This is a genomic window from Streptomyces sp. AF1A, assembly GCF_047340315.1.
Lineage (GTDB): Bacteria > Actinomycetota > Actinomycetes > Streptomycetales > Streptomycetaceae > Streptomyces.
This window is the reverse complement of sequence record NZ_JBLEBI010000038.1, coordinates 1-46764: the sequence shown is the minus strand read 5'-3', so window position 1 is coordinate 46764 and position 46764 is coordinate 1. Positions and strand designations below refer to the sequence as shown.

Genomic DNA, 46764 nt, shown 5'->3' with positions numbered 1-46764 from the left:
CAGCAGCCGCAGACCGCCCGCCCACACCAGCACCCCGCCGAGCAGCGGGCCCAGGGTGTAGCCGAGGGACTTGAAGAAGCCGTACGAGCCGAAGGCGCGCCCGTGTCCCGCGGCCGGGCGGAGCCGCGCGAGCAGGGCCGCGGCCGACGGGGAGAACGCGGAGGCGGCGGCGCCCTGGCCGAGCCGCGCCGCCCACAGCAGGCCGGGGCCGCCCGCGACGGCGTAGAGCGCCGAGGCGGCCGCGAAGGCGATCAGGCCGCCCAGCAGCACCGGGCGCGCCCCCACCCGGTCGGCCAGCGTGCCGAACACCGGCTTCAGCAGCACCTCCGCCCCGTCGTACAGCGCGAGCAGCCCGCCGAGCACCAGCAGCGAGCCGACCGCGTGGGACGACCGCGCCCCGAGGCTCGCGGCCACGCCGTGCGCGCCGAACGCGGTGGTGAAACCGGCGGCGTACAGCGGCCGCAGCCGCGCGGCGGACGGGCCGCGGACTCCGTCACCGCCTGTGGACGTGCCGGCTTCCTGGCTCACGGCGGCATCGTACGCAGCGCCGCCCCGGCAAGGTACGTGTCGGATTCCCGCCAGCGCAGGGGCCCGGCCGTGGCCGATCCTGGACGCATGCAGACAGCGACGCACCTCGACCGGGAGCACTGTGTGCGCGCCGTGCAGTCGAAGGACGCCCGGTTCGACGGGTGGTTCTTCACGGCGGTGCTGACCACCCGGATCTACTGCCGGCCCAGCTGCCCCGTCGTTCCGCCGAAGCCGGAGAACATGACGTTCTATCCCAGCGCGGCCGCCTGCCAGCAGGCCGGGTTCCGGGCGTGCAAGCGCTGCCGGCCGGACACCAGCCCCGGCTCCCCGGAGTGGAACCGGCGCGCCGACCTGGTGGCCCGGGCGATGCGGCTCATCGCCGACGGCGTCGTGGACCGCGAGGGGGTCCCGGGACTCGCCGCCCGGCTCGGCTACAGCACCCGGCAGGTGGAGCGGCAGCTGCTCGCCGAACTGGGCGCCGGCCCGCTCGCGCTCGCCCGGGCCCAGCGCGCCCAGACCGCGCGGCTGCTCATCGAGACCACCCCGCTGCCCATGGCGGACATCGCCTTCGCGGCCGGCTTCTCCTCCATCCGCGCCTTCAACGACACCGTCCGCGAGGTCTTCGCCCTCTCCCCGAGCGAGCTGCGCGGCCGGGCGCCCGGCCGCCGCGCGTCCGGCGCCTCCGGCGCCCCGGGCACCCTCTGCCTGCGGCTGCCGTTCCGCGCCCCGCTCAACCCCACCAACCTCTTCGGCCACCTCGCGGCCACGGCCGTACCCGGCGTCGAGGAGTGGCGCGACGGCGCCTACCGGCGCACCCTGCGGCTGCCGTACGGCCACGGGATCGTCTCCCTCACCCCGCGCCCCGACCACATCGCCTGCCGCCTCACCCTCAGCGACTTGCGCGACCTGACCGTGGCGATCAGCCGCTGCCGCCGCCTGCTCGACCTGGACGCCGACCCGGTCGCCGTGGACGACCGGCTGCGCACGGACCCGCTGCTCGCGCCGCTGGTCGACAAGGCGCCGGGACGGCGGGTGCCGCGCACCGTGGACGAGGCCGAGTTCGCCGTCCGCGCCGTGCTCGGGCAGCAGGTGTCCACGGCCGCCGCGCGCACCCACGCGGCCCGGTTGGTCACCGCGCACGGCAAGCCCCTCGACGACCCCGAGGGCGGCCTCACCCATCTCTTCCCGTCCCCCGAGGCGCTCGCCGCCGTCGACCCCGAGACCCTGGCGATGCCCCGCACCCGGCGCACCACCTTCACCACCCTCGTGCGCCGACTCGCCGACGGCACCCTCCACTTGGGCGTGGAATCCGACTGGCCCGAGGCCCGCGCCCGGCTTCTGGCCCTGCCCGGCTTCGGGCCGTGGACCGTCGACGTCATCGCCATGCGCGCCCTCGGCGACCCCGACGCCTTCCTCGCCACCGACCTCGGCATCCGGCGCGCAGCCAAGGAGCTGGGCCTGCCCGCCACCCCGGCCGCGCTCACCGCGCGCGCCGAGGCTTGGCGCCCCTGGCGGGCGTACGCGGTGCAGTACCTGTGGGCGACCGACGGCCACCCGATCAACTTCCTTCCGGTATGAGGAGTCACCTGTTGAAGTGCCACACCGTGCTGGACAGCCCGTACGGCCCGCTCACCCTGGTTGCCGACGCCGACGGCGTGCTGTGCGGCCTGTACATGGCCGGCCAGCGGCACCGCCCGCCCGAGGAGAACTTCGGCCCGCGCGACGACGGCCTGCCCTCCTTCGCCGCGGCGCGGGAGCAGCTGTCGGCCTACTTCGCGGGCGAGCTGACCGAGTTCACCCTCGAACTGGCCCTGCGGGGCACGCCGTTCCAGCGCGGCGTCTGGGAGCAGCTGGCGAAGATCCCCTACGGCGAGACCCGCACCTACGGCGAACTCGCCGGCGCCCTCGGCAGTCCCGGCGCCTCCCGCGCCGTCGGCCTCGCCAACGGCCGCAACCCGATCGGCATCATCGTCCCCTGCCACCGGGTGATCGGCTCCTCCGGCAACCTCACCGGCTACGGCGGCGGCCTGGAGCGCAAGCGCCGCCTGCTGGACTTCGAGCGGGCGACGGCCCTGTCCCAGCGGCGGCTTCCGCCGACCGGAGCGGCCCTGTTCTAGCGGCCGGCCTGCGCGGCCAGTTCGTGCAGCAGCCTCGGCAGGGCGGTGCCGATCGGTTCGCGCACCACCTTGTCGGCCAGGTCGTCGTACGGCGTCGGTTCGGCGTTGACGATGACCAGGCGGGCGCCGTGGTCGGCGGCGACGCCGGCCAGGCCGGCGGCGGGCTGGACCTGCAGACTGCTGCCGGCGGCGACGAACACGGTGCAGGCCTTGCTGATGGCCACGGCCTCGCCCAGCACCACCGGATCCAGCCGTTCGCCGAACATCACCGTCGCCGACTTGAGGATGCCCCCGCACTCCAGGCACGCGGGATCCTCCTCGCCGGCCTCGACCCGGGCGAGGGCGTCCTCCATCGAGCCGCGCGCCCCGCACCCCGTGCACACCACGGCGCGCGCGCTGCCGTGCAGCTCCAGCACCTTGCGGGCGGGCATCCCGGCGAGCTGGTGCAGGCCGTCCACGTTCTGGGTGAGCACCCGCACCGGGACGCCGGACCGCTCCAGTTCGGCGACGGCCCGGTGCGCGGCGTTCGGCTCGGCCCGCAGCGCGCGGTTGCCGCGCCGCATCTGCCACGACCGCCGCCGGATCTCCGGGTCGCTCATGTAGTACTCGTACGTCACGAGCTTCTCCGCCTCGGGATCCTGCCGCCACAATCCGTTCGGGCCGCGGTAGTCGGGGATCCCGGAATCGGTGGAGACACCTGCGCCGCTGAGAAGCGCCACGAGAGGCCTGTTCATGGGCCGAGGGTAGGACGCCGGTCCACGCGGAGCGAGCGGATTACCGGGCCGTCCGGCGGCACCCGGCTCGCGGGCGGGTCCCGCCCGAGGATCCTGCCGGGGCCGCGGACCGGGCCGCCACGGCCCGGCCGGCCGAGCCGTCGGACGGTGACGCCGCGACCCGCCACACCGGTTCCAGGCTGTCCAGCAGGGCATGGAAGGCCCGGTCCGCCCGGTCCCAGTGGCCGTCCGCCAGCGGGGCGAACAGCAGGCCGAAGGAGGCGTCCGCCAGCAGTGTGGCCTGCGTGCGCGCGCGGTCGAGGTCCATGCCGAGCCCGCGGAAGACATCGGTGAGCAGGTCCGTCCACTCGGTGATCAGGTTACGCAGGACGGGCCCGTAGCGGTCCGGGTGCAGCACGCCGGCGCTCAGGATCTCGAACAGGAGAGGGAGGGCGGCGCGCACGTCGGGCTCGCCGAACTGGCGCCATATCTCCTCGACGAAGCGGCGCAGGGCCGCCGCATCCGCGGGCGGGCCCATGGTCTCCAGCAGCTTTTGGGCGCGCAGCAGGGGGCGGCGCTCGTAGACGGCCAGGGCCTCGGCGACCATGCGCTCCTTGGTGCCGAAGTAGTACAGGAGCATGCGGTCGCTGGTGCCCAGGGCACGCGCCAGGGGGCGCAGCGAGAGGTCCACCAGCCCGTGCCGGAGGACGTACTCGCGCACCGCGTCGAGCAGATCGCGCCGTTTGGCCGGGTCGGGAGGGCGAGGCATGACGGCTCCTTGAGGCGGTGGGCGGGCACGGCTTGACGTCCGTCAAGGAATCTTTTGGGTAGGTATTTACCGTAGCACTCGCTACGTCTACATTGGATGTAGCGAGTGCTACATCTACGTCTTTGCCCGGAAGGGAGTGATGCCCATGGCCCCCGACGCCGTCGCCCGCACCGGCACCCCGCGCGCAGGACAGCGGTCCCCCAGGGGCGGCGCCCGGTCCTGGGCCGCTCGGCAGTGGGCCCTGTGGTCCCGCATCCTCGCGCCGGTGCGTCCGCTGGACGCGCCCCGCGGCCGGGCCACCGACCGGGACGCCTCCTGGCCGCTGCCGCGGGACCCGAGGTCGGCGGGGCGCGCCCGGCGACTGGTCACCGCGCAGCTGCGCGACTGGGGCCTGGACGACCTGGCCGACACGGCGGAGCTGCTGGTGAGCGAGGTGGTCACCAACGCCCTGCGCCACACCCGCGGACCACTCCGGCTCAACCTGCGGGTGCAGGATTCCCGCCTGGCGTGCGAGGTCGAGGACACCGAGCCCGCCGGGCCGGTGCGCCACGTCGCGGACACCGACGCGGAGGGCGGGCGCGGGACGGAACTGCTCGACCAGCTCGCGGACGCCTGGGGCAACACCCGGACCCCCACCGGCAAGACCATCTGGTTCGAACTGCGCTCCGCGCCGTCGGACGGCCCGGAGACCGCCTGACCCCCGTCCCGGGTCAGGCCACCCGGTGGCCGTTCTCCAGTTCCGCCGTCCCCGCGCCGTCGGCGAGGACGTCGAGGGCGGCCAGGATGCGGCGGCCGAGGGCGCCGGGCAGGTGGTCGGTGATCTCCTCGGGGGCCACCAGGCGCCAGGACAGCAACTCCTCCTCCTGCAGGCGGATGGCCTTGAGGTCGGCCTCGCTGAGGACCCCGCCGTCGTAGAGGTAGGCGACCAGCGGCGGGCGGTCCACGCCGTGCACCCAGTCCACCGCCAGCAGCCGGCCCGGCTCCCGGTCGAGGCCGATCTCCTCCAGGGTCTCCCGGCGGGCGCCCTGGCGGGGCGTCTCGCCGTCGTCCGACTCGATGGTGCCGCCCGGAAGCGCCCAGCCCTCGCGGTAGTTGGGCTCGACGAGCAGCACCCGCCCGGCGGTGTCCCGGAAGAGCGCGGCGGCCCCGGCGAGGACGCGGGGCAGGCTCGCGATGTACGTGGCGAAGTCAGGCGTCGTGGTCATTCAGGAAGGGTAACCAGCGGCCACCGGGCTACGGCCGGCTCGTCGCCAGGCGCAGGGTGCGTTCGGCCAGCGCACTGATCCGCACGCCGTCGAAGCCGAACACCGCGCTGCGCACCGTGTCCCGCAGCGGGTCCTTCCAGTGGTCCGGGATGGAGGCCGCGCCGGTGAGGACGCCGGCCACCGAGCCCGCCGTCGCCCCGTTGGAGTCGGTGTCGAGACCGCCGCGCACGGTGAGCGCGATGGTCCGGGTGAAGTCCCCGTCGCCGTAGAGCAGTCCGGCCGTGAGCACGGCGGCGTTCGGGACGGTGTGGATCCAGCCCAGCCCGGCCGTCTCCCCGGACACCGTGCTCAGGGTGTCCTCCCAGCTCAGCCGGGTCTCGTGCAGGGACATCACCCGGCGCACGGTCCGGGCCAGCCGGCTGCTCGCCGGGATCACGCCGAGCGCGGTGTCCAGCGCGGCGCGCACGCTCGGGGCGGTGAAGGCCGCGGCGATCAGGGCGGCCGCCCACATGGCGCCGTAGACGCCGTTGCCGGTGTGGGAGAGCACCGCGTCGCGGCGGGCGAGACCGGCGGCGCGGGCGGGGTCGCCGGGGCAGGTCCAGCCGTGCACGTCGGCACGGATCAGCGCGCCGATCCACTCCTGGTACGGGTTGTCGTACGTCGCCGTCACCGGCGGCTTCAGGCCGCTCGCGAGGTTGCGGTACGCCGCCCGCTCGGCCGTGAAGGTCTGCAGGTACGGCAGCCGCAGCAGCCACAGCTCACCGACGTCCTCGGTGGTGAAGCCGAAGCCGTGGGTCTCCAGCAGGTGCAGGCCGAGGATCGCGTAGTCCACGTCGTCGTCCCGGCAGCTGCCGTCGATGCGGCCGCGCACGCAACCGCGCCACTCCGGGCGCAGTACGGCGGTGTCGGCCGCGTCGGCGGGCTCGGGCAGGTAGTCGGTGAGCGGCAGCGCCCCCGCCCGGCGCAGATAGCGGTCGATGCGCTCGCGCGTCCACACCTCGCCCTGCTCGACGGGCTTGCCGAGCATGTTGCCCGCGATCCTGCCGAGCCAGCCGCCGTGGATGCGGTCGGCGAGGGCGGCGGGGTCGACGGGCGGGCCGGTCATGGCTGGGGTCTACCCGTTTTCCCCGGGCGTCTCCCAGCGGCTTCCGAGTGGTTTCGGGGTGGCTTCCCGGCGGATTCCCCGCGGATTCCGGGTGGCTTCCCAGCGGATTCCCAGCGGATCAGGGGCGGCTTCCCAGCGGTTTCCGGGTGGCTTCCCAGCGCCGTCCCAGCCTGCGGCCGGGGCATGGCGGCGGGGCTGTCCTGCGGTTTAGGGTCGCAGCGGCGCGACTGGCCCCGACGTGGGCGGGGCCCGGAGAGCAAGGGGTGGCAAGGTGGCGGACGCTGCAGGCAACGAGACCCGTCGGGTGCTCATCGCCGCGGACAAGTTCAAGGGCTCGCTGACGGCCGTGCAGGTCGCCGAGCGGGTGACGGCCGGGCTGCGCCGGGTCGTGCCCGGTCTCGCGGTGGAAGCGCTGCCCGTGGCCGACGGTGGCGACGGGACCGTGGACGCGGCCGTCGCGGCCGGTTTCGCACGGCACGAGGTCCGGGTCGCCGGGCCGCTCGGCCAGGAGGTGACCGCCGCGTTCGCGCTGCGCGGCGGCACCGCGGTCGTGGAGATGGCGGAGGCCAGCGGGCTGCAGCGGCTGCCGGCCGGTGTCCTCGCGCCGCTCACGGCCTCGACGTACGGCTCCGGCGAGCTGTTGCGGGCCGCGCTGGACGCGGGCGCGCGGACGATCGTGTTCGGTGTGGGCGGCAGCGCCACGACGGACGGCGGCGCGGGGATGCTGACCGCGCTGGGGGCGCGTTTCCTCGACGCGGACGGCGAGCCGGTGCCCCCGGGCGGCGGCGGGCTCGCGGACCTGGCGCGGGCCGACCTGTCCGGGCTGGACCCGCGGCTGTCGTCCGTGGAGCTGGTCCTGGCCAGCGACGTCGACAATCCGCTGACCGGGCCGAAGGGCGCGCCGGCGGTCTACGGCCCGCAGAAGGGTGCCTCGCCGGACGACGTGGCCACCCTGGACGCGGCGCTCGCGCACTTCGCCGAGGTGCTGGAGGCGGAGGCCGGGCCGCGGGCGGCCGAGTACGCCGCGGCGCCGGGCGCGGGTGCGGCGGGCGGCATCGGGTACGGCGCCCTGCTCCTGGGCGCGCGCTTCAGGCCCGGCATCGAGGTCATGCTGGACGTCCTCGGCTTCGCGCCCGCGCTGGAGCGGGCCTCGCTGGTGATCACGGGCGAGGGTTCCCTGGACGAGCAGACGCTGCACGGCAAGGCCCCGGCGGGGGTGGCCGCGGCGGCCCGCGCCGCGGACAAGGAGGTCGTCGCGGTCTGCGGGCGCCTGGCACTCCCGCCGGAGGTCCTCGGCCGGGTCGGCATCCGCCGCGCCTACGCCCTGACCGACGTCGAGCCCGACGTGGCGACGTGCATCGCCGACGCCGGCCCGATCCTGGAGGGTGTGGCGGAGCGCATCGCCCGGGACTTCCTCCGCTGACGGCGCCCGGGCGCGCGGGCCGGTGGGGACCGGGTGCTCCGGGCCCCCACCGGGGAACGCGTCACCGCCGCGCCCTCCTCACCTGCCGCCGATCCCGTCCAGCTCCTCGACCGCGTCGGCGGGCAGGGTGAGGTCCGCCGACGCGATGTTCTCGTGCAGGTGGGACACCGAGGAGGCCGTGGCCGCGCTGCGTGCCCGATGCCGACGATCCGGCGCTGCGGGAGCTGGTCGGTGAGCTGTCGCGACCGGTTCCGCCGGCTGTGGGCCCGCCACGATGTGTCGCCCCGGCGCGGACTGGTGAGGCGGCGACGGCACCGACGGCCTGACGCTGGTGGTCTCCCACGCCGAGCCGGGCGGCCGCAGCACCGAGCTGCTGAGGATCCTCGGCAGCCTCGCCGCACCGGCCCACGAGCAGCGGTCCACCCGTGCCCCGGACAGCGGAAGGGCCCCCGAACCGTGAGGTTCGAGGGCCCTTGCCCGTCGTACGCCGTACACCGCTACGGCAGCTGCGCCGCCCTGGCCTCACGCCGGTTGTCGCGGAAGTTGTTCACCCGGCGAGCCGTGGCGAACAGCGGAATCACCGCGCCCATGACCAGCTGCAGCGCGCAGCCGGTCTGGAGCAGCAGCTGCCCGCTCGGCGCGTCGAAGGCCCAGGCGGCCAGGAGACCCATGGACAGCACGATCCAGGAGAGCATGGCGCCGGCCAGGCGCCCGCGCGGCTTCGGGTACTCCACCCGGCTCACCATCAGCCACGCCGTGCCGAGGATCGCCAGCAGCGTCGCCACGAACGGCAGCTCCAGCAGCACGATCGAGACGACCGTCAGCGCGCCGAACGGCGAGGGCATGCCCTGGAACATGCCGTCCTTCATCGTCACGCACGAGAAGCGGGCGAGTCTCAGCACGACCGCCAGGAGCACCACGATCGCCCCCAGCGCCGCCACCCTCTGGTGCGCGTCGTCGGCGACCATGCCGTAGACCAGGACGAAGTACGCGGGCGCCAGCCCGAAGCTGATCAGGTCGGACAGGTTGTCCAGCTCGGCGCCCATCGGCGACGAGCGCAGCTTGCGCGCGACCAGGCCGTCGAACAGGTCGAAGACGGCCGCGCAGAGCATCAGGATGACGGCCGTGGCGGCGCTGTGCCGCGCCATGCCCATGGACTCGTCGTTGCCCGTCAGGTGCGGGATCAGGATGCCGGTGGTGGTGAAGTACACCGCCATGAAGCCGCACGTGGCGTTGCCCAGGGTGAGGGTGTCCGCTATCGACAGGCGCAGCGAGAGGGGCATCTCCTCCTCGTCGTCCGCCTCGTCCGCCTCGGGCACCCAGCCCGCCTGGGTCTCCGGATCAATCACGGTCAATGCGAGTCACCCCAGCCACGGTCTTCTGTCCGACCTCGACCGCGACCTCCACGCCCTCGGGCAGGTAGAGGTCGACACGCGAGCCGAAGCGGATCAGACCGATTCGGTCGCCCTGCTCGACCTTCGTGCCGCGCGGGATGTAGGGCACGATGCGGCGGGCCACCGCGCCGGCGATCTGGATCATCTCGATGTCGCCGAGTTCGGTGTCGAAATGCCAGACTACGCGCTCGTTGTTCTCGCTCTCCTTGTTGAAGGCGGGAACGAAGCCACCGGGGATGTGCTCGACGGACGTCACCGTGCCCGCGAGGGGCGCGCGGTTGACGTGGACGTTGAGCGGGCTCATGAAGATCGCGACGCGGGTGCGCCCGTCCTTCCAGGGCATGATGCTCTGCACCACACCGTCGGCGGGCGAGATGACGCGGCCCTGGGCGATCTCGCGCTCGGGGTCGCGGAAGAACCACAGCATTCCCGCGGCAAGAGCGGTGGCGGGCACGGCCACGGCCTTGGCCGCGCCGGAGCGGCGGGCGCGGGCCAGGCTGAGGGCTGCGGTGGCGACGGTCGGGAGAAGCCACGGCGATGCTCCGCGCGCGAGGCGTACGCCGGCTCGGCTGTCGCGAGGTGCAGAGGTTTGGCTGTGGGGCATGGATGACCTTCGTAGCGGATGATGCCGCGCAAGACGGGGGACGGCGGCTTTCCGGGGATCGTACCGGTCGGGGGCTACAACTGGGCAAGCCAGCCAGCCGAGTCGGCGGCCGAAGAACGTCTACGGGGTGTGATCTTCTTCTCGAAGAAAACACCCCGTATCCGGACAATCAGCCCTGGAACCGATACTCCTCGAGCAGCCGGCGGCCGATGATCATTTTCTGGATCTCGGCGGTGCCTTCGCCGATGAGGAGCATCGGAGCCTCGCGGTAGAGTCGCTCGATCTCGTACTCCTTGGAGAAACCGTAGCCGCCGTGGATGCGGAAGGCGTCCTCCACGACCTCCTTGCAGTACTCGGAGGCGAGGTACTTCGCCATGCCGGCCTCCAGGTCGTTTCGTTCCCCGGAGTCCTTTTTGCGTGCGGCGTTGACCATCATCGCATGCGCCGCCTCGACCTTGGTGGCCATCTCCGCGAGCTTGAACTGGATGGCCTGGTGCTGGGCGATCGGCTTGCCGAAGGTGTGCCGCTGCTGGGCATACCGGACGCCGAGCTCGAAGGCGCGCTGGGCGACGCCGCAGCCGCGCGCCGCCACGTTGACCCGGCCGACCTCCACGCCGTCCATCATTTGGTAAAAACCTCGGCCGGTGACCCCGCCGAGCACGCGGTCGGCCGGCACCCGCAGGCCGTCCATGATCAGTTCGGTGGTGTCGACACCCTTGTAGCCCATCTTGTCGATCTTGCCCGGAATGGTGAGGCCCGGGCGGACCTCGCCGAAGCCCGGCTCCTTCTCGACCAGGAAGGTGGTCATCGACTTGTGCGGGGCCGTTCCCTCGGGGTGGCCCTCGTCGCTCCGGACGAGGACGGCCACGAGCGAGGACGTGCCGCCGTTCGTCAGCCACATCTTCTGGCCGGTCAGGACGTACTCGTCGCCGTCCTTGACCGCCTTCGACGTGATCGCCGACACGTCCGAGCCCAGGCCCGGCTCCGACATCGAGAAGGCGCCCCGGATGTCGCCGGCCGCCATCCTCGGCAGGAAGTGGTCCTTCTGCTCCTGCGTGCCGTGCTGCTTGAGCATGTACGCGACGATGAAGTGGGTGTTGATGATGCCGGACACGGACATCCAGCCGCGGGCGATCTCCTCCACGCACAGCGCGTAGGTGAGCAGCGACTCGCCCAGGCCCCCGTACTCCTCGGGGATCATCAGACCGAACAGGCCGAGCTCCTTCAGGCCGTCCACGATCTGCTGCGGGTACTCGTCGCGGTGCTCCAGCTCGGTCGCGACCGGAATGATCTCCTTGTCGACGAAGTCCCGAACCGTGGAGACGATCTCCTGTTGGACGTCGGTCAGACCGGCGGTCTGGGCGAGACGGGCCATCGCTTACTTCCCCTGTTCCTTCAGCTCGGGGCGGCCCGGCTGCTCGCCGCCGCGCTCCTTGATGTACGTCTCGGTCGGCACCATGACCTTGCGGCGGAAGACGCACACGAGGGTGCCGTCCTGCTTGTAGCCCTTGGTCTCGACGTAGACGATGCCGCGGTCGTTCTTCGACTTCGACGGCCACTTGTCCAGCACGGTCGTCTCGCCGTAGACGGTGTCGCCGTGGAAGGTCGGCGCCACGTGCTTGAGCGACTCGATCTCCAGGTTGGCGATCGCCTTGCCGGAGATGTCCGGGACGGACATGCCGAGCAGCAGCGAGTAGATGTAGTTGCCCACCACGACGTTCTTGCCGAAGTCCGTCGTCTTCTCGGCGTAGTTCACGTCCATGTGGAGCGGGTGGTGGTTCATGGTGAGGAGACAGAACAGGTGGTCGTCGTACTCCGTGACCGTCTTGCCCGGCCAGTGCTTGTACACCGCGCCGACCTCGAACTCCTCGTAGGTGCGTCCGAACTGCATCGCGCTCAGGCCTCCGGGATCTCGAACTTCGACGTGCGTCGCATGCCGGCCGCACGGCCCTTGCCGGCGATGACCAGGGCCATCTTGCGGCTGGCCTCGTCGATCATCTCGTCGCCGAGCATCGCGGAGCCCTTCTTGCCGCCCGCCTCGGACGTGTAGTACTCGTACGCGTCCAGGATCAGCTCGGCGTGGTCGTAGTCCTCCTGGGAGGGCGAGAAGACCTCGTTGGCGGCGTCGACCTGGCCCGGGTGCAGCACCCACTTGCCGTCGAAGCCGAGCGCGGCGGCGCGGCCGGCCACCTCGCGGAAGCCGTCGACGTTGCGGATCTGCAGGTAGGGACCGTCGATCGCCTGGAGGTTGTTGGCGCGGGCGGCCATCAGGATCTTCATCAGGATGTAGTGGTAGGCGTCCGCCGGGTAGCCGGGCGGCTGCTCGCCCACGACGAGGGACTTCATGTTGATGGAGGCCATGAAGTCGGCCGGGCCGAAGATGATCGTCTCGACGCGCGGGGACGCCTGAGCGATCTCGTTGACGTTGTTCAGGCCCTGCGCGTTCTCGATCTGCGCCTCGATGCCGATCCTGCCGACCTCGAAGCCCATCGTCTTCTCGATCTGGGTCAGCAGCAGGTCCAGCGCGACGATCTGCTGGGCCGTCTGCACCTTCGGCAGCATGATGCAGTCCAGGTTCTGGCCGGCGCCCTCGACCACGGTCACGACGTCGCGGTACGTCCACTCGGTCGTCCAGTCGTTCACACGCACGACCCTGGTCTTGCCCGTCCAGTCGCCCTCGTTGAGGAACTTGACGATGGTGTGCCGCGCCTCGGGCTTGGCCAGCGGCGCGCACGCGTCCTCCAGGTCCAGGAACACCTGGTCGGCCGGCAGGCCCTGCGCCTTCTCCAGGAAGCGGGGGTTCGAGCCCGGTACGGCCAGGCAGGAGCGCCGCGGGCGCAGTCGGTTGACCTGGGGAGCAGGGCTGGTCATGCGGGAACCTCCAGAGGGTCGAGCTTGTTCGCTTTCCGGATCTCGTCGACGATGCGGCCGATGATTCCGGTGATGTCGAAGTCCTTCGGGGTGAAGACGGCGGCCACTCCGGCTTCCTTCAGCTGCTCGGCGTCACCGTTCGGGATGATGCCACCGGCGATCACCGGTATATCTGTGGCACCGGCCACACGGAGCCGTTCCAGCACGTCCGGGACCAGCTGCGCGTGCGAGCCGGACAGGATCGACAGGCCGACCGCGTGCACGTCCTCGGCGAGGGCCGCGTCCACGATCTGCTCGGGCGTCAGCCGGATGCCCTGGTAGACGACCTCGAAGCCGGCGTCGCGGGCGCGGACGGCGATCTGCTCGGCGCCGTTGGAGTGCCCGTCCAGGCCCGGCTTGCCGACCAGGAAGCGCAGGCGGGCGACGCCCAGGTCGCGGGCGGTGGCCTCGACCTTCGCGCGGACCTCGGCGAGCGCCGAGCCGGCCTCGGCGGCGACGGCGACCGGCGCGGAGGAGACCCCGGTGGGCGCCCGGTACTCGCCGAACACCTCGCGCAGGGCCCCGGCCCACTCGCCGGTCGTGACCCCGGCGCGGGCACACTCCAGCGTGGCCTCCATCAGGTTCCCGGTGCCCTTGGCGGCCTCCTTCAGCCGCTCCAGCGCCTTGCAGGGGCGCGGATGGTTGAACGGCGGCTGGTAGCGGGTGTCGCGCCAGCGCCGCAGGGACTCCACGACCCGGGCCTCGACCGCCGGGTCGACCGTCTGGATCGCGGTGTCCAGGTCGGCCGTGAGCGGGTTCGGCTCGGTTCCCTCGAAGATGTTGACGCCGACGATCTTCTCCTGGCCGGACTCGATCCGGGCCCGGCGCTCGGCGTGCGAGGCGACCAGCTGCGACTTCAGGTAGCCGGACTCCACGGCGGCCATCGCGCCGCCCATCTCCTGGATGTGGTCGATCTCCGCGAGGACGTCCTCGACGAGCTGGTCCACCTTCGCCTCGATCACCTTCGAGCCCTCGAAGATGTCGTCGTACTCCAGCAGGTCGGACTCGTAGGCGAGCACCTGCTGGATGCGCAGCGACCACTGCTGGTCCCAGGGGCGGGGCAGGCCGAGGGCCTCGTTCCAGGCCGGCAGCTGCACGGCACGCGCGCGGGCGTCCTTGGAGAGGGTGACCGCCAGCATCTCCAGCACGATCCGCTGGACGTTGTTCTCCGGCTGCGCCTCGGTCAGGCCCAGTGAGTTGACCTGGACGCCGTAGCGGAAGCGGCGCTGCTTGGGGTCCTGGATGCCGTACCGCTCACGCGTGATCCGGTCCCAGATGCGGCCGAAGGCCCGCATCTTGCACATCTCCTCGATGAAGCGGACGCCGGCGTTCACGAAGAAGGAGATGCGCGCGACCACGTCGCCCATGCGCTCCTGCGGCACCTGGCCCGAGTCGCGGACGGCGTCCAGGACGGCGATCGCGGTGGACATCGCGTACGCGATCTCCTGCACCGGCGTGGCCCCGGCCTCCTGCAGGTGGTAGCTGCAGATGTTGATCGGGTTCCACTTCGGCATGTGGGAGACGGTGTACGCGATCATGTCCGTCGTCAGGCGGAGCGACGGCCCCGGCGGGAAGACGTGCGTCCCGCGGGACAGGTACTCCTTGACGATGTCGTTCTGGGTCGTGCCCTGGAGCCTGGTGATGTCCGCGCCCTGCTCCTCGGCGACGACCTGGTAGAGCGCCAGCAGCCACATGGCGGTGGCGTTGATGGTCATCGAGGTGTTCATCTGCTCCAGGGGGATGTCCTGGAACAGCCGGCGCATGTCGCCGAGGTGCGCGACGGGCACGCCGACCCGGCCGACCTCGCCGCGGGCGAGGATGTGGTCGGGGTCGTAGCCGGTCTGTGTCGGCAGGTCGAACGCCACCGACAGGCCGGTCTGGCCCTTGGCGAGGTTGCGCCGGTACAGCTCGTTGGACGCCTCGGCCGTGGAGTGGCCGGCGTACGTCCGCATGAGCCACGGACGGTCCTTCTGACGCTCTGTCATCTGCGGCCCTCAGACGTTCCGGAAGCGGTTGATGGCGTCGATGTGCTTGGCACGCGTCTCCTCGTCGCGCACGCCGAGGCCCTCCTCGGGTGCGAGGCACAGCACGCCCACCTTGCCCTGGTGCAGGTTGCGGTGCACGTCGTAGGCGGCCTGGCCGGTGTCCTCCAGGGAGTACACCTTCGACAGCGTCGGGTGGATCCTGCCCTTGGCGACGAGGCGGTTGGCCTCCCAGGCCTCGCGGTAGTTGGCGAAGTGGGAGCCGATGATGCGCTTGAGCGACATCCACAGGTAGCGGTTGTCGTACTCGTGCATGTACCCCGAAGTGGAGGCGCAGGTGGTGATGGTGCCGCCCTTGCGGGTGACGTAGACGCTCGCGCCGAAGGTCTCGCGGCCCGGGTGCTCGAAGACGATGTCGATGTCCTCGCCGCCGGTGAGCTCGCGGATGCGCTTGCCGAAGCGCTTCCACTCCTTGGGGTCCTGGGTGTGCTCGTCCTTCCAGAACCGGTAGCCCTCGGCGGTGCGGTCGATGATCGACTCTGCGCCCATCGAACGGCAGATGTCCGCCTTCTGCGGCGAGGAGACGACGCAGATCGGGTTGGCGCCGCCGGCCAGGGCGAACTGGGTGGCGTAGGAGCCCAGGCCGCCGCTCGCGCCCCAGATCAGCACGTTGTCGCCCTGCTTCATGCCGGCGCCGTTGCGGGAGACGAGTTGGCGGTAGGCGGTGGAGTTGACCAGGCCCGGGGCCGCGGCCTCCTCCCAGCTCAGGTGCGCCGGCTTCGGCATCAGCTGGTTCGACTTGACCAGGGCGATCTCGGCGAGGCCGCCGAAGTTGGTCTCGAAGCCCCAGATGCGCTGCTCGGGGTCGAGCATCGTGTCGTTGTGGCCGTCGGAGGACTCCAGCTCGACCGACAGGCAGTGCGCGACGACCTCGTCGCCCGGCTTCCAGGCGTTGACGCCGGGGCCGGTGCGCAGCACGACGCCCGCGAGGTCGGAGCCGATGACGTGGTAGGGCAGGTCGTGCCGCCTGGTCAGCTCGCTGAGCCTGCCGTAGCGCTCCAGGAAGCCGAACGTCGGCAGCGGCTCGAAGATCGAGGTCCACACCGAGTTGTAGTTGACCGAGGAGGCCATCACGGCCACCAGGGCCTCGCCCGGGCCGAGCTCGGGCACGGGGACCTCGTCGAGGTGGAGCGACTTGCGCGGGTCCTTGTCGCGGGTCGCGAGGCCCGCGAACATCTCCGTCTCGTCCTTGTGCACGGTGATCGCGCGGTACGACTCGGGGATCGGCAGGGCGGCGAAGTCGGCGGACGTGGCGTCCTTCGACTGGATCGCGTCCAGGATGTCCTTCACGGTCACGGTGTTGCCTCCGGCGGTGAGCGCCCTGAGGGAGGGGCGCTGGGGGATCGTCGGTGCTGCGATGAGTGCTGCTGAGGGTTGTTCTGGGATGTGCCGTCGGTCCGGCTCGGTGGTGCTTCGGCAGCGCTTTGTGGCGCGAGAGGTTGCCTGTGACGCAGGCGTCCGGGCGCGGGGGCCATGGCCCTTGGGGACAGCCGGCGAGCGAACGGTCTCTGCTCGCCGGCCGCCCGGACACCTTCAACGTATGACACCGCGTGTCAGCTGACAAGGCACTGAGTGCCAGAACTTGCTCTCAGATGAAATCTTTACGTAACAAATGAGCGATGATCGATCGAACGGGGCCTGAAATCCCCCGGAAAACGGCCCCTGACATGGCAAAACGGCCACCCCGAGGGGTGGCCGTCATCACATGACCGGTGTGACCGGGAAGGCCGCCTCAGCGGTCCTTCAGTGCCTCTTCGATGGTCCGCATGACCTCTTCCAGCGGAGCGTCGGTGCGGGCGACGGTGACGAGCACCTCGCCGTGCGCCGAGGCCGTCGCCGGCGCCGTGGCGGCCGGCTTGGGGGCCGGGCCGCGGCCGGCTCCGATGCCGCTGCCGAAGGTCTTGCGGACGATGGCGAAGGCGTGGTCGAGCTGCGCCTCGACGTCGCCCCGGCCGTCCGCCCGCAGCCAGCGCCGCAGCACGTGGTTGTGGGCGGTGACGACCGCGGAGGCGGCGACCTCGGCCAGCAGCGGGTCGTCGTTGGCGTCGTCGGCGTGCGCGTGCTCGTCGAAGTGGCCCAGCAGATAGCGGGTGAACAGGCGCTCGTAGCGGGCCACCGAGGCGATCTCCGCCTCGCGCAGGGTGGGCACCTCGCGCGTGAGCTTGTAGCGGGCGACCGAGATGTCCGGTGCGGACGCGTACATCCGCATGACTTCCTTGATGCCGCGGCACACGGTGTCGAGCGGGTGCTCGTGCGCCGGGGCGGCGTTCAGGACCGCCTCCGCGCGGATCAGCGTGTCGTCGTGGTCCGGGAAGATCGCCTCTTCCTTGGAGCGGAAGTGGCGGAAGAAGGTGCGGCGGGCGACGCCGGCCGCCGCCGCGATCTCGTCGACCGTGGTGGCCTCGTACCCCTTGGTCGCGAACAGCTCCATCGCTGCGGCCGCCAGTTCCCGGCGCATCTTGAGCCGCTGGGCGGCGGCGCGACTGCCTGCGGCACTTTCCGGCGCGTCGGGCGTAGCTGGTGTACGTGAGGACTTGGCGGGCTGGGACATGACCCGAACGTACTGCATGTGCGCAGTTCGATGCGCAGGTCCGGGGTTTCCCCCGCCCGTGAGGGGCGGGGGACCCGCGGCCGGATCGAGGAGCCCGCCCCAGTCCGTCTCCGCCTCGGACCAGTCGCCGACGCCGTCAGCGGCGGGCATACTCGCGGAAGCCGCGGCCGGTCTTGCGGCCCAGGCAGCCCGCGGCCACCAGGTGCTCGAGCAGCGGGGCCGGGGCGAGACCCGGGTCGCGGAACTCGCGGTGCAGCACCTTCTCGATCGCCAGCGAGACGTCCAGGCCGACCACGTCGAGCAGCTCGAACGGGCCCATCGGGTAGCCGCCGCCGAGCTTCATGGCCGCGTCGATGTCGTCCAGCGAGGCGTAGTGCTCCTGGACCATCTTGATCGCGTTGTTGAGGTAGGGGAACAGCAGCGCGTTCACGATGAAGCCGGCGCGGTCGCCGCAGTCCACCGCGTGCTTCCTGATCCTGCCGCAGACCTCGCGGACGGTCGCGTGCACGTCGTCGGCGGTCAGCACGGTCCGCACGACCTCGACCAGCTTCATGGCCGGGGCCGGGTTGAAGAAGTGCATCCCGATGACGTCCTGCGGGCGCGAGGTGGCGCGGGCGCAGGCGACGACGGGCAGCGAGGAGGTGGTGGTGGCCAGGACCGCGCCCGGCTTGCAGACCTTGTCCAGCGCCTGGAACAGCTGCCGCTTGATCTCCAGGTCCTCGGCGACCGCCTCGACGGCCAGGTCGACGTCCGCGAAGGCCTCGTAGGAGCCGGCCGGGGTGATCCGGTCCAGGGTCTGCGCCGCGGCCTCGGCGGTCATCCGGCCCTTGTCGACGGAGCGGGAGAGCGACTTGCCGATTCGGGCCTTGGCGGCCTGCGCCTTCTCCTCGCTGCGGGCGGCCAGGACGACGTCGTAGCCCGCCTTGGCGAACACCTCGGCGATGCCGGAGGCCATGGTGCCGGAGCCGGCGACGCCGACGGAGCGGACCTCGCGCCCGGCGGCGGCCGAGCCGCCCCCGGCCGGGGTCAGCGCGTCCGGCACGACCCTGGCGCTGCCCGGCGCCTCGTAGGTGTAGAAGCCGCGCCCGGACTTGCGGCCGGTCAGGCCCGCCTCGCTGAGCTGCTTCAGGATGGGCGCCGGGGCGTGCAGCCGGTCGTGGGACGCGGCGTACATGGCCTCCAGGACCGTGCGCGCGGTGTCGATGCCGATCAGGTCCAGCAGCGCGAGGGGGCCCATGGGCAGGCCGCAGCCGAGCCGCATCGCCGCGTCGATGTCCTCGCGGGAGGCGTAGCGGGCCTCGTACATCGCGGCGGCCTGGTTGAGGTAGCCGAAGAGCAGCCCGTCCGCGACGAAGCCGGGGCGGTCGCCGACCGAGACGGGCTCCTTGCCCAGCTCGATCGCCAGGTCCGTGACGGTGGCGACGGCCTGCGGCGCGGTCAGCACGGAGGAGACGATCTCGACCAGCTTCATGGCCGGCGCCGGGTTGAAGAAGTGCAGGCCCAGCACGCGCTCGGGGCGGGCGGAGTCGGCGGCGAGCCGGGTCACGGACAGGGCGTTGGTGCCGGTCGCGAGGATCGTCTCCGGGCGGACGATGCCGTCCAGCTCGCGCAGGACCTGGTGCTTGATCTCGTACGACTCCGGGACCACCTCGATGACGAGGTCGGCGCCGGCCGCCGCGCTCAGGTCGGTGGCGGTGCGCACCCGGGCCAGTGCCTCGGCGCGCTCCTGCTCGGTGAGCCGGCCGCGCTCCACGCAGCGCGCGGTGGAGGCCTCCAGGGCGGTGAGGGACCGTGCGGCCTGGGCCTGGCTGATGTCGATGCCGATCACCTCGCGGCCGGCCTTCGCGAGGACCTCGGTGATGCCGGTGCCCATGGTGCCGAGGCCGACGACGGCGATCGTCTTGAGCGGGGACAGAGAGGTGTCGGACAGGGGAGTGGCCATCGCGGGACTCCAGAAATGAGGGTGACGACGAGGAACGCTCCGGGTGCGCCGGGGGCGCACCGCGGTGCGGGAAGGAGTGCGGGTGTTGCCGGGCTGCAAGCGCACACGCCCGGTGCCGGTGCCGTTTGCGCGCACACGCCCGGCAGCGGCGATGTTCCGACCGGCTCTGTCCCGAAGCCTGGTCGTCCGGCGGTACACGGAGTACCGGACCGACAGCTCACGACGGCCGCGTCACCAGACCGTCGCCAGCACAGTGCGAGAGGGTTGCTCGCTCGTATGAGGTTAACTCGCGGGTAACGAGCGCGCCAGCCCCCGAGCCGGATCCGACTTTGTGATCTGGCTCCCTCGCCCGGCGCGACGCCCCTACGCTGGTGTTCGTGGACGAAGAGTTGCGATCGCTCACGGAACGCTCACGGCAGGAGTCGCGCGGCTCGGCGGCGTTCGACCGCCTGCTGGCGACGAAGGACCACGACGAACTCGCGGAGGTGCTCACCGCGCCCGGACAGCCGCTGTGGGCCAGGGAACTGGCCGCGTTCCGGCTGGGCGTCGCGGGCGACCGGCGCGCCTTCGAGTCCCTGGTGCTCCTCCTCAACCACCGCGACCCGCCCCGCTGTGCCTCCGCCGCGCACGCCCTCGCCCGCCTCGGCGACCCCCGCACGGCCCGCGCGGCCGCCGCCCTCGCCACCAACGAACTGCGGGTGGCCTACGCCCTGCACCCGGTACGGCTCCTGGCGGAGCTGCGCGCCCCCGAGTCCGCGCCCGCGCTGATCACCACGCTGGAGCGCCGGCTGCGCCCGCACGACCCCTACCGGCGGGTCGCCCTCGCCTGCGTCGAGGGCCTGGGCGCCCTCGGCGACCCCCGCGCCCGGCGCGTGCTGAAGGAGGCCCTCGCCCACCCCGCGCTCGCGGAGGCGGCGGTGCACGCGCTGGCCCGGCTTCCGCAGGAGGAGCAGGCCAGGTGACGCCCGGTCAGCCGCGCAGCTCCTTGGCGTAGCGCACCTCGGGCACCGGCACGCCGTCCACCACGAACGGCTCCTCGGCCCCGTCCGGCCGGTATCCGGCGCGCTCGTAGAAGCGGCGGGCCGGGGTGTTCTCCCTGAGCACCCACAGCAGCATGCGCGGGTGACCTTCGCGCTGCCGCTCGGCCCGCTCCAGCAGCGTCCGCCCCACGCCGCTGCCCAGCTGCGCGGGGTCGACGTAGATCGCGTACAGCTCGGCGTCCGGAGTCGTCCCAGCTTCGTCGTCCCGGTACGGCCCGTGCGCCGCCCAGCCGACGACCTCGCCCGCGCGTTCGGCGACCAGGTCCACCACCGAGCCGTCCGCCTGCGCGAACCGGGCCCGCCGCCGCTCGGCGTCCCGGGCCACGCTGAGCGCGTCGAGGTACGCCTGCGGCATGAGCCCGCGGTAGGCATGCTGCCAGCCGCGTATGCGGATCTCCGAGACGCGGTCGCAGTCGGCGAGGGTCATGGAGCGGATGAGGATCGGCCGGTCGTCCATGACGGCACCCTAAGGAACCGCCTGCCCGGCGCGCGGCGCGCCCCCTTGGCCGGTGCGCCGGGCGAGCGCTCAGCCCCGGAAGCCGAGCAGGCCGTGCAGCGCCGAGCCGCCGGACGCCGTCGACGCCGCCTTCCCCGACAGGGGCTTGGGGTCGGGCGACTTCTCGCACACCGCGTCGGCAACGCCGCGGCCGCGCGGCACCGTGCCGTCGGCCAGATAGGCGGACAGATACCGGTCCAGGCAGGCGTTGCCGCTCAGCGTGATGCCGTGGTTGCCGCCGCCCTCCTCGACCACCAGGCTGGAGCCGGCCAGCAGCCGATGCATCGTCACCCCGCCGGTGTACGGGGTCGCCGCGTCGCCCGTCGCCTGGAACAGCAGCGTCGGCGGCAGCTTGCCGTTGGCGACGTTCACCCGCTGCGTCCGCTGGGTCGGCCAGAACGCGCACGGCGCGTTGTACCAGGCGTTGTTCCAGGCCATGAAGGGCGACTTCGCGTACACCCCCCAGGTGTCGCGCTCCCAGCGCGCCCAGTCGTGCGGCCAGGCGGTGTCCCGGCACTGCACGGCCGTGTACACGCTGTAGCCGTTGTCTCCGGAGGCGTCCACGGCGCCGAACTTCCGGTACGCCTCCAGCAGTTGCTCGGTCTTGCCGCCGTGGACGTAGGAGGCGAACGCCTGGGCCAGGTAGGGCCAGTAGCCGTCGTAGTAGCCGCCGGGGATGAAGGTGTCCTCCAGTTCGGAGGCGCCGACCAGGCCCCCGGCCGGCTTCCTGGCCAGGGCCGCCCGCATCGCGTACCACTCGGCCTCGACCTTCGCGGGGTCCCTGCCGAGCCGGTACGTGTCGTCGTACTTGGCGATCCAGGCCATCAGCGCGCGGTGGCGGCTGTCGAAGGCGTGGTCCTGGCCGAGGTTGTCCCGGTACCACACGCCGGTCGGGTCGACGATCGAGTCCAGCACCAGGCGGCGGACCCGCTCGGGGTACAGCTTGGCGTAGACCGCGCCGAGGTAGGTGCCGTACGAGTAGCCGAAGTAGCTGATCCGCTGAGCGCCGAGGGCCTGGCGGACGGCGTCCATGTCCCGCACGGCGCTGACGGTGTCGATGTACGGCAGCACGTCGGCGTACCGGCGGCCGCAGGCGGCGGCGAAGGACTTCGCGCGCCGCAGGTTCGCCTGCTCCAGCGCCGCCGTGGCCGGCACGGTGTCCGGGCGCACCGGCGTGAAGTGGCCGGACGCGCAGTCCAGGGCCGGGGTGCTCCGGCCGACCCCGCGCGGGTCGAAGCCGATGACGTCGTACTGGGCCGCGACGCTCCGGGGCAGCGCGGAGGCCACGAATCCGGCGAGCGTGAGACCGCTGCCGCCGGGGCCGCCGGGGTTGACCAGCAGCGGGCCCTGGGAGGTCTGCGCGGTGTGCGGGACGCGGGACAGGGCGAGCGTGATCTGCCGGCCCGACGGGTTCGCGTGGTCCAGCGGCACCTTCAGGGACGCGCACTGCAGGGTGGGGTAGTCGGTGGTGCCGCACTTCTTCCAGGCGAGCCGCGCCGGCGGGGTGGCCTGGGCGGGGACGGCGGTGAACGAGCCCGCCACGATGGCGGCGGCTGCGCACAGCACGGCTGCGCGAGTTCTCATGGGGCCTCCCGGGACGGAGGGTTTCGGCGAACCGCGAGGATCACGGTTCTCGCCGCATCGTCCCGGAGCGGGGGCCCTGAAGAACGTCTTTCGGCGATAGTTGACCCAATTGGGCCGTGGGATGCGCTCTAACGCTCCCCGGGCGCGGTCACATGAGGGTGAGCTGGGTCGGTTCGGCCGCGGCCGGCGGCTCGGCCGGCCGTGCGGGGCGGATCCGGCGGGGCAGTCCCGCGTGCGTGGGCCCGATGCCGTACTCCTGCGCCAGCTCGTGCACCTGACGGGTGATCCGGCGCTGGTACCACGTGGGCGCGTAGGCGCCCTGCGCGTACAGCCGCTCGTAGCGCCGCACCAGGTGCGGGTGGTGCTGCCCGAGCCACGCCATGAACCACTCCCGCGCGCCGGGGCGCAGATGCAGCACCAGCGGGGTCACCGAGGTGGCCCCGGCTTCCGCGATGGCCCGCACCGTCGCGCGCAGTTGGGCCGGTTCGTCGCTCAGGAAGGGGATCACCGGCGCCATCAGCACCCCGCAGCCGATGCCGTGCTCGCCGAGGGTGCGTACGACGTCCAGCCGGCGCTCGGGCGCGGGCGTCCCCGGCTCCACCGTGCGCCACAGCACGGGGTCCAGGAAGCCGACCGAGACCGAGATGCCGACGTCGGTCACCTCCGCCGCCCGCACCAGCAGGTCCAGGTCGCGCAGGATCAGGGTGCCCTTGGTGAGGATCGAGAACGGGTTGGCGTGCTCGGTGAGGGCGGAGACGATGCCGGGCATCAGCCGGTAGCGGCCCTCGGCGCGCTGGTAGCAGTCGACGTTCGTGCCCATCGCCACGTGGTCGCCCTGCCAGCGGCGGGAGGCGAGCTGGCGGCGGAGCACCTCGGGGGCGTTCACCTTCACCACGATCTGGCTGTCGAAGCCGATGCCCGTGTCGAGGTCGAGGTAGCTGTGCGTCTTGCGGGCGAAGCAGTACACGCACGCGTGGGTGCAGCCCCGGTACGGATTGACCGTCCATTCGAACGGCATGCGCGAGGCCCCCGGCACCCGGTTGAGGACCGAGCGGGCGCGCACCTCGTGGAAGGTGATCCCTGCGAACTCGGGCGTATCGAACGTGCGTGTGGTGACGGCGTCCGCGCCGAACAGCGCGGCCTCGGCGGCCCGGCCGTGTTCGGCGGGCTCCCCGGACTCCACTGTGAGGTTCTCCCAGCGCATGACCCCTCCTCGGTAGCAGTCCTCACACAATAGAACATGTGTTCCCATGATCGTGCGACTCCCGATGCGGGGGGCCGGGCGCACCGCCGACATACCGGCCGCCAGGCTGGTCGCCGACGCTGCCGCCGAGCACGGCGGTGCCCTGAAAGCCGAGCGGGTCCGGCACGGCCGGCAAGCCGTCGCTGCTCGACGAGCCCGGCTCTGCCGCGGAAGCCGAGAGGGTCCGTCGCGCGGCGTCCGAGCGGAACGGGCTCATGTCCGCCGACCAGGCCGTCGCGGCCCTGCGCGACGCCGGTGAGGGAGGTGGGCCGAGCAGCGCACCGTCCTCGCAGAGCAACTCGGCGATGAACCTCGCCGCCTACGTGGGCGAGCGCGTGGTGGCAGTACTGTGCCGTCTGCTCGACACGGAGATCGAGGCCTCCGGGCCGTGTGGCGAGCTGGTCAAAGCCCGCACCGAGGTGCGTCCGGGCAGATGCCGGGCTACTGCTGGACATCCGCGGCGAGCAGGCCGGCCGCACCAGGTCGGGCCCTGCGAGCGGAGACGCTGCGCATCGCCGCGTCAGCCCGGGTAGGCCTCGCTCGCCCAGCAGTTTGTGCCGCGCCGCATCCACCCGCCGATTCAGCGCCATGTGCATCCGGTGTGCGGTCACCGTCAGCAGCACGAACAGCACCTTGGCGATCAGGCCAAGGACCGATACGCCACTTGCGCCGGCTGCGGATGCAATGAACAGCATGAGGAGGTCTCCGGCCGGCTACGCGAACCAGATCCCGCGCTTCTCCGCGCTCACGGCCTTCTGTACATCGCTGTAGCTGGGCATCGATCCCCCGGAGCTTGAGTTGTCCGGGCACTGAGGCGTCACGTACGCATGGGGTGAAGGCGGTGTACTCGAACCGCCCACGGAGCAGCTGCCGCAGCGATCTCCGCCTGCACCGTCGCAGCGCCGGGTCGCTCAGCCGCACCTGCGGCAACAGGTCCCGTCAGGGCGGCCCGTGCGAACCCGGGTCCGGGAGGGGCAGAGCCCAAACCCACACAATGCAGGTCAAACGAAGCGGCGGGTTCTGGGGTCCAGCTTCCCGAGGGTGCACATCCAGAACATCATGTCGATCATGCCGAAGCAGAGCCGCAGGGGCAGCCGGACAAGGGAAATGGCAAGGCCGATCACCGGACTCCTTCCGAAGCGTTCTTGAGACTGAGATGGCCGCCCGACTGGTCAACGACGGCAGCCGGGCGGCTCGTTGCCCCTACGGTCTACTTGTAGAAGACGGCCACTCCGCCGTGGTGCGAGCAGGCGCCCTGGTGGTGGGCGGCGTACGAGTAGGTGCCGTCGTTGCAGCGGGCGGTAGCGCCGTTGCCCGCGCCGACGGAGCCTCCCGACGAGCTGGAGCCGCCGCTCCCGGACGACCCGCCCGACGAACTCCCCCCGCTGCCCGAACCCGCAGCCGCTGCGTGCGCGGTCACGGTCACCTTCACCTTGACCGTCTTCGTCGCCGTGACCGTCGGAGCCGGCTTCGGTTGCGCGGTCTCCGTGGCCGTGGCCGTGGCGGTGACCGTCGCCACCGGCCGCACCTTGTCGGCCGCCGGTTTTGCGTCGGTCCCGTTGTTCTGGCCGCCGGCACCGGCGCCGATGCCGAGAAGGAAGGCGAAGCCGACGGCGGGCAGCACGAACCGCTTCCGAGCCCACCGCGGAACGGTGCGTATGGGCGGTTGCGGTGGCGGTGGCGGCATGTACGGGTAGCTCATGAGTCCCCCCAGGGTGCGTGGAGGGGCAAGACGGTAGCGGCAGGTGTGACGCCCATGTGGAGATTTCGTGTAGCAGTCACACATTCGTGACCCGAAGAGGCGGGGCAGCCCGGAGTCGCGGCAGGCTCCGCGAACCGTCAGGACGCTGGTCACCCACCGGAGGAGCGGCGCCGCCACCGGTGGGAAACTCTCCGCACGAAACGCCTGCTTCCACCTGCCCGACACAGACCGAGACCTCTACCTGGCCAACCTGGCTCCCGGCGCTGACATCGACCATCGAGGCACCTCCTTCACCGAAGGCCTAGTGGACCAGCTCCTCAGCGCGCTCCGTGATCCCAGCACCGGCAAACCTCACCTCGGCGCCACCCAGTTCCGCGAGGCGCAGTTCTCCGGCGACGCCATGTTCGACGGGGCGCAGTTCTCCGGCGACGCCGTGTTCGACGGGGCGCAGTTCTCCGGCGACGCCCACTTCAAGACGGCGCACTTCATCGGCGACGCCATGTTCAACTGGGCACAGTTCACTGGCTGCGCCATGTTCAACCGGGCGAAGTTCGCCGGCGATGCTTGGCTTCTAGAGGTGCAGTTCTCCGGCGACGCCATCTTCAACTGGGCGCAGTTCTCCGGCGACGCCGTGTTCAATGTGGCGCAGTTCGCGACCAGCGCCAACTTCCAGGAGTCGCAGTTCTCCGGCGACGCCATGTTCGACGGTGCGCAGTTCACCAGCAGGGCCGGGTTTTACAAAGCGCAGTTCACGAGCAGCGCCTTGTTCATGAAAGCGCAGTTCTCCGGGGTCGCCGCATTCGACGGGGCGCAGTTCTCCAGCGCCGCCTCGTTTGACGGGGCGCGGTTCTCCGACACCGCTTCGTTCTACGAGGCGGCCTTTGAACGTGCGTCGGTGTTGGGGCCGTTGGTGTGCGCGGGGCAGGTGGTGTTGTCAGGTGCGGTGTTCGGCCTGCCGGTGACGTTGGAGATAGCGGCGCGGAGGGTGGTGTGTGAGCGGACGCGGTGGGAGTCGACAGCGGCCGTGCGGGTGCGATACGCGGCCGTGAACCTCAGTCACGCGGTCCTGACCGCCCCCGCCGCGGTCCTCACCCCTCCCACCCCCTTCATCCACCACGGCACGGCTGTGAGTGAGGATCTTCTAGCCAACCCAGGCCTGCAACCAAGCCCCTCGGCGCGGGTGCGGCTTGCGTCAGTGCAGGGCGTAGATGCCGCGCACCTGGTGCTGACCGACATGGACCTGACCGACTGCCTGTTCTCCGGCGCCTTTCACCTCGACCAGATTCGCCTGGAGGGAAGCACCACCTTCTCCGGCGCCCCCACCGGCTGGCATCGTCGCGGCGTACGACTCGTTCACTTCACCCGTCGGCGTGTCCTCGCAGAGGAACACCACTGGCGTGCGCAGACCGCCGGCCAGCCGACCCTTCCTCCGGGCAGTACGCCCCCGGAAGATCAGTGGCGTCCTGGCCCGCATCACTCCGACCCCGGGCTCACCCCCGACCCGGAGGACGTGGCCGCACTGTACCGGCAGCTCCGGAAGGCCTTCGAGGACGGCAAGAACGAACCCGGCGCCGCCGACTTCTACTACGGCGAATGCGAGATGCGTCGCCACGACCGCACCGGTACCCCGCCCGGCGAGCGCCGTCTGCTATGGGCGTACTGGCTCCTGTCCGGCTACGGCCTGCGCGCCGCCCGCGCCTTCACCTGGCTGCTCGCGGCCATGAGCGTGACGGTGCTGCTGCTCATGGGCTTCGGGTTGCCGGCCCACGACCCCGACCCGGCCACCACGGGCACTGTCCACGGCAGCAAGATCACCCTGAACACCAGCACACCCGATCCCGCCCTCAACGGCGGCTGGGCCCAGCGCATGACATGGCCACGCGCCGAGAAGGCCACCCGTGTCGCCGTCAACTCCGTGATCTTCCGCTCCTCCGGCCAGAACCTCACCACCCTCGGCACCTACATAGAGATGGCCTCCCGCTTGCTGGAGCCGACCCTGCTCGCTCTGGCCGCACTCGCCGTACGCGGCCGCATCAAACGCTGACCACCGCACGGAGAGGATGAACCCGTGACCACCGAGCGCTTCACCGTCCGAGTCCTGCTGCTGTTAGGCGACCAGGCCGAGCTGGTCGCCGCCGACGTGCCGCCGGAGCAGCGCGCCGAGCCGGAGCGCTACCCGGCCGCCGACATCGCGGCGGCCGTCGGCGTCCCGGTCGGTGACCTGCCCGGCATGCGGCTGACGGCCGAGGTCGGCGCGGACGGCCGGCTGTCGGGCTGGCAGCTCACCTAGTCGGACGGGCCGGCTCACGCGCTGCCCTCAACGGCGCCCCGCATACAGGTCACGCACTCGCGCTGTTAGGACCTCGTAGGCGTGCCTCGCGGTGGACGTCACCGTTCGTGAACCCTGGCAGCCGCGCAGCCTCCGGCTCAGGCGGTGGCGCCAAAGGGTCGCAGAAGGGCGTACGGTGGGGCGTTAGGCTCCCGCCCATGAGTGACTTCGTGCAGGTATCCACAGCAACGCCCACTCGTGATCAGGCTGTTGAGCTGGCGCGGTCCATCGTCAGTGAGCGGCTGGCGGCAGGCGCTCAGATCATCGGTCCCGTCATCTCTGCCTTCTGGCACGACGGCGAGTTCGGCACAGGCGAGGAATGGCGGCTGCTGCTGAAGACCACCGCGGCGCGGTACCCGCAGCTGGAAGCTCACATCCTCAAGCACCATCCCTGGCAGAATCCCGAGCTTGCTGCCGTACCCATCGCGGCCGGGTCCAAGGGCTGCCTGGACTGGATCGCCGCCAACACCACGCGGGGCGAATAGGGCATCAAGCCGAGGCGGCCTTCTCCAGGACATCGGCGACCGCGGAGAGTCCATGGTGCGGACGCAACTGATCGACGAGCGGGGTGAGGCGCTGCCGGGGGCGGACCGAGGCGACCTCGGCGGACAGGTCGAGCGCGCGACCGGTCACCTTGGCCGCCTGTTCGACTTCACCGGCGCGCAGATACGAAGCGGCCAGCCACGACAGGTACAGGCTTTTGTCGCGCGCATGGGTGTCGTCGTAGCGGCTCAGCGCCTTCTCCAGCACGGGCACGGCACGTAGCGGTCTGCGCAGTTCCGTCCAGCAGCGCCCCGTCATGATCTGCAGTTCGGTGGCGTCCACCCAGGCCACCCAGTCAGGCTGCGGCTCGCCGTCGGCTTCTGCGAGGGCCTCCTGAGCGGCGTCCAGGGCGCGTTCCGTCTCGGTGCTGCGCCCAGCGACGGCGTACGCCCAAGCGAGGCGCTCGTTCAACAGCGCGCGTACCCCTGGCGGGGCATCGCGGCCGGCTTCCTTGACCGAGCGGGCCGCCGTCTCCGCCCCGGCGTCACGGTTGGCCGTCTGATAGGCGAGGAACGCGAGGGCGTTCCCGGCGAGCGCCGAGTCCCCGGCCCCGGTGGCCGCGTGGTGGCTGGCCTTGTACAGGCTCGCGGCATCAGCTGTACGGCCGGCGTCGAAAGCTGCCCATCCGGCCTGCTGGGCTTGCTCGGCGAGCACCGACAACAGGTTGCGCCTCGTTGTCTCACTGTGGCTACGGTCGCGGATCAGGGCTTTGGTGTACTGGTACTCGCTGACGTAGACCCGGTAGGTGTCGCCGCCGCCGAGGACGTCGTCCAGGCGGCGAAGGCGCGCGGTCCGCTCACGCAGCAGCTGGGGGTAGTCGCTTCCGATCGTCCGACCGACTGGGGGCCGGGTGAGGGTGGGAAGGCCGGCCGCCAGGCCGACTGCCACTGAGGTCTTGAAGAACTGCCTGCGCCGCAAGTCGTCTCCGTCTCCGTCAGCGGCAAGGGTGGCGGCTTCCCACTCGCGGGGTGCGAGGCCGAGCATGTGTCCGGGGATGCGGAGCGCATCAGCGATCTGTGCGATCTTCTCGAAGGTAGTCACGCTTCCCTGTCCGCGGGCCAGTTCGCCGACCCGGTTCGGCTTGATGTCGCACTCCGCCGCGATCTTTGAGTAGCTGATCCTTGCCTCGCTGCGTGCCAGTAAGAAGACGGTCCCGAAATCATGCGAGGCGAGGGCGGCCTGCATGTCCGCGCGCTCCAGAAGCTCACGCGGCAACGCAGTCGGCGGTTCGTAACCGATCATCAGACGCCCTCGTCGTGCAGTGACAGCCCCTCGTACTGGTCTGCCACCAAGCCTACCCACCATGGGTATACCTGCGGCGGGCAAGCGAAGGACTCCCTGAGGCTGGAGTGTTGATGCACAGACCCCGGCGAGGTGGTGAGACCTCCCGGGGCATGGCCAACGCTCAAACCAGTGAGGGAGCGTCGACATGACGAACGGTACCGCCCGGCCCCCGTCGAAGACACGGGGCGGCGGGATGACGATGCGGGTCTACGCCGTGAACCGCGCCGGCACCATCACCCAGGACCGCGGCACGGTCACCGTGGCGTACGGCAACCAGCCGATGCCGGTCGGCCTCGGCACGGCCTTCCCGCCGTGCGGCTGCCTGCGCTGCCGGACCCGGCAGGCGGTGTGCCAGTGAACGCGGCAGTACGCAACGGCAGCCTCACGGCCCCGGTGGACGTCGCGGCGATGCGCGAGACCGCCGCCAAGCTGCTCGGCCCGGACGACGGGCCCGACGCGCTTCCGCCCGCACCCGGAGAGCTGGGCACGCTCACCGCGCTGCTGTGCGGCCACCTGCAGTTGCTGATTCCCGAGGTGGAGGCGAAGGCCGGGCGGCTGCCGAAGGACAGCCCCGCCCGGTACTGCGCGCGCGCCTGCGTCGGTGAGGCCCGCCGCAAGCTCGGCGTCGGCGACGGCTCGACACCGGCTGTGCGCGTCTCCGTGGCCCGCAAGCTCGCCCGCTGCGTCAACGCGCTTTGCCGCCACTACGAGGAACTGCACGACCAGGCACCGGCGGCCGGGCAGCCGTGAGAACGATCAGTGGGCTGCTCGTGTACGTGGCGGCCGTCACCGGCCCGGTCCTCGCCGTGGTGCTCGCGAGGCAACCGCACTGACGCACCCCCATGGCGGCCGCTCCGGGTCAGGGCCGCAGCCCCTCCAGTCGCCCGTCCCGTCAGCGCCCCGCAAGGCGCCGGCGGGACGGGACCCTGACCGTCCTGTCCCGGACACCCACTCTCGCTGGGCCGGCTTCCTGCCTGACGACGTGCCGTCCGGTCTGGCGGGGCGGACGCTCGCACACACGGACATGTCCCCGCACAACATGCTCGTGACCGGCCGCGGCGACCTGCTGCTCCTGGACTGGGCTCTAGCCTGTCCAGGAGCCCGCATGGGCCGACACGGCGTTGACCATTCCCCGGCTTATCGGGGCCGGCCACACTCCCGAGCAGGCCGAAGGGGTCGCCCGGCAGGTGCCTGCTTACCGTGGCAGCGATCCGGTGACCGTGACTCTGTTCGCGCGGACCGTTCATGCCGCATGGGAGGACTGGGAGCGGACCCGTCCGATGCCTCACCGTGCCGTGCTCACTGCCGCCGCCCGGGACTGGGCAGCCTGCCGGGCTGAAACCCGCGTGTCCTGATCCCCAGTCGGAGAGCCAGACCCCCGAGCGATGCCATCGCCAATCCTCACTGTCGGTCGACGAGGACAAAGCCCCGGGTGCGGAGGACCGACCGGGGGAATGGGCATCAGGTGCTGAAGCGGGCGGCGGTGCGGTCCCGCAGCAGGAGCCACTGCCCGGCCTGGGGGCTGGACTCCCCGCCGGCCGGCGGATCGTGCAGCAGTGCCGCGTATGCGGCCTTCCCTGCCTCGGTGCGGTGTCTGTGTGGCGCTCCCTGGCTCGGGAACGACCTGGTCATGGCCGTCCATGTCTTGTCCGCGTCATGGGCGCTGAGCATCTGGCCTCCCCGAGCTAATCCGTGTCGTCGACGGAAGTGCACGCACGCGTGGGTGCGGCCCCGGTACGGATTGACCGTCCCGCGACAGGAGACGGCGCGAGCGCAAGCCCCACGTGCGGCCCCGGTACGGATTGACCGTCCATTCGAACGGCATGCGCGAGGCCCCCGGCACCCGGTTGAGGACAGGAGCGGGCGCGCACCTCGTGGTGGCGTCCGCGCCGAACAGCGCGGTCTCGGCGGCCTGGCCGTGCTCCCCGGGCTCCCCGGAGTGCACTGGCTCCCCCGTGCTCCCCGGACTCCACGGTGAGGTTCTCCCAGCGCATGACCCCCTCCTCGGTAGCACTGACCCCACAATAGAACATGTGTTCCCATGATCGTGCGGCCCCCGATTTGGGGGGCCGGGTGCCGGGGTGGTTGGCTTTTCCCGAGCCCCGAGCAATCAGGTCCTGGAGGAATGCAATGGCGCAGGTCGAGGCCACTACGGAGCGGGTCGTCGCGGCGGACGCGGAGAAGGTGTTCGACGCCCTCGCCGACTATCGCGACACGCGGCAGAAGCTGCTGCCCGAGCACTTCAGCGAGTACGAGGTGCGCGAGGGCGGCGACGGCGCGGGCACCCTCGTGCACTGGAAGCTCCAGGCCACCAGCAAGCGGATCCGCGACTGCCTCATGGACGTCAGCGAGCCCACCGACGGCGAGCTGGTCGAGAAGGACCGCAACTCGTCGATGGTCACCACCTGGCGCGTCACCCCGGCCGGCGAGGGCCGGTCCCGGGTCGTCGTGACCACCACCTGGACGGGGGCCGGCGGCATCGGCGGCTTCTTCGAGAAGACCTTCGCGCCCAAGGGCCTCGGCCGGATCTACGACGCCATGCTCGCCAGGCTGGCCGCCGAGGTCGAGAAGTAGGCCAAACCCCGGGCGGTGAAGGGGCGTTGCGCCCCTTCACCGGTTCGGGTGGATCCACCGGCCGACCGGATCCATGCCGTAACTCGCCGCAGTTGTTCGCAGTTGTCGCCTCACGCGGGAAATGTGCGACTGGTGCGACGAGGGGAGCGGTACGTGGGCGGGACGACTCTGGTGGAGCAGGAGCCGGCCGTGGCCCAGGCCGCCGGGCAGCGGGCCACCGCCGCGCCGCCGCCCGCGCCCGCCGCCCCGCCGGGGCCGCGCCGGGTGCGGCTGGTGTTCCTCGGGCTGATGCTGGCGCTGCTGCTGGCCGCCCTGGACCAGATGATCGTCGCCACCGCCCTGCCGAAGGTCGTCGGGGAGCTGCACGGCCTGGACCGGATGTCCTGGGCCATCACCGCCTACCTCCTCACCTCCACCATCGGCCTGCCCCTGTACGGCAAGCTCGGCGACCTGTTCGGCCGCAAGGGCGTCTTCCAGTTCGCCATCGCCGTCTTCGTCGTCGGCTCCGCGCTCGCCGGCCGGGCGCAGACCATGGACCAGCTGATCGCCTTCCGCGCGATCCAGGGCGTGGGCGCGGGCGGGCTCATGATCGGCGTGCAGGCGATCATCGCCGACATCGTGCCGCCCCGGGAGCGCGGCCGCTACATGGGACTGATCGGCGCCGCCTTCGGCCTCGCCTCGGTCGCCGGTCCCCTGCTCGGCGGCTACTTCACCGACCACCTCTCCTGGCGCTGGTGCTTCTACGTCAACGTCCCCTTCGGCCTGGTCACCCTCGCCGTCGTCACCGCCGTCCTGAAGCTCCCGCGGCCCCGCACCCGTGGCCGGCTCGACGTGCCCGGGGCGCTCCTGCTCGCCGCCGCGTCCACCTGTCTGGTGCTGCTGACCAGTTGGGGCGGCACCGAGTACGCCTGGGACTCACGGACGATCCTCGGGCTCGGCGCCGGCGCGTTCGTCGCCGTCGTCCTCTTCCTCGTCGCCGAGCGCTTCGCCGCCGAACCGCTCATCCCGCTCAGGCTGTTCCGCGACTCCGTCTTCAACGTCAGCGGGCTGGTGGGCCTCGTGATCGGTGTCGCCCTGTTCGGCGCCGCCAGCTATCTGCCGACCTTCCTGCAGATGGTCGACGGGGCCAGCGCCACCGAGTCCGGGCTGCTGATGCTGCCCATGATGGCCGGGATCGTCGGCGCGTCGATCATCGGAGGGCAGCTGATCAGCCACACCGGCCGCTACCGGATCTATCCCGTGCTCGGCGGCGCCGTCTCCGCCGTCGGCATGTGGCTCCTGTCCCGGCTGGAGGCCGGCACGCCCCGGCTGCACTACAGCATCTGGATGGCCGTGCTCGGCGCCGGCATCGGCATGGTGATGCCGGTCCTCGTCCTCGCCGTGCAGAACTCCGTACGGCCCGCCGACCTCGGCACCGCCACCAGCGCCAACAACTACTTCCGGCAGATCGGCGGCAGCGTCGGCGCCGCGGTCTTCGGCACCCTCTTCGCCGACCGGCTCACCCACTCCCTGCGCAGGGAGCTGCCCCATCGCGCGGGCGCCGCCCTGCCCGACCCCGAGTCCATCACCCCGCAGCTCGTCCACGCGCTGCCCCCGGCCCTGCGCGACGCCTACATCCGCGCCTACGCCGACGCGATGCCCCGGATCTTCCTCTATCTCGTCCCGGTGCTCGTCCTAGGCCTGCTCATCGCCTTCTTCCTCAAGGAGAAACCACTGGTGTCCCACAACAGCGCCGACACGGAGCCCGAGTCCACGAGCGCCGCGATCCCGCAGGCGCGGTCGCCGTACGCCGCGGGAATCCCCGTCTGCGGCACGGTCCAGCACCCCGACGGCACCGTGGTGCCCCGCGCGGCGCTCACCCTCATCGACGTCGCCGGAGCGCAGATCGGCCGGGGCGCGAGCGGCGAGGACGGGCGGTACGCGCTCAGCACGCCCGGCTCCGGGTCGTACGTCCTGATCGCCGCCGCGGGCGGCCATCAGCCCCAGGCCGTCTCCGTCACCGTCGGGGAGCGGCCCGTCGAGCTCGACGTCGTCCTCGGCGGCGCCGGGCGGCTCGCCGGCAGCGTCCTCACCGCCGACGGCAGCCCCGTGCGGGACGCCGCCGTCACCCTCACCAACGTGCACGGCGAGGTCGTCGCCGGCACCCGCAGCGGGCGGGAGGGCGGCTACGTCATCACCGAGCTGGTCGCCGGCGAGTACACCCTGGCGGCCAGCGCCCCCGCCTTCCGCCCGGCCGCCCTCCCGGTCACCGTGCAGGCCTCCCGGGAGACGCGGCAGGACGTCGAACTCGCGGGCGGCGCCGTGCTCAGGGGCACCGTCCGGGCGAGCGGGGGCCGCCCGGTCGAGGACGCGCGCGTGACACTCCTCGACGCCGCCGGGAACGTCGTCGACACCCTCACCACCGGATCTGACGGAACGTTCCGGTTCGTCGACCTCTCGTCCGGCGAGTACACGGTCATCGCCGCCGGTTACCCGCCGGTCGCCACCGTGCTCCAGGTCGCGGGCGGCGGCCGCACGGAACGCGACCTCCAACTGGGCCACGAGGACTGAGGGGACCGCCCGCAGGCCGCTGAGCTGCGCGCCGGTGCGATCATGTGAAACCAATTCCAGGATTGCCACACATCGCCACCGGCCGCCGCCGTACCGTAGTGGGCGGCGGCACAGATCGCCTGCGGACAGCCGTGGGGAGAAAGGGCCTGGGTCATGGACCGTGGCAGCGAGCGGGACACGCCTCCCGGGCGCGGCGCCGGCGACACCGAGGCGGGCCGGATTCCGCTGGCCGTGGTCGTCGTGGACCGCAACGGCCTGGTGTCCCACTGGAGCAGTGGCGCGCGGCGCCTGTTCGGCGTGCCCAGGGAGGGCGCCGTGGGGCGTGCCGCGGCCGACCTGCTCCCGGTCTCCGGCGCCCTCCCCGAGAACCTGCAGGCCGACCCGGCGCCGGACGCCTGCCCGGCGTACGAGGAGCCCGGACCCGACCTGGAGGTCTCACTCGGCCGGCACACCGGCTACGCCACGGCCGGCCGCGCCCGCGTCTTCGCGCACCGGCCGGCAGGCCCGCGGGAGGCGGACGGCGAGCGGCTCGACGTGCTGTGGTGGGCGTATCCGCTGATCGGCCCCGGCCCCGCCCGGCTGCTCGTGCTCGCCGCCGACGCCACCCGGCTGCGCGCGGAGCGCGGCTACGACGACGAGACGGCCGAACGCATCTCGCCCGGCTTCGCCCGCCACACCGAACTGCCCGCCTCCGAGGAGCTCGAGCGGCGGCTGCCGGAGATCCTGCCCAACATGGGTCCGGGCCTGAGCGGCCGCATCGTCTCCCAGGTCCTCGAACTCGGCTACCCCGTACTGGAGTTCAGCCAGTTCGACCGGGTGCCCGTGACCCCGTACTGGGGCGTGCCCCGCCGCCCGGGGCGCACCCGCACCGAGGCCGTCGTACCGCGGCAGCGGGTGGCCCCGGTGGCCGTCCCGGCCGGCGCCGAGCAGGACCTCGAGTACGCCGCCGTGCGCGAGCGGCTGGAGTTCCTGAACGAGGTCAGCTCCGGCATCGGCTCGTCCCTCGACCTCGGCGAGACCATCCGCGAGGTCACCAGCGCCGCCGTGCCCCGGTTCGCGGACTTCGCGGGCACCCACCTGCGGGCCGCCGTCCTCGCCGGCGAGGGCTTCCCGGACGGCCCGCCGGACGCGCAGACCGTGATGTTCCGCGTGTGGGTCGAGCACAACGACGAACCGGGCCGCTGGGACGACACCGTGCCGGTCGGCGAGTCCTTCGCCTTCCCCGAACACACCCCGTTCTACCAGTGCATGAGCACCGGAGAACCGGTGCTCGTCCCGCGGGTCACCGAGGAGCTGGGCAACCGCATCTCCGGCGAGTTCGAGAAGCGCGACCTCAGGCCGCTCATCACCGGCCGCTCCCTGCTGATCGTGCCGCTGAAGGCGCGCAACGTCGTCCTCGGCTTCATGGTGCTGATGCGCCGCCCCGACCGGCCGCAGTTCGACGACATGGACCGCACCACCGGCGCCGAACTCGCCGCCCGCGCGGGCCTCGTGCTCGACAACGCCCGCATGTACACCTACCAGGAGAACGTCGCGGACACCCTGCAGGACAGCATGCTGCCGCAGGTGACCCCGCGGATGGCCGGATGCGACGTCGCCACCCGCTATCTGCCCGGCACCCGGCTGGGCCGGATCGGCGGCGACTGGTTCGACACCATCAAGCTGCCCGGCTCGCGCACCGCCCTCGTGGTCGGCGACGTCATGGGCCATGGCCTGAACTCGGCCGCGATGATGGGCCAGTTGCGCACCGCCGTGCAGACCATGGCCGCCATGGAGACCCCGCCCGCCCAGCTCCTGCGCAACCTCGACGACCTGGCCCGCAGACTCGGGGACAACTACCTCGCCACCTGTCTGTACGCGGTGTACGACCCGATCCGCGGCGAGCTGCACCTCGCCAACGCCGGGCACATCCCGCCGGTGCTGGTGCGCGCCGAGGACGGCAGCAGCGAACTCCTCGACCTGCCCACCGGCGCCCCCATAGGCGTCGGCGGGGTCCCCTTCGAGGCCACCCGGGTGCGGGTCCGGCCCGGCGACCGGCTGGTGCTGTGCACCGACGGCCTGGTCGAGGTGCGCGGCACCGACATCGGCGAGGGCCTGGCCGCGCTCTGCGAGTCCGCCGCGCACCCGGCCGCCTCCATGGACGACGCCTGCGACACCATCATCCGCGCGCTGAACACGCGCGGCGGGCGCAAGGACGACGTCGCGCTGCTCATGGCCCGCCTCAACGGCATCCCCGGCGACCACGTCGCCGAATGGCGTCTCGACGCCGATCCGCGCGAGGTGGGCCGGGCCCGCCGGCTGGTGCGCGACCGGCTGCTGAGCTGGTGCCTGCCGCAGGCGGTGGAGAGTGCCGAGCTGCTGGTCAGCGAGGTCGTCACCAACGCCGTCCGGCACGCCGGGAGCGACCGGATCGGGCTGCGGGTGGTGCGCACCGACGCGCTGCTGTTCGAGGTCACCGACGACGAACCCGCCCTGCCCGCCATGCTCGACCCCGGCCCGCTCGACGAGTCGGGCCGCGGACTGCGCGTGGTCAGCCGGCTCGCCCGCGAGTGGGGCGCCAGCGCCACCGGGCACCGCAAGACCGTCTGGTTCGAGCAGGGCATCACCGGAAGCCGCTGACGGGGGTGCGCGACACCGAGGCGCGCGCCCCGCCGATGGCCGGGGTCGGTACGTCCGGTGAAGGTGGCCGCTCTCCCCTTGCCCCACTCCCGGTCCCCGCGATATTCCGATCACGGAACCGACCGTTGGGGAGAGCGCATGAACGTCTCGGAGAACTACCGCAGTGCGTGGGAGAGTTACTGGAGCCAGACGTCCGACGCTCCGGGCGAGGCCATCTGGGACTCCGATCCCTCACTGGCCGCCGCGCCGCACAGCGCCCTGCTCCTGCCGTACGCGGACGCGGCCCGCACCATCGTCGACCTCGGCTGCGGCAACGGCACCCAGACGCGCTACCTGGCCACCCGGTTCGCCCGCGCCGTCGGCGTCGACCTCTCGCACGCCGCCGTCGAACACGCCCGCCGCGCCGCGAACGGCGAGGCCGCGGAGTTCGAGCAACTGGACCTGACCGACGCGAAGGCCGTGCGCGCCCTGCACGACCGGCTCGGCGACAGCAACGTCTACATGCGGGCCGTCATCCACCAGAGCGAGCCGGCCGCGCGCCCCGCGGTCGCCGCCGCCGTCGCCGAGATCATCGGCAGCCAGGGCCGGGCCTTCGTCGTGGAGCTCACCTCCGGCTCCCGGGACGTGCTGAGGCGCGCCGCGTCCGACGCGGGCGGCCCCGGACCCAAGCTCCGGCGCGTCTTCCACCACGGCCTCAAGCCCGCCGACGCCGACGACGAGGAGATTCCGCGGCTGCTCGCCGGGGCCGGCCTGAGGGTCCTCGCCGGCGGCGAGACGACCCTGCCGCAGACCGAGCACCTGTCCGACGGCACCCGCATCGACCTGCCCGCACGCTGGTTCGTGCTGGCAGGGAAGTGAGCGCAGCCCACGCGGCGCGGCGGCGTGTGCCGGGCGCCGGCGCCGCGTCGCGGTCCGTTGCGGCGGGGTCGTAGCCTGTCCGTCGCCCGGCGCGTAACGTGCGCAGCATGAAGATCCTCATCAGTGCCGACATGGAGGGGGCGACCGGCGTCACCTGGCCCGGCGACGTGCTGCCCGGGACGCCGCAGTGGGAGCGGTGCAGGTCGATGTTCACCTCGGACGTCAACGCCGCGGCGGAGGGCTTCTTCGACGCCGGGGCAGAGCACGTACTGGTGAACGAGGCCCACTGGAGCATGCGCAACCTGCTGCTGGAGCGGCTCGACGAGCGGGTCGAGATGATCACCGGGCGGCACAAGACGCTGTCCATGGTCGAGGGCGTCCAGCACGGCGACGTGGACGGCGTCGCGTTCGTCGGCTACCACGCCGGCGCCGGCATGGAGGGCGTCCTCGCCCACACCTACCTCGCCAACCAGATCACCGGGGTGTGGCTCAACGACGTCCGCGCCGGCGAGGGCCTGCTCAACGCGCGCGTCGTCGCCGAGTACGGCGTCCCGGTCGTGCTCGTCACCGGCGACGACGTGGCCTGCGAGGACGCGCTCGGCTACGCGCCCGAGGCACGGAAGGTGGCCGTCAAGGACCACGTCTCGCGGTACGCGGCGGTGTGCCGCACCCCGGCCCGCACCGCCGCCGACATCCGCGCCGCCGCCCGGGAGGCCGCCCGCCTGGCGGTGCGCCACGAACCCGTCGAGGCCGGGCCGTTCACGGTCGCCGTGGAGTTCGACGCCGAGCACCTGGCCATGTCCGCGACCGTCGTCCCCGGCGTCGCGCGGATCGCCGAGCGGAAGGTGGCGTACACCAGCGCCACGATGTACGAGGGGATCCGCACGTTCAAGGCGGTCACCACGATCGTCTCTGCCGCCGTGGAGGAGCAGTATGGCTGACCAGCAGGCCCTGGACGAGGTGGTGGAGTTCACCTCCGGCCTGATCCGGATCGACACCACCAACCGGGGCGGCGGGGACTGCCGGGAGCGGCCCGCCGCCGAGTACGCCGCCGAGCGGCTGGCCGGGGCCGGCCTGGAACCGCTGCTGCTGGAGCGCACGCCGGGCCGCACCAACGTCGTCGCCCGGATCGCGGGCACCGACCCGTCCGCCGGCGCCCTGCTGGTCCACGGTCACCTCGACGTGGTGCCCGCCGAGGCCGCCGACTGGAGCGTGCACCCGTTCTCCGGCGAGATCCGGGACGGCGTGGTGTGGGGGCGGGGCGCCGTCGACATGAAGAACATGGACGCGATGATCCTCGCCGTCGTCCGGTCCTGGGCCCGGCAGGGGATACGGCCCCGCCGGGACATCGTCGTCGCGTTCACCGCCGACGAGGAGGCCAGCGCCGAGGACGGCTCCGGATTCCTCGCCGACACGCACCCCGGGCTGTTCGAGGGCTGCACCGAGGGCGTCAGCGAATCGGGCGCCTTCACCTTCCACGACGGCGCCGGCCGGCAGATCTACCCGATCGCGGCGGGGGAGCGCGGCACCGGCTGGCTGAAGCTCACCGCGCGCGGCCGGGCCGGGCACGGCTCGAAGGTGAACAAGGAGAACGCGGTGACCCGGCTCGCCGCCGCCGTCACCCGCATCGGCGAGCACGAGTGGCCGCTGCGGCTCACGCCGACCGTGCGGGCCGCGCTCACCGAACTCGCCGCGCTGTACGGCATCGAGCCGGACTTCGCGAACGTCGACCGGCTGCTGGAGAAGCTCGGCCCCGCGGCCAAGCTGGTCGAGGCGACCGTCCGCAACAGCGCCAACCCGACCATGCTGGACGCCGGTTACAAGCTGAACGTCATCCCCGGTGAGGCGGTCGCCCACGTCGACGGTCGCTATCTTCCGGGCGGCGAGGAGGAGTTCGCCTCCACCATGGACCGGCTCACCGGCCCGGACGTGGACTGGGAGTTCGCGCACCGGGAGGTCGCCCTGCAGGCGCCGGTGGACTCGCCGACGTTCGCCAGGATGCGGGCCGCCGTGGAGGAGTTCGCGCCCGACGGGCACGTGGTGCCGTACTGCATGTCGGGCGGCACGGACGCCAAGCAGTTCTCCCGGCTCGGCATCACCGGCTACGGCTTCGCCCCGCTGAAGCTGCCCGAAGGACTCGACTACCAGGCGCTGTTCCACGGCGTGGACGAGCGGGTGCCCGTGGCGGCCCTGCAGTTCGGCGTCCGTGTCCTCGACCGCTTCCTGCGGACGGCGTAGTCGAGCGGGGACGAGAGGGGAGCGAGAAGGAGATGCGCAAAGCACCGTACGGATCGTGGCCGTCGCCCGTGGACGCGGCGCTGGCCGCCGCGCACGACGGACGGCCGGAGTGGCTGGGCTTCGTCGGCGACGAGACCTGGTGGACCGAGCCCCGCCCGGGCGAGGGCGGCCGCCGCGCCCTGGTCCGGCGCCGGAATCAGGAGGTGGGGCGCGAAGCGCCTCCTTGGCAGGGCGGTGGCGGGAGACGGGCGGGCGGCACCGAGGAGACGGTGCTGCCCGCACCCTGGAACGTGCGCAGCCGGGTCATCGAGTACGGCGGCCGGCCCTGGACCGGGGTGATGCGGGACGGCCGGCCGCTCGTGGTCTTCGTGAACTTCGCCGACCAGCGCCTCTACCGGTACGAGCCCGGCGGCGAGCCGCGCCCGCTGACCCCGGTGTCCGAGGTGGGCGGCGGACTGCGCTGGGCGGAGCCGCGGGTGGACCTCGCGCGCGGCGAGGTGTGGTGCGTGCTGGAGGAGTTCACCGGAGCGGGCTCCGGTGACGTGCGGCGCGTCATCGCGGCCGTACCGCTGGACGGCTCGGCCGCCGAGGACCGCGGCGCCGTGCGCGAACTCGGCGACGGCCGCCACCGGTTCGTCACCGGGCCCCGGCTCTCGCCCGACGGCCGGCGTGCGGCCTGGCTCGCCTGGGACCATCCGCGGATGCCGTGGGAGGGCACCGAGCTGCTCGTCGCGGAGGTCGGGCAGGACGGTACGCTGCGCGAGGCGCGGACGGTCGCCGGCGGGCCCGGCGAGGCCGTCGCACAGGTCGAGTGGTCCCCGGACGGCAGGCTGCTGTACGCGAGCGACCGCAGCGGCTGGTGGAACCTCTACCGCGACGGGACCCCGCTGTGCCCGCGCGAGGAGGAGTTCGCCGGACCGCTGTGGATGCTCGGCCTGCGCTGGTTCGCGCCGCTCGACAACGGGCTGATCGCGATCGTCCACGGCAAGGGGCCGGCCGTGCTCGGCATCCTCGACCCGGGGACCGGGGAGATCGTCGACGCCGCCGGGCCGTGGACCGAGTTCACCGGCATGCTCGCGGCCCACGGCGCCCGCGTGGCCGCGGTCGGCGCCAGCCCGCGCACCGCCCACGAGGTGGTCGAGCTCGACACCGCCACCGGCCGGGCCCGCGCGATCGGCGCCCGACACCGGGACCCCGTCGACCCGGCGTACTACCCCGAGCCGCAGATCCGGGTCTTCACCGGACCGGACGGCCGCGAGGTGCACGCCCACGTCTACCCGCCGCACCACCCCGGCGTCACCGCACCCGACGGCGAGCTGCCGCCCTACGTCATCTGGGCGCACGGCGGCCCCACCAGCCGGGTGCCGCTCGTTCTGGACCTGGAGATCGCCTACTTCACCTCGCGGGGCATCGGAGTCGCCGAGGTGAACTACGGCGGCTCCACCGGCTACGGCCGCGCCTACCGCGAGCGGCTGCGCGAGCAGTGGGGCGTGGTCGACGTCGAGGACTGCGCCGCCGTCGCCCGCGCCCTCGCCGACGAGGGCACCGCCGACCCCGGGCGGCTAGCGATCCGCGGCGGCAGCGCCGGCGGCTGGACCACCGCCGCCTCCCTGACCACGACCGACGTCTACGCCTGCGGCACCATCCTCTACCCGGTCCTGGACCTGGCCACCTGGGGCCCGGAGGACACCCACGACTTCGAGTCCCGCTACCTGGAGTCGCTGATCGGGCCGCGCACGCAGGTGCCGGCCCGGTACGCGGAGCGCTCGCCGACCACCCACGCCGAGCGGCTCACCGCACCGTTCCTGCTGCTGCAGGGCCTGGACGACGTGATCTGCCCACCCGTCCAGTGCGAGCGCTTCCTCGCGCGGATCGCGGGCCGGAACGTGCCGCACGCCTACCTCACCTTCGCCGGGGAGGGGCACGGGTTCCGCCGCGCCGACACCATGGTCCGCGCCCTGGAGGCCGAACTGTCCCTGTACGCCCAGGTGTTCAAGCTGGACGTGCCCGACGTCCCGAGACTGGAGCTGCACACGTGAACGCACTCACGCGGCCCGGGCGGCTGGCCGCGGGCGCCCGGGTGGCCGTCGTCGCCCCCAGCGGGCCGGTGCCCGAGGAACGGCTGCAGGCCGGCCTCGACGTGCTGCGCGGCTGGGACCTCGACCCGGTCGTGGCACCCCATGTGCTGGACCGGCACGGCGCGTTCGACTACCTGGCCGGCAGCGACGCCGACCGCGCGGCCGACCTCCAGAGCGCCTGGTGCGACCCGTCCGTCGCCGCGGTGCTGTGCGCCCGCGGCGGCTACGGGGCGCACCGCATGGTCGATCTGCTCGACTGGGAGGCCATGCGGGCGGCCGGGCCGAAGGTCTTCGTCGGCTTCAGCGACATCACCGCCCTGCACGAGGCCTTCGCCACCCGCCTGGGACTCGTCACGCTGCACGGGCCGATGGCGGCGGGGATCGACTTCGTCAAGAACACCCGGGCCCAGGAGCATCTGCGGGCCACGCTCTTCACCCCGGAGACCGTCCGCACCATCGCCTCCGGCGGCAGGGCCCTCGTCCCCGGCCGGGCCCGTGGGGTGACCCTCGGCGGCTGTCTGAGCCTGCTGGCCGCCGAGTGCGGCACCCCGCACGCCCGCCCGTGTGCCGATGGCGGCCTGGTGTGCCTGGAGGACGTGGGCGAGGAGACGTACCGGCTGGACCGGTACCTGACCCAGCTCCTGCGGGCAGGGTGGTTCGACGGGGTGCGCGGGGTGCTCCTCGGCTCGTGGGAGCGCTGCGCGGACGACGCCGAGGTGCGGGCGCTGCTCGCCGACCGCCTCGGCGGGCTCGGGGTGCCCGTCGTGGAGGGGTTCGGGTTCGGGCACTGCGAGGGCGCGCTGACGATCCCGTTCGGGGTCGCGGCCCGGCTCGACGCGGACGCCGCGACGCTCACCCTGGATGAGCCCGCGCTGCGCTGACGGGGGCGTGGTCCGGCTCGACGCGGACGCCGCGACGCTCACCCTGGACGAGCCCGCGCTGCGCTGACCGGGGCGCCGCCGGCCGCGTGCCGCCCGTGTCCGGCGCCGCGTAAGCTGGCCCGATGCCGCACAGCACGCCCCACTACCTCGCCGAAGGCCCCCGCGTGGGCATCCGTCACTTCACCCTTGAGGACGGACCGGAGTTCACCGCGCGCGCCCGGGAGAGCAAGGACCTGCACCGGCCGTGGCTGTTCCCGCCGGACAGCGACGAGGGCTACACCGCCTACGCCGGCCGGCTGATCGACGACGCGGCGAAGGCCGGCTTCCTGGTGTGCGAGCGGGACGGCGGGCACATCGCCGGCTTCATCAACATCAACAACATCGTCCGGGGCGGCTTCCAGTGCGGCGCCCTCGGCTACGGCGCGTTCGCCCACGCCGCCGGGCGCGGCCTGATGCGCGAGGGCCTGGAGCTGGTGATCGGGTACGCCTTCGGCCCGCTCGGGCTGCACCGGCTGGAGATCAACGTGCAGCCGGAGAACACCGCCTCCATCGCGCTCGCCCGCGGCGCCGGGTTCCGGCTGGAGGGCTTCTCCCCGGACATGATCTACATCGACGGCGCCTGGCGCGACCACGAACGCTGGGCGCTCACCGCCGAGATGCGGGCCGGAGGCTGATCGTCCCGCCCGGCGCCTTTGCGCAATCCTGACCGGCAGCTCCCCTGGCCGAGTCACCCTACGCCGGGTTCCATGGTCGTCGTGACGAGGATCCGACGTGAGGTACTGACCCTGCCCGCCGCGCCGTTGGGAGCGGACAACCCCCTGCCCCCGCTGCGCCCGCTCGACGAGGTCCACCGCATCGACGACCGCGACCGGGACGGCATGCCCCGGGACATGGCCCGCCAGGTCGGCTACGAGCCGCTGCGCAGCCTGCTGCCGGTCCGTGTCCGCGACGGCTACGGCAGAACCCGCACACCCCGGTCCCTGGACGCCCTGGTGCTGGAGAACGACCGGCTGCGCGCCACCGTCCTGCCCGGCCTCGGCGGCCGCGTCGCGTCCCTGGTGCACCTGCCGACCGGCCGCGAACTCGTCTACCGCAACCCGGTGTTCCAGCCCGCCAACTTCGCGCTCAACGGCGCCTGGTACTCCGGCGGCATCGAATGGAACATCGGCGCCACCGGTCACACCACCCTGTCCTGCGCGCCCCTGCACGCGGCCCGCGTCCCCGCCCCGGACGGCGGCGAGATGCTGCGCCTGTGGGAGTGGGAGCGGCTGCGCGACCTCCCCTTCCAGGTCGACCTGTGGCTGCCGGAGGGCTCCGACTTCCTCCTCGTCGGCGTCCGCATCCGCAACCCGCACGAGAGGCCCGCGCCCGCCTACTGGTGGTCCAACATCGCCGTGCCCGAGGAGGTCCGGGTCCTCGCGCCCGCCGACGGGGCCGCCTGGCACTTCGGCTACGAGCGCCGGCTGCGCCGGGTGCCGGTCCCGTCGTACGACGGCGCCGACCGGACGTACCCCCTCAACAGCCCATATGCCGCCGACTACTTCTACGAGGTCCCCGACGGCCGCCGCCGCTGGATCGCCGCGCTGGACGCGGACGGGCACGGGCTGGTGCAGACCTCCACCGACGCCCTGCGCGGCCGCAAGCTCTTCGTCTGGGGCCACCTGCCGGGCGGCCGGCGCTGGCAGGAGTGGCTGACCGAGCCCGGCACCGGCGGCTACTGCGAGATCCAGGCCGGCCTGGCCCGCACCCAGCTGGAGCACGTCCGCCTCGACGCCGAGAGCGAGGTGTCGTGGCTGGAGGCGTACGGACCGCTCGACTCCGCGCCCGAGGGGGAGTGGGGGCAGGCGGTGCGGCGGGCCGAGGAGCGGCTGGCGGCGGTGCTGCCGCGGGAACGGGTCAAGGAGGCGTACGCGGCGTGGCGGCCGTACGCCGACACCGAGCCCGGCGAGCCGCTGGCCACCGGCTCGGGCTGGGGCGCGCTCGAAGTGCTCCGGGCCGACTGGAAGCTGCCGGGCACCCCGTTTCCCGAGTCGGCCCTCGGCGAGGCCCAGGAGCCCTGGCGGGAGCTGCTGCGCACGGGCTCGCTGCCCGAGCCGCGCCGGGTACGGCCGCCCGGTGAGACGCTCGTCGCCCCGCACTGGCGGGACATGCTGGAGACCGCGCCCGCCGGTCCGCACACCGAGTACCACCTCGGCATCGCCCAGTGGCACGCCGGCGACCGCGCCCAGGCGGTGCGCAGCTGGGAGCGGGCGCTGCCGCTCGCGCCCTCGCTGTGGCCGCTGCTGCGCTGCCTGGCCGTCGCCGACCAGGAGGCCGGCCACCACGAGCGGGCCGCCGATCGGTACGCGGACGCCTTCGACGACCTGTGCCGGGAGCGGCGCGACGACGGCGAGGCCTGGACCGCCGCCGTGGCCGCGCTCGGCCGCGAGGCCCTCGAAGCGCTGCTGCGGGTGCGGCGGACGGCGGACGCCCGGGCCGTGTGGGACCGGCTGCTGACCGGGGTGCGCCGACGCGGCCGCTTCCGGCTGCTGGAGGCCGAACTGCTGCTCGCCGAGGGCCGGCCGGTGGACGCGCGGGCCGTCTTCGACGACGGCTTCGAGGTCGCCGACCTGCGGGAGGGCGCGGACGTCCTCGGCCGGGTGTGGGCCCGGCTGACCGATCAGCCGCTGCCCGCCCGCTACGACTTCCGGATGCGGCCGGATTCGGCCTGAGCGGCTCAGCCCCGCTGGTCCACGTACTCGAACACCGAGCCGTCCGGGTGCATCGCGAGCAGATTGCGGCCCATCGGCGTCGGCACCGGACCGGCCAGGATCCGGGCGCCGAGGCCGGTGAGCAGCCGGTGCGCCTCGTCCACGTCCTTCACGGCGATGGTGGCCGCCACCTTGCGCAGGATGTCCAGCTCCGCCTCGGGGCCGCTCATCAGAAGGAAGGAGCCGATCGCGGCGACCTGGACGCCACCGCGCTCGAACCGCAGCGCTCTGCCGCCCGCCAGACGCTCGTAGAAGGGGATCGCGGACTCGAGGTCATCGACGCAGATGCGCAGCGAGGCGCCCAGAATCTCCATGCGGACGAGCCTAGTTGGGCCGGCCCCGGCGGTGCAGGGCCCCCGGAGTTACCCGCCGTGTCCGGCGGGTACCCGTGTGCCATGGACCGACTGGATCATCTTGAGCATCTGGACCGGCAACTGGTCGTGGAACTGGCGCAGGTGGCGCGCGAGACGGTGCGTGACGAGCTGCGCGAGCAGACGCGCAAGCAGCGCCGCACCGCGATGCTGTACGCCGCGTCCGGCGCCGCCGCCCTGTACGCGGGCGGCGCGGTGGCGCTCGCCGTGGGCCTGGCCCTGGCGACCGGACTGCCCGGCTGGGCGGCCGCGCTGATCACCGCGGCGGTCATGGGCGTGGTGGCCTACGCGCTGCGCGGCGCGGCCCGTCCGGACCACGGC

Annotated in this window: 44 protein-coding genes and 1 pseudogene; 22 read left to right on the top strand and 23 right to left on the bottom strand. The window is 72.5% G+C overall.

What is annotated here, in order from left to right; genetic code table 11:
* On the bottom strand, positions 1–465 hold a 465-nt coding region (locus ACLU3S_RS14365; RefSeq protein WP_413952206.1), incomplete at its 3' end, for an MFS transporter.
* A 150-nt stretch (positions 466–615) separates the two neighbouring features.
* Here ACLU3S_RS14365 and ACLU3S_RS14360 point away from each other — a divergent pair.
* Entirely contained in the window at positions 616–2106 is a 1491-nt protein-coding gene (locus ACLU3S_RS14360) for an AlkA N-terminal domain-containing protein (RefSeq protein WP_413952203.1), read from the top strand.
* An 11-nt stretch (positions 2107–2117) separates the two neighbouring features.
* The gene (locus ACLU3S_RS14355; protein ID WP_413952202.1) at positions 2118–2645 is read left to right on the top strand and encodes a methylated-DNA--[protein]-cysteine S-methyltransferase; all 528 of its coding nucleotides are present in this window, start codon (positions 2118–2120) and stop codon (positions 2643–2645) included.
* Here ACLU3S_RS14355 and ACLU3S_RS14350 read toward each other — a convergent pair.
* Positions 2642–3379 carry an SIR2 family NAD-dependent protein deacylase gene (locus tag ACLU3S_RS14350; protein WP_413952201.1) on the bottom strand — a complete coding sequence of 246 codons (738 nt, stop codon included), beginning with the start codon at positions 3377–3379 and terminating at the stop codon, positions 2642–2644. The two genes, ACLU3S_RS14355 and ACLU3S_RS14350, sit on opposite strands and share 4 nt — an antisense overlap.
* Positions 3380–3419: 40 nt before the next feature.
* Complete coding sequence (locus tag ACLU3S_RS14345; RefSeq protein ID WP_413952200.1) at positions 3420–4127, bottom strand: TetR/AcrR family transcriptional regulator; 708 nt, start codon at positions 4125–4127, stop codon at positions 3420–3422.
* 145 nt (positions 4128–4272) lie between these two features.
* Between ACLU3S_RS14345 and ACLU3S_RS14340 the strand changes: the two genes are divergently transcribed.
* Entirely contained in the window at positions 4273–4824 is a 552-nt protein-coding gene (locus ACLU3S_RS14340; protein ID WP_413952199.1) for an ATP-binding protein, read from the top strand.
* Positions 4825–4837: 13 nt separating this feature from the next.
* Here the strand turns inward: ACLU3S_RS14340 and ACLU3S_RS14335 are convergent, their stop codons facing one another.
* Positions 4838–5332: an NUDIX domain-containing protein gene (locus ACLU3S_RS14335; protein WP_413952198.1), complete on the bottom strand. Its 495-nt coding sequence runs from the start codon at positions 5330–5332 to the stop codon at positions 4838–4840.
* Positions 5333–5360: 28 nt separating this feature from the next.
* On the bottom strand, positions 5361–6437 hold the full coding sequence (locus ACLU3S_RS14330) for an ADP-ribosylglycohydrolase family protein (RefSeq protein ID WP_413952197.1): 1077 nt from the start codon (positions 6435–6437) through the stop codon (positions 5361–5363).
* A gap of 271 nt (positions 6438–6708) precedes the next feature.
* On the opposite strand from ACLU3S_RS14330, the gene ACLU3S_RS14325 reads away from it, so the two are divergent.
* Both ACLU3S_RS14325 and ACLU3S_RS14320 read left to right on the top strand, forming a co-directional pair.
* The gene (locus ACLU3S_RS14325) at positions 6709–7860 is read left to right on the top strand and encodes a glycerate kinase (protein WP_413952196.1); all 1152 of its coding nucleotides are present in this window, start codon (positions 6709–6711) and stop codon (positions 7858–7860) included.
* A gap of 331 nt (positions 7861–8191) precedes the next feature.
* On the top strand, positions 8192–8320 hold the full coding sequence (locus ACLU3S_RS14320; protein WP_413952195.1) for a hypothetical protein: 129 nt from the start codon (positions 8192–8194) through the stop codon (positions 8318–8320).
* A gap of 37 nt (positions 8321–8357) precedes the next feature.
* Here ACLU3S_RS14320 and pssA read toward each other — a convergent pair whose 3' ends face one another.
* The 9 genes from pssA to ACLU3S_RS14275 all read right to left on the bottom strand — a co-directional run bounded on the left by pssA (position 8358) and on the right by ACLU3S_RS14275 (position 19303).
* Complete coding sequence (gene pssA, locus ACLU3S_RS14315; protein ID WP_413952205.1) at positions 8358–9179, bottom strand: CDP-diacylglycerol--serine O-phosphatidyltransferase; 822 nt, start codon at positions 9177–9179, stop codon at positions 8358–8360.
* 22 nt (positions 9180–9201) lie between these two features.
* The gene (locus tag ACLU3S_RS14310; protein WP_413952194.1) at positions 9202–9858 is read right to left on the bottom strand and encodes a phosphatidylserine decarboxylase; all 657 of its coding nucleotides are present in this window, start codon (positions 9856–9858) and stop codon (positions 9202–9204) included.
* A gap of 169 nt (positions 9859–10027) precedes the next feature.
* On the bottom strand, positions 10028–11233 hold the full coding sequence (locus ACLU3S_RS14305) for an acyl-CoA dehydrogenase family protein (RefSeq protein WP_413952193.1): 1206 nt from the start codon (positions 11231–11233) through the stop codon (positions 10028–10030).
* A 3-nt stretch (positions 11234–11236) separates the two neighbouring features.
* Positions 11237–11749, bottom strand: a complete 513-nt coding sequence (locus ACLU3S_RS14300) for a MaoC family dehydratase (RefSeq protein ID WP_413952192.1) — start codon at positions 11747–11749, stop codon at positions 11237–11239.
* Between the two features lie 5 nt (positions 11750–11754).
* Entirely contained in the window at positions 11755–12729 is a 975-nt protein-coding gene (locus tag ACLU3S_RS14295; RefSeq protein ID WP_413952191.1) for an HpcH/HpaI aldolase/citrate lyase family protein, read from the bottom strand.
* Complete coding sequence (locus tag ACLU3S_RS14290) at positions 12726–14753, bottom strand: protein meaA (RefSeq protein ID WP_413952190.1); 2028 nt, start codon at positions 14751–14753, stop codon at positions 12726–12728. Before ACLU3S_RS14290 ends, ACLU3S_RS14295 begins: the two co-directional genes overlap by 4 nt.
* 9 nt (positions 14754–14762) lie before the next feature.
* Positions 14763–16100: a crotonyl-CoA carboxylase/reductase gene (gene ccrA / locus ACLU3S_RS14285; protein WP_413952204.1), complete on the bottom strand. Its 1338-nt coding sequence runs from the start codon at positions 16098–16100 to the stop codon at positions 14763–14765.
* A gap of 442 nt (positions 16101–16542) precedes the next feature.
* Complete coding sequence (locus ACLU3S_RS14280) at positions 16543–17361, bottom strand: TetR family transcriptional regulator (RefSeq protein WP_413952189.1); 819 nt, start codon at positions 17359–17361, stop codon at positions 16543–16545.
* A 136-nt stretch (positions 17362–17497) separates the two neighbouring features.
* A complete protein-coding gene (locus ACLU3S_RS14275) occupies positions 17498–19303 on the bottom strand; it encodes a 3-hydroxyacyl-CoA dehydrogenase family protein (RefSeq protein ID WP_413952188.1) in 1806 nt (601 codons plus the stop codon).
* Between the two features lie 377 nt (positions 19304–19680).
* Here ACLU3S_RS14275 and ACLU3S_RS14270 point away from each other — a divergent pair, with 377 nt between their 5' ends.
* Positions 19681–20265: an adenylosuccinate lyase gene (locus ACLU3S_RS14270; protein ID WP_413952187.1), complete on the top strand. Its 585-nt coding sequence runs from the start codon at positions 19681–19683 to the stop codon at positions 20263–20265.
* A gap of 7 nt (positions 20266–20272) precedes the next feature.
* Here ACLU3S_RS14270 and ACLU3S_RS14265 read toward each other — a convergent pair whose 3' ends face one another.
* From ACLU3S_RS14265 to ACLU3S_RS14245, 5 genes are all read right to left on the bottom strand, one after another.
* Positions 20273–20800 (bottom strand): N-acetyltransferase family protein, encoded by a 528-nt coding sequence (locus ACLU3S_RS14265; protein WP_413952186.1) that lies wholly within the window; start codon positions 20798–20800, stop codon positions 20273–20275.
* Positions 20801–20869: 69 nt separating this feature from the next.
* Positions 20870–22423, bottom strand: a complete 1554-nt coding sequence (locus ACLU3S_RS14260) for an alpha/beta hydrolase (RefSeq protein ID WP_413952185.1) — start codon at positions 22421–22423, stop codon at positions 20870–20872.
* 148 nt (positions 22424–22571) lie between these two features.
* The gene (locus ACLU3S_RS14255) at positions 22572–23627 is read right to left on the bottom strand and encodes an Rv2578c family radical SAM protein (RefSeq protein ID WP_413952184.1); all 1056 of its coding nucleotides are present in this window, start codon (positions 23625–23627) and stop codon (positions 22572–22574) included.
* A 1040-nt stretch (positions 23628–24667) separates the two neighbouring features.
* Complete coding sequence (locus ACLU3S_RS14250; protein ID WP_413952183.1) at positions 24668–24790, bottom strand: hypothetical protein; 123 nt, start codon at positions 24788–24790, stop codon at positions 24668–24670.
* A gap of 86 nt (positions 24791–24876) precedes the next feature.
* Positions 24877–25290, bottom strand: coding sequence for a DUF3761 domain-containing protein (locus tag ACLU3S_RS14245; RefSeq protein WP_413952182.1), 414 nt, complete (start codon positions 25288–25290; stop codon positions 24877–24879).
* A 382-nt stretch (positions 25291–25672) separates the two neighbouring features.
* Between ACLU3S_RS14245 and ACLU3S_RS14240 the strand changes: the two genes are divergently transcribed.
* The 3 genes from ACLU3S_RS14240 to cutA all read left to right on the top strand — a co-directional run bounded on the left by ACLU3S_RS14240 (position 25673) and on the right by cutA (position 28182).
* Positions 25673–27412 (top strand): pentapeptide repeat-containing protein, encoded by a 1740-nt coding sequence (locus ACLU3S_RS14240; protein WP_413952181.1) that lies wholly within the window; start codon positions 25673–25675, stop codon positions 27410–27412.
* Positions 27413–27436: 24 nt separating this feature from the next.
* Positions 27437–27658, top strand: coding sequence for a hypothetical protein (locus ACLU3S_RS14235; RefSeq protein WP_413952180.1), 222 nt, complete (start codon positions 27437–27439; stop codon positions 27656–27658).
* 197 nt (positions 27659–27855) lie between these two features.
* The gene (gene cutA, locus ACLU3S_RS14230) at positions 27856–28182 is read left to right on the top strand and encodes a divalent-cation tolerance protein CutA (RefSeq protein WP_413952179.1); all 327 of its coding nucleotides are present in this window, start codon (positions 27856–27858) and stop codon (positions 28180–28182) included.
* A gap of 4 nt (positions 28183–28186) precedes the next feature.
* On the opposite strand, the gene ACLU3S_RS14225 is transcribed toward cutA, so the two are convergent.
* On the bottom strand, positions 28187–29482 hold the full coding sequence (locus ACLU3S_RS14225) for an XRE family transcriptional regulator (RefSeq protein ID WP_413952178.1): 1296 nt from the start codon (positions 29480–29482) through the stop codon (positions 28187–28189).
* Positions 29483–29669: 187 nt separating this feature from the next.
* Here ACLU3S_RS14225 and ACLU3S_RS14220 point away from each other — a divergent pair, with 187 nt between their 5' ends.
* The gene (locus tag ACLU3S_RS14220) at positions 29670–29882 is read left to right on the top strand and encodes a hypothetical protein (protein WP_413952177.1); all 213 of its coding nucleotides are present in this window, start codon (positions 29670–29672) and stop codon (positions 29880–29882) included.
* The gene (locus ACLU3S_RS14215; protein WP_413952176.1) at positions 29879–30274 is read left to right on the top strand and encodes a DUF6415 family natural product biosynthesis protein; all 396 of its coding nucleotides are present in this window, start codon (positions 29879–29881) and stop codon (positions 30272–30274) included. The genes ACLU3S_RS14220 and ACLU3S_RS14215 overlap by 4 nt, the downstream gene beginning before the upstream one ends.
* Before the next feature lie 711 nt (positions 30275–30985).
* Here the strand turns inward: ACLU3S_RS14215 and ACLU3S_RS14210 are convergent.
* Both ACLU3S_RS14210 and ACLU3S_RS14205 read right to left on the bottom strand, forming a co-directional pair.
* On the bottom strand, positions 30986–31195 hold the full coding sequence (locus ACLU3S_RS14210; protein ID WP_413952175.1) for a hypothetical protein: 210 nt from the start codon (positions 31193–31195) through the stop codon (positions 30986–30988).
* A 112-nt stretch (positions 31196–31307) separates the two neighbouring features.
* Positions 31308–31518 (bottom strand): annotated as a pseudogene (locus ACLU3S_RS14205) (radical SAM protein); the annotation flags it as partial.
* A 136-nt stretch (positions 31519–31654) separates the two neighbouring features.
* Here ACLU3S_RS14205 and ACLU3S_RS14200 point away from each other — a divergent pair.
* The 10 genes from ACLU3S_RS14200 to ACLU3S_RS14155 all read left to right on the top strand — a co-directional run bounded on the left by ACLU3S_RS14200 (position 31655) and on the right by ACLU3S_RS14155 (position 46033).
* Positions 31655–32098, top strand: coding sequence for an SRPBCC family protein (locus ACLU3S_RS14200; protein WP_413952174.1), 444 nt, complete (start codon positions 31655–31657; stop codon positions 32096–32098).
* A 153-nt stretch (positions 32099–32251) separates the two neighbouring features.
* A complete protein-coding gene (locus ACLU3S_RS14195; protein WP_413952173.1) occupies positions 32252–34648 on the top strand; it encodes an MFS transporter in 2397 nt (798 codons plus the stop codon).
* Between the two features lie 153 nt (positions 34649–34801).
* Positions 34802–37267: a SpoIIE family protein phosphatase gene (locus ACLU3S_RS14190; RefSeq protein WP_413952172.1), complete on the top strand. Its 2466-nt coding sequence runs from the start codon at positions 34802–34804 to the stop codon at positions 37265–37267.
* Between the two features lie 138 nt (positions 37268–37405).
* Complete coding sequence (locus ACLU3S_RS14185) at positions 37406–38125, top strand: class I SAM-dependent methyltransferase (RefSeq protein ID WP_413952171.1); 720 nt, start codon at positions 37406–37408, stop codon at positions 38123–38125.
* A 107-nt stretch (positions 38126–38232) separates the two neighbouring features.
* Positions 38233–39066 carry a M55 family metallopeptidase gene (locus ACLU3S_RS14180; protein ID WP_413952170.1) on the top strand — a complete coding sequence of 278 codons (834 nt, stop codon included), beginning with the start codon at positions 38233–38235 and terminating at the stop codon, positions 39064–39066.
* Positions 39059–40363, top strand: coding sequence for a M20/M25/M40 family metallo-hydrolase (locus ACLU3S_RS14175; RefSeq protein ID WP_413952169.1), 1305 nt, complete (start codon positions 39059–39061; stop codon positions 40361–40363). Before ACLU3S_RS14180 ends, ACLU3S_RS14175 begins: the two co-directional genes overlap by 8 nt.
* Positions 40364–40395: 32 nt before the next feature.
* The gene (locus tag ACLU3S_RS14170) at positions 40396–42402 is read left to right on the top strand and encodes a prolyl oligopeptidase family serine peptidase (RefSeq protein WP_413952168.1); all 2007 of its coding nucleotides are present in this window, start codon (positions 40396–40398) and stop codon (positions 42400–42402) included.
* Positions 42399–43322: a S66 peptidase family protein gene (locus ACLU3S_RS14165; protein ID WP_413952167.1), complete on the top strand. Its 924-nt coding sequence runs from the start codon at positions 42399–42401 to the stop codon at positions 43320–43322. The genes ACLU3S_RS14170 and ACLU3S_RS14165 overlap by 4 nt, the downstream gene beginning before the upstream one ends.
* Positions 43323–43444: 122 nt before the next feature.
* Entirely contained in the window at positions 43445–43996 is a 552-nt protein-coding gene (locus ACLU3S_RS14160; protein ID WP_413952166.1) for a GNAT family N-acetyltransferase, read from the top strand.
* 72 nt (positions 43997–44068) lie between these two features.
* Positions 44069–46033, top strand: coding sequence for a DUF5107 domain-containing protein (locus ACLU3S_RS14155; RefSeq protein WP_413952165.1), 1965 nt, complete (start codon positions 44069–44071; stop codon positions 46031–46033).
* Between the two features lie 5 nt (positions 46034–46038).
* Here the strand turns inward: ACLU3S_RS14155 and ACLU3S_RS14150 are convergent, their stop codons facing one another.
* A complete protein-coding gene (locus tag ACLU3S_RS14150; protein WP_413952164.1) occupies positions 46039–46386 on the bottom strand; it encodes a VOC family protein in 348 nt (115 codons plus the stop codon).
* Positions 46387–46467: 81 nt separating this feature from the next.
* Between ACLU3S_RS14150 and ACLU3S_RS14145 the strand changes: the two genes are divergently transcribed.
* Positions 46468–46764 (top strand): phage holin family protein (locus ACLU3S_RS14145; protein WP_413952163.1); only part of this gene is annotated, 297 nt, incomplete at its 3' end.

What these genes read in the sequence shown, in the direction of transcription:
- ACLU3S_RS14360 (WP_413952203.1), top strand. Translation starts at nt 616, where the DNA reads ATGCAGACAGCGACGCACCTCGACCGGGAGCACTGTGTGCGCGCCGTG.
- ACLU3S_RS14200 (WP_413952174.1), top strand. Translation starts at nt 31,655, where the DNA reads ATGGCGCAGGTCGAGGCCACTACGGAGCGGGTCGTCGCGGCGGACGCG.
- ACLU3S_RS14340 (WP_413952199.1), top strand. Translation starts at nt 4,273, where the DNA reads ATGGCCCCCGACGCCGTCGCCCGCACCGGCACCCCGCGCGCAGGACAG.
- ACLU3S_RS14295 (WP_413952191.1), bottom strand. Translation starts at nt 12,729, where the DNA reads ATGACCAGCCCTGCTCCCCAGGTCAACCGACTGCGCCCGCGGCGCTCC.
- ACLU3S_RS14310 (WP_413952194.1), bottom strand. Translation starts at nt 9,858, where the DNA reads ATGCCCCACAGCCAAACCTCTGCACCTCGCGACAGCCGAGCCGGCGTA.
- ACLU3S_RS14305 (WP_413952193.1), bottom strand. Translation starts at nt 11,233, where the DNA reads ATGGCCCGTCTCGCCCAGACCGCCGGTCTGACCGACGTCCAACAGGAG.
- ACLU3S_RS14185 (WP_413952171.1), top strand. Translation starts at nt 37,406, where the DNA reads ATGAACGTCTCGGAGAACTACCGCAGTGCGTGGGAGAGTTACTGGAGC.
- ACLU3S_RS14335 (WP_413952198.1), bottom strand. Translation starts at nt 5,332, where the DNA reads ATGACCACGACGCCTGACTTCGCCACGTACATCGCGAGCCTGCCCCGC.
- ACLU3S_RS14220 (WP_413952177.1), top strand. Translation starts at nt 29,670, where the DNA reads ATGACGAACGGTACCGCCCGGCCCCCGTCGAAGACACGGGGCGGCGGG.
- ACLU3S_RS14210 (WP_413952175.1), bottom strand. Translation starts at nt 31,195, where the DNA reads ATGCTCAGCGCCCATGACGCGGACAAGACATGGACGGCCATGACCAGG.
- ACLU3S_RS14255 (WP_413952184.1), bottom strand. Translation starts at nt 23,627, where the DNA reads ATGCGCTGGGAGAACCTCACAGTGGAGTCCGGGGAGCCCGCCGAACAC.
- ACLU3S_RS14160 (WP_413952166.1), top strand. Translation starts at nt 43,445, where the DNA reads ATGCCGCACAGCACGCCCCACTACCTCGCCGAAGGCCCCCGCGTGGGC.
- ACLU3S_RS14330 (WP_413952197.1), bottom strand. Translation starts at nt 6,437, where the DNA reads ATGACCGGCCCGCCCGTCGACCCCGCCGCCCTCGCCGACCGCATCCAC.
- ACLU3S_RS14170 (WP_413952168.1), top strand. Translation starts at nt 40,396, where the DNA reads ATGCGCAAAGCACCGTACGGATCGTGGCCGTCGCCCGTGGACGCGGCG.
- ACLU3S_RS14225 (WP_413952178.1), bottom strand. Translation starts at nt 29,482, where the DNA reads ATGATCGGTTACGAACCGCCGACTGCGTTGCCGCGTGAGCTTCTGGAG.
- ACLU3S_RS14260 (WP_413952185.1), bottom strand. Translation starts at nt 22,423, where the DNA reads ATGAGAACTCGCGCAGCCGTGCTGTGCGCAGCCGCCGCCATCGTGGCG.
- ACLU3S_RS14175 (WP_413952169.1), top strand. Translation starts at nt 39,059, where the DNA reads ATGGCTGACCAGCAGGCCCTGGACGAGGTGGTGGAGTTCACCTCCGGC.
- ACLU3S_RS14180 (WP_413952170.1), top strand. Translation starts at nt 38,233, where the DNA reads ATGAAGATCCTCATCAGTGCCGACATGGAGGGGGCGACCGGCGTCACC.
- ACLU3S_RS14290 (WP_413952190.1), bottom strand. Translation starts at nt 14,753, where the DNA reads ATGACAGAGCGTCAGAAGGACCGTCCGTGGCTCATGCGGACGTACGCC.
- ACLU3S_RS14265 (WP_413952186.1), bottom strand. Translation starts at nt 20,800, where the DNA reads ATGGACGACCGGCCGATCCTCATCCGCTCCATGACCCTCGCCGACTGC.
- ACLU3S_RS14275 (WP_413952188.1), bottom strand. Translation starts at nt 19,303, where the DNA reads ATGGCCACTCCCCTGTCCGACACCTCTCTGTCCCCGCTCAAGACGATC.
- ACLU3S_RS14150 (WP_413952164.1), bottom strand. Translation starts at nt 46,386, where the DNA reads ATGGAGATTCTGGGCGCCTCGCTGCGCATCTGCGTCGATGACCTCGAG.
- ACLU3S_RS14155 (WP_413952165.1), top strand. Translation starts at nt 44,069, where the DNA reads ATGGTCGTCGTGACGAGGATCCGACGTGAGGTACTGACCCTGCCCGCC.
- ACLU3S_RS14190 (WP_413952172.1), top strand. Translation starts at nt 34,802, where the DNA reads ATGGACCGTGGCAGCGAGCGGGACACGCCTCCCGGGCGCGGCGCCGGC.
- ACLU3S_RS14345 (WP_413952200.1), bottom strand. Translation starts at nt 4,127, where the DNA reads ATGCCTCGCCCTCCCGACCCGGCCAAACGGCGCGATCTGCTCGACGCG.
- ACLU3S_RS14300 (WP_413952192.1), bottom strand. Translation starts at nt 11,749, where the DNA reads ATGCAGTTCGGACGCACCTACGAGGAGTTCGAGGTCGGCGCGGTGTAC.
- cutA (WP_413952179.1), top strand. Translation starts at nt 27,856, where the DNA reads ATGAGTGACTTCGTGCAGGTATCCACAGCAACGCCCACTCGTGATCAG.
- ACLU3S_RS14350 (WP_413952201.1), bottom strand. Translation starts at nt 3,379, where the DNA reads ATGAACAGGCCTCTCGTGGCGCTTCTCAGCGGCGCAGGTGTCTCCACC.
- ACLU3S_RS14280 (WP_413952189.1), bottom strand. Translation starts at nt 17,361, where the DNA reads ATGTCCCAGCCCGCCAAGTCCTCACGTACACCAGCTACGCCCGACGCG.